The following is a 57,671-nucleotide window of genomic DNA, read 5'->3' on the forward strand; positions in this document are numbered from 1 at the left end:
GCCACCGTCGAACCCGTGTTTGGGAACTTGCGCGGCAACAAACGCCTGCACCGCTTCACCTTGCGCAGCAAAGCCAAAGTGGACGGGCAATGGAAACTGTTTTGCCTGATGCACAACCTCGAAAAGCTGGCACATTACGGGTATGTCGCATGAAGGGGGAAATGATGCTGCCAAACACGCAAAAATGCACCGTATTGAGCGTATCAGGTGGCATTCAGGGCGTTATGGGGAAGCAGGAAGTCGGCAACGCTGAAAAAAACGCCCGGTCGTTTGGGATGTTCAAAAAAATGACTGCCCGATCTGGATGGGATGATCAGATTCGGGTTTTTCTACACCCTCGTTGTCATAGCAATTGCCTTTGGCACTCATGCTGCCATGCAGTTGGTGCTGTTGTATCAGTTGTTGGTAAGCGTGGGAGCAATATTGGCTGCCACGGTCGGAATGGACAATCACGCCCTTGGGATGCTTACGTTTCCAGAGTGCCATTTGCAGGGCATCACAAACCAAGTCAGCGGTCATGAGTTGATCCATTGCCCAACCAATCACTCTGTTGTTCCAGCAGGTTGGGTGACACGGGCAACGAATGGCGGCTATGGGTGGTTGCCTTGAATTTCCGTGCAGCTTTGGCTACTAGTCCTTGACGTTTCATGCTGTTGGCAATGGTTTTACGGTTGTAACACCATCCATCCTTCGCCAGTAATTGCTGTAAGCGCCATATGCCCTCAATCAAACCAATTTGCTCCGTCACCCCCAACTCGCTAAAATCCCCCTCTTTCCCTGCAAACCAAGGAACCCCCATGTCCCACATGCAGTTCGACATGCTCACCAGCGACGGAGCCGCCCGGCGCGGACGCCTCACTTTCCCGCGTGGCACGGTAGAAACCCCCGCCTTCATGCCCGTCGGCACCTATGGCACGGTCAAAGCCATGACCCCGGAAGAACTGCAAGGCTTAGGTGCAGAAATTATCCTCGGTAACACCTTCCACCTGATGCTGCGCCCCGGCACCGAGATCGTGAAATTGCACGGCGATTTGCACAACTTCATGCACTGGGAAAAGCCGATCCTCACCGATTCCGGCGGCTTTCAGGTATTCTCACTGGCAGAAATGCGCAAGATTTCCGAAGAAGGCGTGCGCTTCCAGTCCCCCGTCAATGGCAGCAAAGTGCTAATGACCCCGGAATCGTCCATGCAAGTGCAGCGCGACCTCGGTTCAGACATCGTGATGATTTTCGACGAATGCACGCCCTTTCCCGCCACCCACACCCAAGCCCGCGAGTCGATGGAACTTTCCCTGCGCTGGGCAAAACGCAGCAAGGATGCGCACCAAGGCAACCCCTCCGCCCTGTTCGGCATCGTGCAAGGCGGCATGTATGAAGAACTGCGCAAGGTTTCCGCCCACGGCCTGCTCGACATCGGCTTCGACGGCTACGCGATTGGCGGCCTATCCGTCGGCGAACCCAAAGACGAACGCGACAAAGTGCTGGAATGCACCCTGCCCGAACTGCCAACCGACCGCCCCCGCTACCTGATGGGTGTTGGCAAACCGGAAGACATCGTGGAAGCGGTGAAGCGCGGTGTGGACATGTTCGATTGCGTGATTCCTACCCGCAATGCCCGTAACGGTTTCCTGTTTACCCGCAACGGTACACTGAAGATCCGCAACAGCCAGTATCAAAATGACACCCGCCCAATTGACGAAAAGTGCGGCTGCTACACCTGCCAGCACTATTCCCGTGCCTATTTGCGCCATCTCGACAAATGCGGGGAAATCCTCAGCGCCCGCCTCAACACCATCCACAACCTGTATTACTATCAGGAACTGATGCGCGGCATCCGCGAAGCGATTGCAGCCGGAACGTTTGAGGTATTTGTGCGCGAATTCTACGCGCTACGGCAACAGGAAACCGCCTAAACCCTGTTGTGACACCTTGCGCCCTGCCATCTTGACCGCATGGCGCAAGGCTTCCTCCAACAATTGCCCGGTAGCTAGCGCATGTACCAAACAAGCGTTAAACACATCCCCCGCCCCCAGCGTATCCACCACATTGACAGGCAAAGCAGGCGCATGGAATACCACTCCAAGCTGGTCAATCGCCCACGCCCCCGCCGCACCCCACGTACACGTCATCCACACCTTGCCATGCTTTTCCTGCCGATCGCGCAAAAAGCTTTCCGCATCAACAAAGCCTTGTGCCTGCGCATACGCTCGCGGAAACATCACCAGATCCACCTGTTCAATCAAATCCTCCAAACCATCGCGGACTTTTTCAATTTCCAGTGAAATCGGCTGATCGAAAATATTCTCGCGGGCATATGCCAGCATCTTGCTGAGTTCTGCCACATTGCGCCCCTCAAAATGCAGCCAGTCGTAACGTTCCACCGGGATACCGCAAAAATCCTCGGCGGACAACTCAGCCAACTCACGGTGATGCACAATGGTGCGGCTGCCATTTTTCTGGTTCAGGGTAACGTAGGAAACTGGCGATAAACCAGGTAAATGTCGGACGTGATCCAAACCGACCGACTTTTCCGCCAAGCGCGTGGCAATGCGTTGACCATCGGCATCATCCGCTATTACCCCGACAAAATCGCAGCGGTGCAAATGAGCAGCCAGCACTTGCGCCATATTGGCGGCGTTACCACCCGTTTCTGTCCACTGTTGCAAGGCACGCATTTCCTCGTCTTCATGTGGGTAATGATCAACCACATTGACAATATCCAGAGTAGCATTACCTGTTATTAGAATAAAACTCATAATAATTTTTCATCCGTGTGCAGTATTTTGTGGAATCTGATGGTCGTAATCGTTGGGCTAAATGATAACGTTAATAGGGGATTTCGAATGTATAAATTACTAGGGCTGCTTTTCCTAGTGTTGTTGCACCTGCAACCAGCAAACGCCAACGACCTTACTATGCGTATTGTAGGGGGTAATCAAGTTGGACAGAATGCCTGGCCATCAGTGATTGCCATTAAAACTGCACGGGATGGGCAAATACTCTGTGGTGGCAACCTAATCCATCCATTATGGGTACTAACTGCCGCACACTGCATCAAAGGTGAAGCTGAAGGCTTATATTATGAATACGGCACACCTGACCTGATCGTATTTTCAGGAGCAACGGGGCTTGACTCACCTAATGGCCGTCACATACGCATACAGCGGATTATAGTTCACCCCAACTATAACATGAGCAACGGCACTAACGACCTTGCCCTCTTGATGCTAGAAACACCACAGGAAGGGGCAACCATGCCAACCTATGCGGACAATCCATTACCAGGCACAGCCGCCACAGTCGTTGGCTGGGGAGCACGTACAGCCAAAGCCACCAATGGTTATCCCGGCAATTACCCCACGCAGATGCAGCAAGTCACCCTTCCGATTGTCCCCAACGAGGTATGTAATCTCCCTGCCTCATATAATGGCAGAATTCAATCAGGCATGTTATGTGCTGGGTATCCACAAGGTGAACGGGATGCCTGCGTTGGTGATAGCGGTGGCCCATTAATGATCAAACAGAATGGCGTTTACCGTCAGATCGGTATTGTTAGTCAAGGTGAGGGTTGTGCCATCCCAGGAAAGTACGGCATTTATACCCGCGTTTCCAGCTACGCAAACTGGATACAGCAATACGCACCTCCACCTTATGCACAAGCAACAGTCGCACAATCCGATAACCCACGCGTGAGTTATCCAGGTGGTGCAGGTTCAAGCAATATTGGTTGGATAAACATGTTATTGATGCTAAGTCTATTGATGGCTAGGAAGAAGACTTCAAAAAACTAACCGTATTATCCAATTCCATCTGCTTCACTAACAACTTTTTCATGCCCCAAGGCACAAACTGAAGCAGCATGGTGCCAGCGCTGCCCAACAGCAACATACTACCAAGAATGTTGCTGACCATTGCATCGGCATCCAGTAAATTACCGATGCCGAATAGATCCAACACAAAACGCAGCAAATAAAACATTAAAGAAGCCAGCAACAAAATAGTAGACAAATGCACTAATAATCCACCAGTCTGATTTATCCATGACCAGCGCTGCCGCTCCTTCTCCGCCACTTGTTCGTAATGACGTGAACGCAAACGCACTTCGCGGATAATACGCTGCTGTGAGGCAGCCAGAATTCTGGCGCCAATTTGCTGCTCACGCTGGCTAAGGGTCACATATGGCAAATGCGTCATAACCCGCTCATGCTGCTCAACAACTTGCTGAAACAGTGCACCAGAATCAATCTGATCTGGCAAAGCCAAGCTCGCCAACGCATTTTGCTGCCATTGAGCATGAACATAATGTTGAATGCGTTGCACTCGCACACTGCGTAGATCTTGCAATACACCAACCAACTCCGAATTCCCAGCAAAGTCCGGTTCTACCTGAGCCTGCACATAATATAATGGAGAGCGACCTACCACTTGCGCTAACTGCTGTGCAGCAGCCTGAGTTTCACCACTAGCTGCTAAGTAACGCGACAGTTCATAACGAACTTCCAAATCACCAGGCAAAGCATGTGGTAGAACAGACATCATAAGCTCAGCAGACTCTCCAAATTTCTGCAAACCATACCAAGCATCCGCTAGATGACGTCGTACAAACTGCGCAAATTGTGGGTTGCAAACATCAGCCTGCTGCATGGCAAACGTCAAGTGAAAAGTAGATTCCGGCAACTTATCCAACAAAAACAAATATATCCAGCCAAGCTCAAAATGGGCACGGTAATTATGTTCATTAACGCTCAGCGCATCTATAAGCAACTGTTCTGCCAACAAAATCCGCTGTGATACACCAGTATCAGACACAACCAAAGATTCAGATAATTTCTTACTAGCTAAATCAGCACTCATCCCAGCCCGATACAAGACAAAACTGCCGTTACTATTAGCCAATAATCGTTTACGAAAATGCTCTTTATCTTGTAATAATTGCAGGCTCTGGTTGAAGATAGTGGTTGCCTGCCACTCCATCTCCGCATGCAAACTTGACATCTCCTCACCACTCTTACTTGACTGGTGCAAATTACCGCGTATGCCATTATCCAATAGCTTAGCAATATTGGGTGGCTGCAACCCCCGTAAAAAGGCTACATACTCCAGATTAAGGCGATGAAAAGTAGGACACTGACGGATAGGGGAGATTGTCCCCTGCATCTGCTGAGCAAGTAATGCTTCGGACATCATAATGGTATCCAGATAATGACACTTAGGGTTAAGTCGACAAATAATATAGCTGTTCTGGGTAGATTTCCATGACGTCCATCACATTCACCATTAAAACTTCATCACACTCAATCATTTCCTTATATTGCCATATTCACCACTACACTACTAAAAAGACAACATCATCTACATTTCAACCCATTTTTTCAGGGTGAGTTGGGAACTGTCATTCCTAATCTGTTATGATCCGCGTTGAAATTTATTTAGGAGCTGACACTATGCCCTGGAACGAACCGGGTGGTAATCAACAAGATCCATGGTCTGGCAAAAAGCGCGGATCAGGTGGCAATGATCCCGAAGAATTGATTCGCAAACTCAACCAAAAACTTGGCACCTTATTTGGTGGTTCAGGTGGAGATGGCGACCCTGGCAATCAAGGTGGCAAAGGTGTGATATTCCTGGCAGGTGTACTAGTCACTGGCTGGTTACTATCAGGATTTTATACCGTTGATGCCCGCCAACAAGGTTTAGTATTACGTTTTGGCGCGTATCAGGAAACCACTGGAGCAGGTCTACATTGGCGCGTGCCTTACCCTGTCGAAACGGTTGAAGTCATCGACGTTGAACAAAACCGTAGCTCACAAGACCGCAGTATCATGCTGACCAAAGACGAAAACATCGTTGAAATCGCCGTCTCAGCACAATACAAGGTACGTAGCCCAGAAGACTATGCATTCAACGTTCTAAACCCTGACTCCACAACGGATCAATCACAGGGAACACTCTACCAAGTGCTGCGAGGCACGACCCGTGAAGTGATCGGACGCAATGATATGGACTTCATCCTCAAAGAAGGACGGGAACAAATCGCTATTGCGATCCAAAGTCAGATGCAACAAGTGCTAGACAGCTACAAAGTAGGCTTACAAGTCATCACGGTTAACCTAACCTATGCTGAAGCCCCCAATGCGGTTAAAGCAGCCTTTGACGAAGCCAATAAAGCACGGGAAGATGCTAATCGTTACAAAAATGAAGCTGAAACCTATTCCAATCGCATTCTCCCAGAAGCACGCGGGGAAGCTGCACGTGTCAAGGCCAATGCAGAAGCTTACCGTCAGGAAACTGTTGCCAGAGCCGAAGGTGACTCAGCACGTTTTACCCAATTGGTAGGTGAGTACCGCAAAGCACCAGAGATTACCCGTGAGCGCCTCTATCTGGATACGATGGAAGAAGTCATGTCAGCAAGCCGCAAGGTCATGATTGATAGCACAAACAGCAACAACCTGATGTATCTACCACTGGATAAACTAGGTTCACAAACCGAAACACCCGTTAACGACACCGTGCCCGCCGCAGTGGCGGGACAAGCTGCACAGATCCTCGACAACAGCAACAACACTGCGGCTCCCTTAACTGGTGGTAGTAATAATGATGTTGTGCGCCAAGCCCGTGAACCGGTCATCAGGGAGAGCCGCTAATGGATATTAAAAATATGATTGTAGGCGTGATCGGCCTGATTACCTTACTGCTCTATAACACGCTGTACACTGTTGACCAGCGCGAAAAAGCCATCCTGTTCAAATTCCGTGAAATTGTGAATGCAGACATTGGACCTGGGCTACATTTCCGTCTACCTTTTGTGAATACCGTCAGCAAATTCCCGGCACGTATCCAAACACTCACCTCTAAACCAGAACAATTTCTGACAGGCGAGAAAAAATATGTGACCGTTGATTTCTTCGTCAAATGGCGTATTCAAAATGTAGCTGCCTTCTATGGTGCGACTGGCGGTGGACGAATCGGCGACGCTGAAAACCGCCTAGAACAGCTCATGAAAGATGGCCTGCGTAACGAATTCAGCCGCCGCACGATTGAACAAGCATTGTCTGCCGAACGTGGCAACATCATGCAAGGGCTGGAAAACAAATCCAATGAAGTTGCCAAGCAACTAGGGATAGAAATCATCGATGTGCGCGTCAGCCGGATCGACTTCCCGGATACAGTTAGCGACTCCGTTTACGACCGGATGCGTTCTGACCGTCAACGGGTAGCGCAGGACTTCCGTTCACGCGGTAAGGAAGAAGCTGCCAAGATCGAAGCCACGGCTGACCGGGAAGCTACCATCCTCAAAGCAGAAGCTTACAAGGAATCGGAAACTATTCGCGGTGAAGGTGATGCCAAAGCTGCTGATATTTACACCCGTGCTTACCAGCAGGATGCAGAGTTCTACTCCTTCTACCGGAGTCTGGGCGCTTACCGTAACTCCATTGGTAAAAACGGCGATATTATGGTCATGGAACCTGATTCCGAGTTCTTCCGCTATTTCAAAAATCAAGCGGCTCGATAAACTGATCCGTGGCATTTAACTGGAACGATTTGTTAACTGCCCTTGCCCTCCTGCTAATACTGGAGGGGCTTATGCCATTCTTAAGCCCTTCCAGCCTTAAACAAGCCTACCGCGAATTACTCAAATTACCTGACAAAACCTTACGAACCATTGGTCTGGTAAGTGTAATTGCTGGTATCCTACTGCTCTTTTTGACTGAATAGCTGAAACCATGCTGAATACTCACCACTATTGGGCACTTCCTGACGGAATCAGCGAAGCCCTGCCCGATGAAGCCGAAGCGCTGGAGCAACTGCGCCGCAGCCTGCTCGACCTGTATGCCACCTGGGGCTACCGTCTGGTTATGCCACCGTTGGTGGAGTTCATGGAATCCCTGCGTACCGGGCACGGCACGCATCTGGATGTACAAACCTTCAAGCTGACCGACCAGTTGAGCGGGCGCATGATGGGGGTACGTGCTGACATGACCCCACAAATTGCCCGCATTGATGCCCACAAGCTGCAAACCGATCACCCCAACCGCCTGTGTTACATGGGCAGCGTATTGCGTACCCGCAGCATCCATGACGGCTCACGCTCCCCGCTGCAAGTCGGGGCAGAATTGTTCGGTCATGCTGGGTTGGACAGCGATTTCGAGGTCATTTCCTTATTGCTCGAAACGCTGGCGCATTGCCAAGTACCCCAACCCTTGCTCGATATTGGTCACGTTGGCATTTTCCGCACGCTGGCGCGGGAAGCGGGTATGAGCGAGCAGCAGGAAACTGATTTCTACGACATGCTGGTACGCAAATCCCTGCCCGAGATTGACGCATGGCTGGCACAAGCCAAGCTCCCGACTGAGGTGAGTGCTTGCCTGCAACAATTGCCACGTCTCAACGGTTCTGTCGAAGTGCTAGATCAAGCCACAACCCTGTTTGCCAATGCCCACCCAGAAGTTCGTGAGGCACTGGCTTATCTGCGTACCTTGACAGAACGCATCACCACCCACTTCCCCCAGTGCAATATTCATGTTGATCTGGCTGAATTGAGCGGTTACGACTACCATACAGGCATTGTGTATGGCATTTATACACCTGGTATGGGGCGTGAAGTCGCACGCGGGGGGCGTTATGATGGCATCGGTGAAGCCTTTGGACGTACCCGGCCTGCGACGGGTTTCAGTACTGATTTGCGCACGCTGGCCACCTTTGGCTTACAGCAGACCGCTAAACCAGCAGCCATTTTTGCCCCAGCAGCGCAAGATGCAGCATTGGAACAACTGATTCGTGAATTGCGCGGACAGCAGCAACGGGTAATCCGTGCACTGGAAGGCCAGGTACACGACCCGGCTGCACTGGGTTGCACCCAACAAATAACCCAGCACGATGGCCAATGGCGCATCGTGGCTATTTGAAACTTACTAACATCTTTTGGCATATTTGAGCGAGACTGACATGGGAAAATTCGTCGTTGTATTGGGCACTCAGTGGGGTGATGAAGGCAAAGGCAAGATCGTTGATCTGCTGACTGAAAATGCCTCCGCCGTAGTTCGTTTTCAGGGTGGGCATAATGCCGGGCATACACTGGTCATCAACGGTGAAAAAACCGTGCTGCATCTGGTGCCTTCCGGTATTTTGCGTGAAGGTGTCGAGTGCATGATTGGCAACGGTGTCGTCGTCGCCCCTGATGCGCTGCTCAAGGAAATCGAAATGCTGGAAGCGCGTGGCGTACCTGCACGTGACCGTCTGAAAATTTCCGAAGCCTGCCAACTGATCCTGCCTTACCACATTGCGTTGGATGCTGCCCGCGAAAAAGCCCGTGGCAAACAAGCGATCGGCACAACCGGGCGCGGCATTGGCCCAGCTTACGAAGACAAGATTTCCCGCCGTGGTCTGCGGGTTGGCGATTTGCTGAACCCGGAACAGTTTGAAATCAAACTGCGCAGCATCATGGAATACCACAACTTCACACTGGTTAACTACTTCAAGTGCGATGCAGTTGACGTAGACGCGGTACTGGCTGAAGCCATGCAAATGGCCGAAATCATCAAGCCAATGATTGCCGACATCCCTAACCGTTTATCTGAACTGCGTAAGTCCGGTCAAGATGTCATGCTCGAAGGTGCACAAGGCACGTTACTGGACATCGACCACGGTACTTACCCATTCGTGACCTCCTCCAGCACCACGGCTGGCGGCGCTTGTACTGGCTCTGGTATTGGCCCTCGCCACATTGATTACATCCTCGGCATTACCAAAGCCTACACCACGCGTGTTGGTTCTGGCCCCTTCCCGACCGAGTTGTTTGATGACGTGGGTGCTTACATCGCCAAGCAAGGCAATGAATTTGGTTCCACCACGGGGCGTCCGCGCCGTTGCGGCTGGTACGATGCGGTTTCCCTGCGTCGCGCCATGAATATCAATTCCATCAGCGGCCTGTGCATCACCAAGCTGGATGTACTCGACGGCATGGAAACTGTGCGCATTTGCACCAGCTACACGCTGGATGGCAAGATTATCGACGTACCACCAGTAGATACCGATGCGTTCGAGCGTTGCGTACCGGTGTACGAAGACATGCCGGGCTGGAGTGAATCCACCTTTGGTGTTACCAACTATGACGCGCTGCCTGCCAACGCCAAAGCCTACCTCAAGCGTCTGGAAGAAGTGGTCGAAACCCCGATCGACATCATTTCCACAGGCCCTGACCGTGACCAGACCATTATCCTGCGCGACCCTTACGCTGCATAATGGATAACATGGATGTTAACCGCCGTTTTGGTGGCATCGTCCGTACTTACGGTGAAGCGGCATTTAACCGCTTCACCCGTTCCCATGTGTGCATCATCGGTGTGGGTGGCGTAGGCTCCTGGGCCGTTGAAGCCCTTGCCCGCAGTGGCATTGGTACACTGACCCTGATTGATCTGGATAATGTCAGCGAATCCAACATCAACCGTCAGTTAGTTGCACTCAGCAGCACCATAGGCCGTGCCAAAATCGAGGTATTGCGGGAACGTTGCCTCGACATAAACCCTAACTGCCAACTGCATCTTGTTGAAGATTTTATCGACAAGGACAATCTTGCGAACCTCATTCGCCCGGAATTCGATTACGTGCTGGATTGCATCGACAATGCCCGCACCAAAGCCGCCCTGATTGCTTATTGCCGCCGCAACAAAATCCGCCTGATTACTGCCGGTGGCGCGGGTGGGCAAAAAGACCCCAGCAAAATCCGCCTGACCGACCTAACCAAAACCGTGCAAGACCCCTTGCTTTCGAAAGTGCGCAAGGAACTACGCCAGCATTACGGTTTCAGCAGCAACCCCAAACGCCGCTTTGACGTGCCCGCTGTGTGGTCGGAAGAAGCCATGACCTTGCCCGAACGAGCGGATGGTGCAAGCGCCTGTGACCTGAGTTGCGCGGGAGGCATCGGCTCAGTAACGACAGTGACGGCGAGTTTTGCTTTCATCGCTGTCAGCCATGTTTTGGGCAAGCTGGCAGCCCACTAAGTAAGCGAACCTGCCCTTTCTGGTGTATTCTCAGCAATAGAAACCAGAGGAGGAGAATTACGCTATGTCACCCACAGAAAAAACCGACAACAATATTCATGAACCTGAAGCAACAGAAAGCCCCCGTTTGCGGCCGTTTGTTGCCCCTTGCCGTCAGCTTACCCCAACCGCCCCCCTGCGCTGGTTAAAACAAGGCTGGCAGGACTTTAAGCAGACTCCACTACTGAGCATGGCATACGGTTCGCTTTTCATGCTGGCCAGTTGGGTGATTGCCTTATGGTCATGGCAAGTGGGCAGTTTCACCATGCTCATCGTCTTGTTCTCTGCTTTTGTGTTTCTTGGCCCCGCACTGGCCATGGGCTTGTATTCCGTCAGTTGCCAACTTGATCGCGGCATGAAACCCCGCATCGGGTTCTGTCTGAAACAGGGCAGGAAACGCCTCGGCAACCAGATGGTGTTTGCTTTTGCCCTGTTGGTCATCTTTTTGGTCTGGGCGCGAGCTGCCGCCATCGTCAATATTTTCCTACCCATGGCGCGAAGCCCTGACTTTTCGGAATTGCTAACATTCCTGATCATCGGCTCTGTTGTCGGTTTGTTGTTTACCTTGATCGTTTACGCTGCCAGCGTGTTTTCCCTGCCCATGATCATGGATCGGGATGTGGATGCGATTACCGCCGTACTGAGCAGTATCAATGCTGTCCTGAAAAACAAGGCTGCCATGCTGCTGTGGGCGTTGATTATTCTGGGGTCCGTTTTAGTGGGCTTTCTGACGCTGTTTCTGGGCTTTATCGTCACCTTGCCGGTGATTGGCTACGCCAGTTGGCGGGGCTACCGGGAAACCATTATCGGCGATGAATGGCAGCAAGACCCGGAAACAGCCGCCTGATCCGGGTCATGAAACTCAGGTTTTCGGCAGGGTAACGCCGGTTTGCCCTTGGTATTTGCCGCCACGGTCTTTGTAGGACGTGGAGCAGACTTCATCCGACTCAAAGAACAGCATTTGCGCCACGCCTTCGTTGGCGTAGATTTTTGCGGGCAAGGTGGTGGTGTTGGAGAACTCCAACGTCACATGCCCTTCCCATTCGGGTTCCAAGGGCGTTACGTTCACAATAATGCCGCAACGCGCATACGTCGATTTCCCCAGACACACCACCAGCGTACTGCGCGGAATACGGAAATATTCCACCGTGCGTGCCAAGGCAAACGAGTTGGGCGGGATAATGCAGACATCACCTTTGAAGTCGACAAAGCTCTTTTCGTCAAAGTTCTTCGGGTCAACGATAGTGCTGTTGATATTGGTGAAAATCTTGAATTCGTTGGCACAACGCACGTCGTAACCGTAACTGGATGTGCCGTAGGAAACGATTTTTTCCCCATTGACCGAACGGATTTGCCCCGGCTCAAAGGGTTCGATCATGCATTGTGCGTCCGCCATACGGCGAATCCAATGGTCAGATTTGATACTCATTGACGTACTCCTACCCCGCCTTGACGCTGGAATGGCACACTGATGAATGGTAGTTTCACCGCCCCCGTTAAGTCGTATTGCAGGCTACGGGTTTTCATCGCTTCCGGTGCAAGTTGCAGCAATTGCATGAAATCCAGCTTCACCGGAATATTGATGGGCATTTCCTGACGTGCGCCAATGCTCATATCCTGAGATTGATCGCCGCTGGCAACCGGATGCCCATTCAAGCTTAAGCCGTATTGGATGCCTTTCAACGGAATAGGGAAAGCATTCGGGTTAGCGACATTGAGCGTCACAACCGCAACCCCTTCGGTCAGGGAAATATCCTGTAAGCCGATGTTCTGGATGGAAATCTTGGGTTGTTCAATAACACCGGGGACGCCGCTGGCACAGGCTTGCAACAGTAAGGCAGAGGATAACAGGATCGAAATTCGTTTCAGCATGGATTGTTCTTCATATTAGTTGGACGTGCTGAATACTAACAAAAAAGCCGTGGCAGATACCACGGCTTAATAGTGACTCACACGAAAGCGTGAAAGTGTTTAAACGTTCATGATCTTGATAGTCGGGAACTTGGTGCTGTAATCCTTGGCTTTTTGTGCCAAACGTGACGCAGCACGGCGGGAAATATCCTTGTAGATTTTCGCCACAGCGCCATCCGGGTCAGACACGACGGTTGGATTACCGTTGTCGACTTGCTCACGGATTTTAATGTCCAGTGGTAAGCCACCAAGATAATTCACGTCGAATTGCTCAGCCATGCGCTGACCGCCGCCTTCGCCGAAGATGTGCTCGACCGTGCCGCAGTTGCTGCAAATGTGCATACTCATGTTTTCGACGATGCCAAGAATAGGCACTTCGACCTTCTCGAACATTTTCAGACCTTTACGCGCATCCAGCAACGCAATGTCTTGCGGGGTAGTGACGATGATCGCACCCGATACCGGGATTTTCTGCGAAAGCGTCAACTGGATATCGCCCGTGCCCGGTGGCAAATCCACCACGAGGTAATCCAGATCGCCCCAATTGGTGTCACCCAGTAACTGTTCCAGTGCTTGCGTTACCATAGGGCCACGCCAGATCATCGGGGTATCTTCTTCAATCAGGAAACCGATCGACATCGCTTTGATACCGTGGTTTACCATAGGCTCCAGGCTCTTACCGTCAGAAGACTCCGGTTGACCCGAGATACCTAACATACGTGGTTGGCTGGGGCCGTAGATGTCCGCATCCAGCATCCCGACGGTTGCGCCATCGGCTTTGAGTGCCAACGCCAGATTGACGGCTGTCGTGGACTTACCAACGCCGCCTTTACCAGAAGCAACCGCAATGATGTTTTTGATGCCATCCTTACGCTTGACACTTTTTTGCACGGCATGAGCAGCTACCTGCGTGGTAACGCTGACAGTGGCATCAGCAGCGCCCGCAGCCGTCAGCGCTGCCTTGATTTCGGCGGCCAGCTCATCGCGATACTCACCCGCCGGATAACCTTGCACGATGTTGACCGTTACCTTGCCGCCATCCACTGCAATGTCCTTGACTTGATGCAGGGATACGATGTCCTGCTCCAAATAACGGTCTTTGATGCCTTTCAGTAACGCTTCAACTTGCTCGCGTGTCATATCTGTCATTCTGGTCTCCTCAATAAACGTGAAAATCTGGGCGCGATTCTACACCATCTAAAGGCATACTCGAAATAAGCCCGCATTTATGAATGACAACCGCCAATTCGACGCTAATCAGATGTTGTAGGCATAAAAAAAGCGGGGTTGCTGGCTCAAGGCAAACCCCGCTAGGGAGATGCTGCCCGGTGTTCGGAGGAGTATGGGCAGCGGTGCGAAAACATTTACATTATTGTGTGTATGGTTACATAGCCATTTGAGGCATCATGCCGGGTTTTAGTTCCCGTGCGGGGAACATACGAGCAATCATGCTGGCCGTTTCACCCATCTGGTAAGTTTTACGTGGTAGTTCATGACCATCCATCAGGCTTTCCAGCGTGATATCTTCCATAAACTGTTGAAACTGCGCACTTAGATCTAACCACATTTGTTGTACCAAATGTTGATCCAGAGACTCTGTCCGAGTAGAGCCTAATCGCCCAGCGACTGATTCTTCTTCGGCTGCCAAAACGATATCTGCCAAGGTAATTTCATCGGCATGGCGACTCAGGCGATAACCACCACCAGGGCCACGGATGCCTTCGACCAAACCTTCGCTACGTAAGCGGGCAAATATCTGTTCCAAGTAAGACAACGAAATGCCCTGCTGCGCTGCAAGATCACCCAAGCGCACTGCACCCTCATCGTCGTGGATAGCCAATGCCAGCATCGCCATAATGGCATGTTGACCTTGCGTGGATAGTTTCATGTCTGTCTCCTATGAATTCTTGTTGCTGATCCTTGACAAGAACTATACGATGCGCAGAACTTAAGGAAAAGTCGAATTTTACACCTTAATACTTCGTTTTTTACGAAGTATTACGCGTTAATGCCTAATAGCTTCAGCCCTTACGCAGCATATCCAGGTTACGTTGTGCATCACTGCTACCGCTACGAGCTGCACCAGAAAACAGTTGTTCAGCCTTTTTTGCATCCTTCTTGACGCCGTTACCCAACACGTACAATACACCAAGGTTATTCTGGGCTTCGGTGAAACCGGCAGTGGCAGCCTTCTCATACCAGTAAGCCGCTTGATTGTAATTCTGGTTCACGCCACGCCCATCCTCATACAACAGGCCAAGGTTATATTGGGCTTTCGGATACCCCTGTTTCGCAGCCTGTTCATACCAGTAAGCCGCATCACGCAAGTCGGAAGGTAAACCGCCAAGGCCGTCTTCATACATGGTTCCCAGCATCAACTGTGCCTGCTTGTCGCCTGCTTCCGCCGACTGACGTAATACTTCCGGTTCAATACCGGTCAGGTCAACATTGCCAGACGTACTAGCAGTATCTTGCTCAGGTTCTGAGGCGGGTACGGGGTCAGGCTCGGACAAAGATACTTTGGTAGCCACTGGCTCCGGGTAGCTGGCAGGGTCGACCACAGGAGCCATTGCTTGCGGGCGTAATACTGGCGGTGGCGGGGCGATAGCAACCGCCTGTGGCGCTTCTACCATCACAGGTGCAGTGGCAACCGCTTGAGCAGATGCACCATTATTCAAGGAAAGCAATGCCAAACGCGCGGCAACATGCCCCTGAGACGCCGCTTGTTGGAACCAGTTACGTGCCTGCTGCGCATCTTCTGCCACGTATTGTCCGTTGGCATACAACAAACCAAGGCCATACTGGGCTTCTACATAACCTGCTTGTGCAGACTTTTTTTGCCACTCCAGTGACTGTTGGATATTGGCAGGGGAACTGTCACCCTTGCGGTATTGCATCGCCAGCTTGTACTGGGCTTTAGCATCCCCCTGCTCGGCTGCGGCCTGAAGTGTTGCCTGTTCATTGGCGGGATTCGCCTCCATCTTTCGGCGGTTACGATACCAGCTTTCGACGCTGGAACCACTAGATACAGCCTGTTCCACAGCCGGTGCTGAAGTACTTGCCCCACCCTGCCACGGTGGCGGAGCTTCATTCATATTCACTTGCTTAGCGGGTGCAACAAGCTGATCCGCCCCCGCAACAGCAGGTATCAGCGCACAGACAAAACCAAGCAACAAGGCTGGAGAGGTAAACAGGAAAAATGCCCGTTGTGGTGCATGGGTGGTTGTCATGGTAGCCCCGAATATTATCGTTATAGGTTAGATAGACGCTAAGTCACTATTCAGGGAGTTATAAGTGCAAACAGCCAAACCGTAGATGAATAGCCAGTCACTTTCCGATAAAATGCCTGCATGAATGATGAAACCTTACTACGTTATAGCCGCCAGATCCTGCTACCCGACGTTGACATTGACGGACAGGAACGCTTGCTGGCTTCCAAAGCCCTGATTATTGGCATGGGGGGCTTGGGTGCGCCGGTGACGCTTTACCTTGCCGCTGCTGGAGTGGGACAATTGACACTCGTCGATTTCGATACAGTGGATTTGACTAACCTGCAACGTCAGGTGATCCACAGCACCGCCAGTATCGGGCAATTGAAAGTCGCCTCTGCCGCGCAGACCGCACGGGCATTAAACCCCACCATCCAGATTGATACTATCCAACAACGACTGGACTATGCGGCACTACTGGCAACGGTCGCCTTGCATGATGTGGTAGTGGATTGCAGCGATAACTTCCCTACCCGTTTCAACCTCAATCTGGCGTGCAAAACGGCGGGTAAGCCACTGGTTTCCGGGGCGGTGATCCGTCTCGAAGGGCAAATCACCACCTTCGATTTTCGCCAGCCAGATAACGCCTGTTACCGTTGCCTTTATGGTGAGGAAGGCGAAACCGACGATACGTGCAGCACCACCGGCATCCTCGCCCCCGTAGCAGGCATTATCGGCAGTATGCAGGCCACCGAAACACTCAAGGTTTTGCTGGGCTTACCCACCTTGAGCGGACGGCTGTTACTGCTGGATGCCAAGTACATGGAATGGCGGGAAATGCGCCTGAAGCAGGATGCAAACTGCCCGGTGTGTCACCCGCACCATTCCTGATCTAGGCAGCAATCCAGGTGGTTTAATTCTTCAAAAGCAAAATATCTGCATTCATAGCCTAAACAATAACTATTATCTGAAAAGGCTAGTCTTATTATAGTTCAAAATATAAGCTACTCATGGTGAACCAAAGTGACTAGTGCCTCGTCAAACCAGCGGGCATGTTTTTTATTAATTGGAGATAGTTTATGAGTTTTGTCAGTGAATTCAAAGAATTTGCAATGAAAGGTAATGTTGTGGATCTCGCCGTCGGCGTAATCATTGGGGCAGCATTTGGCAAAATCGTTTCATCTTTGGTAGATGGCGTTGTCATGCCACTGCTGGGGTTATTAACAGGTGGCATCGATTTTAGTGACATGGCATACAAACTCAAAGATGCCGTCGGTGTTGAAGGGGCTCCCGATTACGTACCAGCGCTTGTCCTCAAGTATGGTGCTTTTGTTCAAACCATTTTTGACTTCATCATTGTAGCCTTGGCTATTTTCATTGCAGTTAAAGCCATGAACAAAATGAAACGTACTCAAGAAGCCGTACCAGAAGCACCTGCTGCGCCTTCTAACCAAGAAGTATTACTGAGCGAAATCCGCGATCTGCTTAAGCAAAAGTAAATATCCGGTAGAGGGGCAACACATAGCCCCTCTACCAATCACTTATAAATTCATATCTTGCCGTGACAAACTCAACACATCGTTGCACAATGTGACCCGACTAAAAATTCAGTCTGGTAAATAAACGAACGAAATGCACCTAACAGCCAAATACCTCGACCTACTTGCTGACAATCATCTTCCCCAAACTGTTCTGTTTAATGTTTTCGATACCACGACCATCGAACGTGGCATTGATTATTGTGAAACGGGAAAAGTCACTCATTTTCGAGCAGAAAAAAGTGGCAATGGTAACATTTCTATCACAGCCAAAGTGCAGGGTAGTGGTGAAGAACCTTATGTCACGGTAGTCAACTACAACGAGCACTCCCCGCGTTGGGTGACTGGCGTTTGTACATGCCCTGTCACCATGGCCTGTAAACACGCTGTTGCCACCCTGTTTGAATACCTTGACCACGCTCGAAAACAAAAAGCCAAAGAACCTCAACGCAAAGCTGTTCCCGCTTTTATGGCCGCAACCATGCCGACAGCCAGAGCAGCAACACACTCACCTGTCGATTTATGGCTGCAATCATTAAGCAATGCGGATAAACCCTCTCTCCCAGCCTTTGAGGGTGAGGCCGACATTAACAACACCCATTTGCTTTACCTACTTGACATAGATGCCTACGAACACCCTAGTTTGAGCCTATACAAAGCCAATGTGCTGAAAAAAGGTGGTTATGGCAAGCCCTCCCACGTCCAACTAGAAGCCCTCCTAACCCCTTACCGCGCCCGCAACTTCGGTTACGAACCTCACGACCTGATGATTGCCCAACTGCTCGCGATGCCAGGAATGCGCTTTTTGCATCACTGGAACAAAGGCACTTTAAACGGTAAAACTGGCGAACAAGTACTTCTCGAAATTCTCAAAACTGGGCGAGCTTTCTGGGCAAATGTCGACACATGGCAACGCGATATACAACCGCTGCATTGGGGAAAGTCGCTAGAATTCCAATTTGAATGGCAAAAAAATAATGACACATTCACGGTCAGCCTAACCCCTGAACGCCCCATCACCCGCTATTTCTGGCTCAATAACAAGCTCTGGTACATTGACACGGAAACACAAACATGCGGCTGGTTACAACACCCTGACCTTAGCTTCGCACAAGTTGAAAAATTCCTGAATGCACCACCGATACCCGCCGAACAAGCCGAACGTGTCAGTGAGCGCTTATTAGAAGTCCTACCGGATGCTGAAATTCCCGCTCCATCCCTAAAAGTGCACCAGCAAATCGAAGATGTGCACGCCACACCCATACCCGACCTGTACCTACGCACCGTCACGCTGCCGGAAACCGGCCTTGAAACTCACATTGCCAGCCTGCGCTTCCATTACGCTGACAAGCTGCTACAGCCCGCCCAACACAAGCCCAGCACCTTGTTGAAAACGGGCAAACAACGCTACCGCATCCACCGCGACCTTGACGCTGAACAACAAGCACTCGACACCCTTGAGGACTACGGTTTTGAAACAGCCAACAACCGATTTCCTGACCTACACCGTCTTGAACTGCTAATGCACCCGGACTCCCCAGCACTGACAGCATTACGCTGGAATGATTTCCTCGACCACGGGGTAGAGGCATTGCGTGCGGACGGCTGGAACGTCACGCTGGATGACGCCTTTGACCTGAATTTTGATATCGTCGGCGACCTCGATGCCGCGTGGGAGGAAAGTGCCAACGGCAACGACTGGTTTGAAATCAGCCTCGGCTTTGAGGTGGAAGGCCAGCGTATTAACCTGCTGCCAATTCTGGTCGACATGCTCGGGCAAATGGAAAGCCCACAAGCCTTGCGTGATTTACTGGAACGCCAGCCCTACATTTTCGTACCGCTATCCGGCAACCGCTGGGCCAAACTCGAATCACAGCGCCTGGGTGGAATCCTCGACACGCTGGTCGAACTCTACGACCACCAGCCACTCAATGCCAACGGCAATCTGGAACTCAGCAAATACCAAGGGACGGCACTGGGCGCACTGCTCAACGCCCCCGGCATGAAATGGAAAGGCGCGGAAGAACTCCTCATCCTCACCCAGAAATTGCAGGATTTCCAAGGTATTCAAGCCATTACACTACCGGAAGGTTTGAATGCCGAATTGCGCCATTACCAGCACGACGGCTTGAACTGGCTACAATTCCTGCGCGAATACCAGTTCAACGGCATCCTCGCCGACGACATGGGCTTGGGCAAAACCCTGCAAACCCTCGCGCACTTACTGATAGAAAAGCAGACCGGGCGACTGGAACAGCCCGCGCTGGTCATCGCTCCCACCAGCCTGATGGGGAACTGGCGCCGCGAAGCAGCTCGCTTCACTCCTGATTTGCGGGTGCTAATCATCCACGGTAATGAGCGTCACAAGCACTTTGAGCATCTGGGTGAATATGACCTGATCCTCACCACTTACCCGCTGATCGTGCGTGATGAAGAACAATACCTGCGCCAAACCTTCCACTACCTGATACTGGATGAAGCCCAAGCCATCAAGAATGCGGCTTCACGTACCACCCAAGTGATTTACACCCTCAAAGCACGCCACCGCTTGTGCCTGACCGGCACACCACTGGAAAACCACCTCGGCGAATTATGGTCAATGTACCACTTCCTGATGCCCGGCTTTTTGGGTGCGCACGACAAATTTACTCGCCTGTTCCGCACCCCGATTGAAAAACAAGGCGATGTAGGCAGGCAACAGCAATTGCGCCAGCGGGTATTGCCCTTCATGTTACGTCGTACCAAGGAACTGGTTGCCAGCGAATTGCCCCCCAAAACCGAGATCATCCGCAGCGTGGCACTTGAAGGCAAACAACGCGACCTGTACGAAACCGTGCGCCTCGCGATGGACACCAAGTTACAGGAAGAAATCGGCAAAAAAGGTTTCGCCCGCAGCCATATCATGATTCTCGACGCACTACTGAAATTACGCCAAGTCTGCTGCGACCCACGTTTGGTCAAGCTCGACAAAGCAGCCAAGGTCAAACAGTCCGCCAAACTCGAACTGCTGATGACCTTATTGCCAGAAATGCTCGAAGAAGGCCGCAAGGTCTTGCTGTTCTCGCAATTCACCTCGATGTTAGCTTTGATCGAAGAAGAACTGATTGCCTCAAAAATTGCATACACCAAATTGACCGGGCAAACCAAAAACCGCGATGAAGTCATTGCCGACTTTCAGGAAGGCGATGCCAAAGTATTCCTGATCAGCCTCAAAGCAGGCGGTACCGGGCTAAACCTCACCGCTGCCGACACCGTTATTCATTACGACCCGTGGTGGAACCCAGCGGCGGAACAGCAAGCTACCGACCGCGCTTACCGCATCGGTCAGGACAAACCCGTATTCGTCTATAAACTGATTACGGAAGACACAGTGGAGGAAAAAATCCTCAAGCTGCAAGAGAAAAAGCAGATGTTGGCCAATAGCCTGTACTCAGAAGCTGGAGCGCAAGAAAGCGTGCGCTTCAGCTCTGAAGACTTGATGGACTTACTGAAACCGCTGGAGCAGTGAGTTAGTAAACAGCAACTGCCCCACGTATTTCGCCCCGGCGGGTGTCAAATGCCCGCCGTCGTAGGAAATCAGTTGCGCATCATCCGTGAACAGGCGGCAGCTTGCGCCTTCCCCGCAAATCAGGCGTTGCTGATCCACGAAAACCTTATCCCCCAAGCTATCACGCAATAGCTGGTTGGTTGCCAAAGGCTTGGGGTCAACCTTGTTGCTCAAGACGCGTAATTCATCGTCGGATAGCTTCAGGTAATTCCTGACCGACACTCGGCCGAAATCCTTTGCCCCCAACACCACCAAAGACTGCTCAGCGCGTAAGTTCATGCTTTTAAGGGTTTCTGGCAACAGTTTTGCTGCCCATTCTTGCCAACGAGCCACCATAATCACCACATCAGCTTCAGCAATCTGCGCGGCTGCCTGCGTCAGGTTATCGGATGCCTCACATAAAGCGGTATCCTTAGGCTGGATATTTTCTGCACCCTTTTCGCCAAAAAACATCTGGCAACGGGTGGGAATGTAGCGGGTACTCAGTTGGTAATTCGCCAAGTAGCCATTTTCCAGCACGCTGTTGAAGAAATCCTGCGCATGGCTGTCGCCGATAATCAGCGCTTTTTTACGCTTGTCGGCAGGGTCAAACGGCTTTTTTTGCACAGCAAGGAAGCGCTGGCGGGTGTATTCGCCGCTGACTTCGGTATCAGTCGCTTTCAATAATGCCTCGCGGCTATCGGCTGATGCAGGCATCATGCTGCCAAAACACAACAAGCCCACAAATAATGGTATATACATTTTCATCATCATTTTCTCACTCTGCAAAGCGGCTTGCCAGCCCATCAGTCAGCACTAAGGCTGCGCCCAAGGCGATAAACAGCAAGCTGCCAATCACCGCACCGCTGAAAATTTGGGTACGAGTAAAACGGCTGCGGTCACGGAACGGCTTTTCCACAAAGCGCCAGCTAAACCACGCCAGCACCAACGTCAGCACACTCAAGCCTGCCATGAAAGCCGTGCTTGGCTCATCCAGCGCCTGCATCCGTGCAAACACAAACAGGGGCTGATGCCACAAATAAGCACTGTAGGAAATCAGCCCGATACCCACCAACGGCGGGCTGGCCAGCAACTTGCCCACCCACGTGGCTGGCGTCGCCGCCACAATCAGCAGCAGTGCCCCGACGGTCGGCACTAACGCATACAAGCTGGGAAACGGAATGCCGTCATGAAAGAAAAACACCGCATAACCCAGCAAGGCAAGACCACCTAGACTGCCCACTTGTGCCAGCATTCCTTGTGGAGAAGCTTTATTTTGCAAGTAGAACGCCGCCAATGCCCCCAGCATCAATTCCCATGCCCGGCTGGGAATCAGGTAGAAATTGGCTTCCACCGAACCGCGCCATAACCATTCCGACCAGCCCAAGCTCAGCAAGGCGACCAGCGAAATCAACCCTACCAACCAGCGCTTGCCCAAGCCCCATGCCAACAGCATGAACAGTGGAAACACCAGATAATATTGCTCCTCAACCGCGAGGCTCCACGTATGCAGCAAGGGAATCTGTTCCGCCGTCGCCGCAAAATAATCGGTCTGCAACCAAAACAGGATATTGGAAGCAAACACCGCTACCGCTGCCATACTCTTACCAAAGTCGACCATTTCGGCGGGCAGCAATAGCCACCACGCCAACGGCAAACACGCGAGTAATACGAAAAATAAAGCAGGTAAAATGCGCCGGGCACGGCGTTCATAGAAACCGGCGACAGTGAAACGTCCCGCCGCCAGTTCTTCCAGAATGATCGAAGTAATCAGGTAGCCGCTGATGACAAAAAAGACATCCACACCCACAAAGCCGCCGCTCACCGCCGCAAACCCGGCATGGAACAAGATCACCGGGATGACCGCCAAGGCGCGTAACCCGTCAATTTCCTTTCTGTAAATCACGTTGGCGCTTACCCAAAAGCGCTTATTCTACCAGACCCAATACACCCGCGCCTCGATCTTCTGGCACATCCGTAATACCGCGTAACTGGCGGCTGGCGTTGATCAGGTCGTGGATAATCGGCATTAATACCAGCTCAATCGCCATCAGCATTTTGCTGCTGGGAACCACCATGGTATTGCGGCGCGTCATGAACGCCCCCGGAATATCCGCGAGCAACGGGACGAAATTAGGCCAGTATTTGTCGATGAAATGGATAATCAGATAGCACTCATCCGCCGACGGCACCGCTTCAGCCCCAAACGGGTCAGACGTATCCACTAAGGGAATAAGCTGGAAATTGATATGCGTGCGCATGAATTGCGGGGTAATGTGGCTCACATAATCGTTGAGACGCTTCAGCAAAGCTTCTTTCGCATCCTCCAACGGCACACTACGGTTGTAGACTTCGTGCTGGATTTTACTCATCCACTCCAGATTCGCATTCGGCGCAATCCCGATCGACAAGTCGGGGTATTGTGACAAATCAATCTCGTCGACCGAAGCAGCGCCATGCAAACCGCGATACAACAATAAATCGCTGTCAGGATCCATACGTTCCCACGGCGTAAACGTGCCGACTTCCTGCCCGAATTTGCGTGCTTGGGTGTCGGTGTGCAAGTAGTGCCGAGACAAACCACCACCTGTTGCCGCGTATTCAAAAAACAGGCTTTCCAGCTTTTCGAGATGGTTGCCTTCAGGGCCGAAATGCCCCAGGGTTTTGCCTTGTTGTTCGGCCTCACGCACCGCTTCACGCATGGTGTTACGGTCATAACGGCGGAAAGCACTGCCGTCAATGTAGACCGCTTTGACCCGCTCCCGGTAAAAAATCCGCTCCAATGCTTGGATAACCGATACTGAACCCGATTCCATAGCGCCGGTAATGGCAACAATAGGATGCTCTGCTGACATGAATCCTCCTCCTAAAAAACGTGGTGAAGTGGAGCATACCACCAGCCTATTGGGTTCGATACCTACCCTTATTGAGGGGCAAGCTGCTGCCAAGGCTGGCTTCATGCACTTCAAAGTGCTCCAGTTCTGGCAGGTAATATTGCCCCGCTTTGAGCAGTTTAAGTAAAAACGTGGGGGTGGCTGTGGCAAACCAGTGGCTGCGGTAGCGTTTTTCTTGCAGAAACAGCAGCACGTCAAAGGGGTTGTAGACGGATTCGCCCAGCCAGTTGTAACCGTTGTACCAACGGCGCATTTGCTCCAGATTGACCCCCGGCAGATAGTCAGCGAAGTTTTGTTCCAATTCAACTTGGGTGTAACCGCACAGACTGGAATAGGTGGAACGCAGAGTGATGTCTTGCAGGTTATTCAAATCACTGAACAGCGAGACTTGCGAGAATTTCGAGACGCCAGTTAGTAACACGAAGCGTAGCAGGGTGTCGCCCCCTTTCAACACAGAATACAGGTTTTTCAGGCCGTCACGCAGTTAGATAGCCCGTTCTGGGTGGTCGATCTGGTCGTTCATGGGCTTGTCGCATTCGTCGATTAGCACCACGGCGGATACCGATAGGGAGTTTTTTCATGCGTTGCCGTGCCTTTCGAGGATACAAGGCAAGTATAGCGGAAGTGGGTCGAAGATGGTGTTTCGTGTCGTTTGATACCGATTGTACAAGCCTCCCTCGACGACCTCAAAACCCCATTATGGCAGCGTTTCCGCTCACCCCTATCGCCCAAAGATGACCGCGAGTTTCTATCCAAGCTGAAACTGATTATCCTCACCGAAAGCGAACAGTTATCCGGCAAACGCCCGGTCTATCGCCTGATTGATGATGCCGAGCTTTTGCTGACCTTGTTTGCAGCCCCGTCACCCCACGGCGATCCATGAAAACATCGGGCGGTTTATGTTCTCCCCGCTAGATTCTGGTACGATACCCACCTTATTTAAACTGCTGATGATGTAAACATGAACCGCACAACCCAACTCCAGCAAGCCCTTGCCGACCGCATCCTGATTCTTGACGGCGCGATGGGTACGATGATCCAGCGTTACAAGCTGGAAGAAGCCGATTATCGTGGCGAACGTTTCGCCCATTGGCACACCGATGTCAAAGGCAATAACGACTTGTTGGTGTTGAGCCAACCGCAGATTATCCGGGCGATTCATGGCGAATACCTCGCAGTTGGTGCGGATATTCTGGAAACCAACACCTTCAACGCCACCACGATTTCGATGACCGATTACGACATGCAAGAGCTATCGTATGAAATCAACGTGGCGGCGGCAAAGCTGGCGCGTTCGGTTGCCGACGAATACAGCACGCCGGAAAAACCACGTTTCGTCGCAGGCGTACTCGGCCCCACCAGCCGTACATGCAGCATTTCGCCCGACGTGAACGACCCCGGTTTCCGCAACGTTACCTTCGATGCGCTGGTGGTAGCCTACATGGAATCCACCCGTGGCCTGATCGAAGGCGGCGCGGACATTATCCTGATCGAAACCATTTTCGACACCCTCAATGCCAAGGCAGCGGTATTTGCGGTCAAGCAAGTGTTCGACGAAGACGGGATCGAGTTGCCGATCATGATTTCCGGCACAATTACCGATGCATCCGGGCGCACGCTTTCCGGGCAAACCACCGAAGCGTTTTACAATGCGCTGGCACATTCCGATGCCATTTCCTTCGGGCTGAACTGCGCACTAGGGCCGGATTTGCTGCGCCAGTATGTCGAAGAAATGTCGCGCGTATCCGCCACCCACGTTTCTGCCCACCCGAATGCCGGGTTGCCGAACGAGATGGGCGAATACGACATGGATGGCGCGGAAATGGCCGTCCACATCAAAGAATGGGCGCAGAGCGGCTTTTTGAACATCGTCGGCGGTTGCTGCGGCACCTCGCCAGCACACATCAAGTCGATTGCGCAAGCTGTCGCCGGGATTCCACCGCGCCAACTGCCCGACATTACCCCTGAATGCCGCCTTTCCGGGCTGGAACCGTTCAGCATCGGTGCCAACAGCCTGTTTGTGAACGTCGGCGAACGTACCAACGTCACCGGCTCGCTCAAATTCAAGCGCCTGATCAAGGAAGGCCAATACAGCGAAGCCCTCGAAGTCGCACTGGAACAGGTCGAAGGCGGCGCACAAATCATCGACGTAAACATGGACGAAGGCTTGCTGGATGCGGAAAAGGAAATGACCCGTTTCCTCAACCTGATCGCTTCCGAACCGGATATTGCCCGCGTGCCGGTGATGGTCGACTCCTCCAAATGGGAAGTTATCGAAGCCGGTTTGAAGTGCATTCAAGGCAAAGGCATCGTCAACTCGATTTCCATGAAGGAAGGCGAGGAAAAATTCATCCACCAAGCCAAGCTGGTGCGCCGTTACGGGGCAGCGGTGATCGTAATGGCCTTCGACGAGCAAGGCCAAGCCGATACGCAAGCGCGGAAAATCGAGATTTGCACACGCGCTTACAAGATATTGACGGAACAAGTCGGCTTCCCGCCCGAAGACATTATTTTCGACCCGAACATCTTCGCCGTCGCAACCGGCATCGACGAACACAATAATTACGCGGTGGATTTCATCGAAGCCACCCGCTGGATTCGCAAGAACCTGCCGTATGCGAGTATTTCCGGCGGGGTTTCTAACGTGTCGTTCTCCTTCCGGGGCAATAACCCGGTGCGCGAAGCCATCCACAGCGTGTTCCTCTACCATGCCATCAAAGCGGGCATGAACATGGGCATCGTCAACGCCTCACAAATGTCAGTGTACGACGACATTCCCGCCGAGTTGCGCAATGCGGTCGAAGACGTGATCCAGAACAAGGATGCGGGTGCAACCGAACGCTTGCTGGATATTGCCGCCAAATACAAGGGCGACGGCATGACCGAGGTTAAGAAAGAAGACCTCGAATGGCGTTCATGGGCGGTTGAAAAGCGCCTCGAACACGCGCTGGTGAAAGGCATTGATGCCTTCGTCAACGAAGACACTGAAGAGGCACGGCTGAAACTCGGGCGTCCGCTGCTGGTCATCGAAGGCCCGTTGATGGACGGCATGAACGTGGTCGGCGACCTGTTCGGGGCGGGCAAAATGTTCCTGCCGCAAGTGGTGAAATCCGCCCGCGTCATGAAAAAATCGGTAGCCTACCTCGACCCATTCATGGAACTGGAAAAGGCCGGGTGCGAAGTGCAAGCCAACGGCAAAATCCTCATGGCAACCGTGAAAGGCGACGTGCATGACATCGGCAAGAACATCGTCGGCGTGGTATTGCAGTGCAATAGCTACGAAGTGATTGACCTCGGCGTAATGGTTTCTGCCGAAAAAATCCTGCAAGTCGCACGCGATGAGAAAGTGGATATTATCGGTCTTTCCGGGCTGATCACGCCGTCGCTGGATGAAATGGTGCATGTGGCGAAAGAGATGCAGCGGCAGGATTTTCATGTGCCCTTGCTGATTGGCGGGGCTACCACGTCCAAGATTCATACGGCGGTGAAAATCGAGCCGCAGTTTAAGAACGACATCGTGGTGTATGTGGCGGATGCGTCGCGTGCCGTCGGTGTGGCGAGTGCGCTACTGTCGAAGGAACAGAAACCGGATTACGTGGCCAGCATTCGTGCCGAATACGAGCAGGTGCGCGTCAAGCGGGCAGCGAATCAGACCGAACGCAAATTAATCAGCATTGCAGCGGCACGAGAAAACAAGTTCAAGGTGGATTGGGCGAATTACACGCCGCCGAAGCCGACCACCCTCACCCCGCTGGTGTTCAACGATTATCCGTTGGCAGAGTTGATGGAGCGGATTGACTGGACACCATTTTTCCGTAGTTGGGAAATGGCGGGGCGTTTCCCCGACATCCTCACCGATGAAATCGTGGGCGAAGAATGCACCAAGCTGTATGCCGATGCGCAAGCGATGTTGAAAACGCTGGTGGATGAAAAGTGGGTGCAAGCCAAAGCGATTGTGGGTTTCTTCCCGGCGAATGCGCAAGGCGATGACGTGGTGCTGTACACCGACGAAAGCCGCAGCGAGCAACTGACCGTGTTGCACAATTTGCGGATGCAGATGGAACGTAACGGGCAGCAGCCGAATTTCTGTTTGGGCGATTTCGTCGCGCCAATCGAATCGGGCAAAGCGGACTGGATGGGCGTGTTTGCCGTGAGCACCGGCTTTGGCATTGAGCCGCACCTGAAAGCCTTCCGCGCAAAGCACGACGATTACAGCGCCATCATGCTGGAAGCCTTGTGTGATCGTCTGGCGGAAGCCTTGGCAGAACGGATGCACGAGCGCGTGCGCAAGGAATTCTGGGGCTATGCAGCCGATGAAACGCTGGATAACAACGCGATGATTGCCGAGAAATATCAGGGGATTCGCCCTGCGCCCGGCTACCCTGCCTGCCCGGATCACACCGAGAAGGCCACGTTGTGGACGTTGCTGGATGTGGAAGCGAATACGGGCATGGAACTGACCAGCTCATTTGCGATGTATCCGGCTTCATCGGTGTCTGGTTGGTATTTCAGCCACCCGGAATCGCGTTACTTCGGTATTGGGCGGATTGCGCGGGATCAGGTGGACGATTACGCCAAGCGTAAGGGGATGACGATTGCGGAAGCGGAGCGGTGGTTGGCTCCGGTGTTGGGGTATGAGGCGTAAATAATTCGTCTTTGGATTTTCCAGAAGCATCTATTCTTTGATGCTTCTGGAAGAAGACTTTATTTCCCATTACTTTTGACAAGCTCATCGAACGATTGAAATATATTTACTGCCGATTTTGGTTTTGTACCGTGAAAAAAAATCCTCATGAAAATCCCTTCATCTAAAACATTAGATTTTTCATCACCCAGTAAAATCACTCGATTATCAAAAAACCATGGGTAATCTTTTCCTCTTCTATAACCAGCCGCCTCTTTTCGAGTTGACCAACACGCTTTCAAGCCCATTTCGTTACACAATTCAATAAACGCATCCATATTAAGAGCAAGATGAACAACGACGCGACCAAATACAATGCCGAACATATGCTCAATTGGTAATTGCCTAGAAAAAATTGGCAAAGCAAGTGGAATATTCATTCCAGAAATCAAGTTCCATCGTGGATAATTAGGTTTACCCACACACATTTCAAACCAGCCTTTAAATAATTCCGCACTAATAAAACGACTCCTATCTCGATAAACACCGACAAATAAACAATTATCTATATGAGCAAGTGCATATCCCTTACTATTTGATTCATCAATTAGTTTTGACAACTCATCATCCCATAGCTCTAATTTCACCGGATCAGGTTTTATTATAACGCCATGCTTGGAATCTGGGTCAACACTTTGATTATCAGTCAATATTTCATAAACATGTTGTAATCGAGCTTTTTGCCTAATAACTCTATCCATTTGATTGGAAACCTTTAATCCTTCTTTTTCGCGAAAATTATAGATAGAAATTTCATCTGGACTTTGGTTGATAAAATTAACAATCTTCTCATTAACCTCACCTTCTTTAACTTCAGAAGCGAAAACTCCTTGACTTGGATTGATTGTAAGTAAATCACCTATTTGTATAAATGCAGTCAGATCCGATAACAAAGAAAATTGATAAAAATCATCAGAAGTCATACTTCTAGCTGCTTGTCGCACTGACTCAACATTAGAGTGATTTAATGATGGTTGCTTTTTCTCTCTATAAAGTCGACGGGCAATATACAACTGATTTGCAATCATTTTCCAAGCAATAGAATCGATCACTTTACGATACAAAACTTGCTTGCCCGCTATCAGTTTTGACTCATCCATCAGAGATATAATTGCCATTTCTTGAGCTTGATAAAAACCATAGTGAGCCAACGTATAAAATTGGTAACGGAACTCTGGCTTTGTCCATTTTTCATGAATATTTTCTGTTTCAAGTAATGTTTGAGCATTCCCACAAGCCAAATCAGCTAATGCCCGAATTTCTGCTTCTAATTCCACGGGAAAAGCGTTAATTCCATAAACTGGTTTCTTTTTCAATTTACTGCCCCTGTAGCAATATTAATATCCTACCTGCAAAAACAGGTTGAACACAGAATATCACTTGAAAGCAGACAATGGCTACTCTATGATCATTAGTGTACATCTAAAAAGTAGTATTATTTATGCAAGTCATCGGCATCAAAGAACTCCAAACCAATCCCGGCAAGCTAACCAAAGCCTTCCAGAACCACGACTACCTGTTGATCACTAAACACGGTCAACCGCTAGGTCTTGCCCTACCCTTTGCCGAAGGCATCATGGAGCAAGGTTTACTGCCGTGGTTTGCCATCAAAGGCTTTCAAAGCGGGGATTTGAGCCTGGGACAACTCAGCAAAGCACTCGGTAAAAACCAGCACGAAACCATCAAGTTGCTGGGGCTGTTGGGTGTGCCAGTAGCAGATTATGACTTTGCCGAAGACTTGGCAGCACTTGAGAAGATGCTGGCAGCATGAAAGTTATTGTCAGTGATACCACCAGCTTGATTGCGCTGGAAGGCTTGCAATCCATCGACTTACTGTGTGCCGTGTTTGAAAGCATTCTGATTCCACAGGCCGTCTTGAATGAACTGTCCGCAGGCTCGCCCGACATTATCAAGAAAATCAACGCAGCAGGTTGCATTGAAATCATCCGGCTGGAGCCTTCCGAACAACTCACCAGCCTGCAACTGGTACTTGACCCCGGCGAAGCGGAAGCCATCACCTTGGCATTAGAACGCCAGCTTCCGATCCTGATCGACGAACGCAAGGGTCGGGCAATTGCCTTGCAAAAACACCTGATCGTGACGGGATTTGCGGGTTTACTGTTGCTGGCGATTAAAAGGAAGGTACTGCAACCCGTCGTTGCCCAATCCATGCTGGATCAGGCAATCACCAACGGATTTAGAATATCCGACAAGCTCTATCGTCAAGTATCCACCGCTATTTCAGCAGCGTAATCGCCTCAAACGCATCCATCTCGCCCATAGCAGTAGTGCCACTGCCGTCGTATTGGGTTCCCGTACCAACGCTGGCTTTCACCTTTTTGTTCTTGAATTTGGCGGGCATTTCCGCCACTTCATTCCATGCGTCACACAAGGGTGCTGAGCATAAGCCAGAATGCTCCACCCCTTGCTTGTCGGTAATGGTCAGATAACAGTTATCCCCGCATTCATACGCGGTAATCGTGCCTTCGAGGGTTTTACCCGCCGCTTTAGCTTTACTCTCACTGGCAGCCAGTTTTTCCAGAAAAGCGTCAAAGGTGTAAGCGGTTTTGCCTTGCCACTCGATTTTTACCCAAGTGCCATCACGCCCCCCAATCGAATCGGTTTTATCAGTACGAGCCAACACCTTCACTTTGCCGCCATAGGGAACATTCCCCAGCTTCTTGCCCGTGACATCGGCGCTGTTACGCACAGTCAAATTAGGTTGCGCAATGGCTTTATACCAACCCGTACTGGTATCACTCTCTGTCGCTGGCGCCTCTTCCGCATTGGCAATCTTGTTATTCAACACAGCCAGCCGGGAGGTATAAGCCTCTTTCAGACAATCAACGTCTGTACACGCATTACGCTCAGTCGTTAGCCACTCACCTTCTTCCGCTTTCAACGCAGCCTTGTCACGGGTGCCGTCGAGTGCTTTCTGGAAGGACGCAGCTAACAACTCATCCAGATGCGATAATTGCTTGGTATTACAGACCGTTTTCTCTGACCACGTTTTAGCTTTGGCGCAGTTAAAACTGGCGGCATAACTGTGCAGCGGCAGCAACAGCACCGCGCCTAACAAGAAACCTTGAATATTTTTTTTCATGACGCTAACACCACCAATTGTGGTACGGCTGTCTCGGCATCTGCCCACAAAATGGCATTTTGCGCATATTGTTCACCCAGAAACTTGGCATTTTCTAAATCCAACCCCGGCACTAAAAAGCTTTCTTCGCCCTGCCATTCGCCCGCCGGGTCAAGCCCGATCGCGGGAATCGCAGTATAACCATTCTGTTCCAATTCCCCCGCGAGTTGCTGCTGTGCACGGGCATTATCTGCCTCGCTTTGCGGCCAGCTATGTGGGTTGCATGCGGTAATGAATGCCGCGCAGCTATGCCCGCTTTCCTGCAACAACGCCGCAAGCTCCGTAGAAGGACTATCGGTTTTCAGGGTAAAAGCCCCACGTGGATGCTGTACCCGGTAATGGGCAGCGTGATACGCCGCCAACAGTTCTGATGTCATCATGTTGTGTCCCCAATTTATTGAAATCGTTATTCGCCCAGAATCGCCCCACCGAACAAGGAAGGGTTCTGCCAAGCATCATCCTGTTTGGCCTTCCAAGTCAATTTACCATCACGGTCGCCGCCGTCATCGTCATCATCAACGTGTACATCTAACCCCAAGCGATGACCGGAACGCGGGCTAACCCCTAAAGCTGACCAAGGTAACGTCACCTCCAGCACGTAGCCATTGGCTGAGCGGGTAAGTTTTTGGTTTAGCGATAAACTTGCTCCACGGGGCGAGTTTTTACCCAACATCACCGTTCCATTTTTCAGGTTAAAAATGAAGTGAAAGTCATTTCGCTGGTCATACTGGGAAGCCATCGAGGCATCCGCATCCAGATACCATTCAACCGCATCATCCTCCCACGGCACGGTGGAATCATTGACCGCAGGCCGGTCATCTTCAACTCCAATACGCATATAGAGGTTTTGCTGATCCCAACTGGCTTGCCACAAGGCTGCCAAATCCTGCTTACCATCAATCTTGCCATTCACCACATTACGGAGCTGGTAAACCGAGGCTCCCTGCCAAACATTCGCCCTATTGAGCACCTTCCGAATCAAGGCATTACCACCAACAACATATTGCTCATTCGGCGCACTACGCATGGAAATCAGTGTGCTGTCTGGCTGCGCTTGTGATGCCGCCGCTTCCGGTGGAATATTCCCCATCGGAAATGGCGGTGCTTCGCCGGATATAGGCTCGTATTGTGGCGCAGTCGCATCCAGCGGTTCGGACTGGGTTTTCATCGCTTCGAGTGTGCTCACCGGCTTGGTTTGACGCACCAGCGTATTCCCTGCACAGCCGCTCCACCAACACGGGTTAGCTTTAGTGAATGCCAGCAAAGCACGGTGCTTGGGCGCTTGTGAATCTGGCTGGGTAATGTACTCCTTAGTACCAAAGCTACCGTATTTACGGTAAATGCGTGGCGAACTGAAATGTACAAACAATTTACCACCTGCCTGCTTCCAGCCAGTCAATAATTGTTGGTAAATGGATGCCATGCGTGGGTCGCGGTTAGCCGCATAAAACAGGTTGTTCGGGTGTTGCGCATCCGATTTGGTGGTCATTTCTACCAAATGCTGACCACCTTCATAGGCAATTAAATCCACCCCGAAACTTTTGGTCAGTTCCGCTTGCTTGCCCACCAACTTCAGTTCGCCCGGCAAGGAATGTGGGTATTTCGGGTCTGTCATGACACTGAAAATATCATTGACACTACGTGCCGCACGCAAGGCTTTGGCATCCCCGAACACATACGGCGCAACCGCATAAGCATCCGTAAAACGGTAAGCGCCATTGTAGGACAGGATCGTTTTGGTCATCTGGGTACTCCCCACCAAACCCGACATCACCCGCACCACACGCTTGTTGCCTTGGAAAACCTGTTCCCAGATCCCGAACACATCCACCGAACGTTTGGAATAAAACTTGTAAGCGGCCTGATTCGGATCGGGGTCAAGCCCCATCTGTACGCCTTGTTGCTTGGCGTAAGCGTGTTGGGTAAACACCCCGTTCCAAACTTCGTTGGAATATTCCACATACACTTTCAAGCTGGGGTCGAGATTCACTTGCACGTATTCAGCAAAACGGCGGATAAAGTCGTTGCTGGCAGCATGTGGCAAGGAAAACCATGGGTCAGCGTGCAAGCGGTTGGCGAGTTCCACCATGACTTCCATCGGCGCACCCCGGATACCTTCTGCCCCACCCCAGGTCTGCTGGTCAATGCTGGCACGGTCTTCCCACGCATACACCGGGTTACGGGTAATCCCGCTCATGTTCATGAAACGAATGACCCGGTAATCGCGCATAAACGTCAGGTAATCCGGGTTAAAAATAATTTTACCAGAATGCTGCTCAAAGGACAGGTAGTCCCCCCGGCATTGCCCTGCGGCGGCAACACGCTGGAACGGGTTACTGGAACAAATCCCACCCGGTGGCAAAATGCGGATATTGCGTAGCGGGTTGGCTGGGTTGGTCGCCTTGATAAACAAGGTAGCATTCAACTCATTATCCTTACCCGGATCGAGGATGATCACGTCACGCCCCGGCGCTTGATTCTGCACGGTGGCATCATTGCCGTATTCCAGCTTGCCTTCACCCTCGTACAGCACCGTATAAGGGCCGCTGGGAATGGTTCCCGCCGGGAGTTTACTGACAAAACGTGTGCCCACCTGCCCGCCTGTGGAAATACGCGTAGGCCAACCATTACGGTCGTATTCGATATTACCTTTATTAAGCTGTCGCGCTTCCCGGAAGGGCAGAGACATTTTCATTAAATCAATAAACGGCGCACTGGAATCGTCGTCCATGATTTCGTTGGTATTCGTTCCCAGTGCCGATGAACTGTTGTAAAATGCCGCAGCAGGTTTGGCCATCGCCACACCCAGCAACAATAGGCAAGCAAAAGCCCAGCGGCTTCCCCCTGAATGACAAGCTTTTATCATGATTATCTAAACCCCATGTTATCGAAAGCAGCACTAGCCTCGCGCTGACGCCGCCTTATTCCCCAATTTGTTCTTTTTGGAAAACAACTTCGCCTATTAAGTTCCCTGCATTAGCCCTTATACCCACGGTTTGCAGGAAAGTTTGCAGGATGCGGTGAATCCACCTGCATTTTTCGCTATTATTCCATCCTTTTGCTGACAAGCGACTGAATCGGATCTTAATACCATGCAAAAGCTGATTATCGAAGGTGGCGTAACACTGGACGGGGATGTAGACATCTCTGGCGCAAAAAACGCTGTCCTGCCCCTGCTGGCTGCCACCTTATTGGCAGAAACGCCCATGACCATCCGCAACGTGCCACGCCTGAAGGACGTATCCACCCTCGCGGCCGTCATCGCAGGCATGGGCGTCAGTGTCGAGACTGACGAACAGAATAATGTCCATGTTGACACCTCCACCATTCAGCATTTTGTTGCGCCTTATGATCTGGTACGCACCATGCGAGCCTCGATTCTGGTATTGGGGCCAATGGTAGCGCGTTTCGGTGAAGCCGAAGTTTCCCTGCCCGGTGGTTGCGCGATTGGTTCACGCCCGGTCAATATCCACCTTTCGGGTCTGGAAGCGATGGGCGCGAAGATCGTGGTCGAAGAAGGCTACATCCGTGCCACCGCCAACCGCCTCCGGGGTGCGAAAATCGTCATGGACATCGTGACCGTTACCGGCACAGAAAACCTGCTAATGGCAGCGGTATTGGCGGAAGGCACCACGATTCTGGAAAATGCCGCACGTGAACCCGAAGTTGTCGACCTTGCTAACTGCCTGATCGCGATGGGTGCGAACATCAAAGGCGCAGGTACGGATAAAATTACCATTGAAGGCGTGACCAGCCTCAAAGGCATTGATTACAGCGTACTGCCTGACCGTATCGAAACAGGCACATTCCTCGCTGCTGCCGCCATCACTGGTGGGCGGGTCAGGACATTAAAAGCCGCACCTGATACACTCGATGCTGTACTGCACAAATTTACCGAAGCCGGGGCACTGGTCACCACCGGGGCAGACTGGATCGAAGTCGATATGCGCGACCGCATCCTGAAAGCGGTCGACATTCGCACCGACCCGTATCCTGCATTCCCGACCGATATGCAGGCGCAATTCATGGCAATGAATGCAGTATCGCGTGGCATTGGCGTCATTGTCGAAACCATTTTCGAGAACCGCATGATGCACGTCGCTGAATTGATGCGCTTAGGTGCTAACATCCGTCTGGAAGGCAATACCGCTATCGTGGCGGGAATGCCAACGCTCAAAGGTGCGCCCGTCATGGCAACGGATTTACGTGCGTCCGCCTCGCTGGTACTGGCAGGCTTGGCAGCACAGGGCAAAACCACGGTTGACCGCATTTACCATACCGACCGTGGCTACGAACGCATTGAAGAAAAACTCTCCCGGCTGGGTGCGCGAATCCAGCGGGTCAATGGTTAAGCAACTGGTTAACAAACCTGGACACTTATGAAAGATACCTTGACGATTGCGCTCTCTAAAGGGCGCATCTTTAAAGATACCGTACCGCTGCTCAAAGCTGCCGGTATCGAACCACTGGACGACCCGGAAACCAGCCGCAAGCTGATCCTCGACACCAACCGCGACGACGTGAAGCTGGTGATTATCCGCGCCACCGACGTGCCCACCTATGTGCAATACGGCGCGGCAGACCTCGGCGTGGCAGGCAAAGACGTGCTGATGGAACACGGCGGTCAAGACCTGTACGAACTGGTTGATTTGCAAATTGCCCGCTGCAAACTGATGGTCGCCGGGTTCGCTAATCGCCCGCTACCCACTACCGGGCTGAAAGTTGCCACCAAATTCGTCAACTGCACCCGTCAATATTTCGCCGAACAAGGCCGTCAGGTCGATGTCATCAAACTCTACGGCTCGATGGAACTCGCCCCGCTGGTCGGCTTGGCGGATTGCATCGTCGACGTGGTAGATACCGGTAACACCTTGCGTGCCAATGGCCTAGAGCCACTGGAACACATGGCCGACATCACCTCGCGCCTGATCGTCAACAAAGCCTCTATGAAACTTAAACACGCCCCTATCCGTGAACTGATTGCCCATATCCAGCACGCGGTAGAACAAAGGAACCCGGCATGAAATACCAAACAGACGACCTGCGCATTATCGGAATGCACGAACTCGCCCCACCCGTCGAACTACACCGCGAGTTCCCGCTCAATGAAACCGCCACCGAAACGGTACACCTCGCCCGCGAAGAAGCTCACCGCATCCTGCACGGTGAAGATGACCGTCTGCTGGTCGTTGTTGGCCCCTGTTCCATCCACGATGTCGATGCTGCGATGGAATACGCCGCACGTTTACAGCACCTGCGCCATGAACTGAAAGACCAGTTACACATCATCATGCGCGTTTACTTTGAAAAGCCCCGCACCACCATTGGCTGGAAAGGGCTAATCAACGACCCGGATATGGATAACAGCTTCCACATCAACAAAGGCTTACGCATGGCGCGTAAACTGTTGCTGGATCTGAACAATCAGGGAATGCCTGCCGCAACGGAATACCTCGACCTGATCAGCCCGCAATACGTGGCTGATCTGGTCAGTTGGGCGGCGATTGGTGCACGCACCACCGAAAGTCAGGCGCATCGCGAACTGGCCTCCGGGGTTTCTTGCCCGATCGGTTTCAAGAACGGCACGTATGGCAACCTGAACATTGCGATTGATGCGATTGGTGCCTCTTCCCGCCCCCACCATTTCCTGTCGGTTACCAAGGAAGGCAATACCGCGATTTTTGCCACCAAAGGTAACGAGGATTGCCATGTAATCCTGCGTGGCGGGCAAGAGCCGAACTATGATGCCGCCAGCGTTGCGACTGCTGTGGCTGCACTGGAAAAAGCCAAATTGCCACCGTACCTGATGGTCGATTTCAGCCATGCCAACAGCTACAAGGACTACCGTCGCCAGCCGGAAGTTGCCACCAGCGTTGCGGAACAGCTTGCCGCTGGCAGCAAGGCCATTACCGGCGTAATGATCGAAAGTCATCTGGTGGAAGGCAATCAGAAAGCTGATGGCAAAAAACGCGAAGAACTGGTCTACGGACAAAGCATCACCGACGCTTGCATCAACTGGGACACCACGGATAGCGTGCTGCGTCAGTTAGCAGCAGCAGTAAAAGCACGACGGGCAGGCTAACACAACCGAGGTATGAAGAGGGCGTATGCAATACGCCCCTACATTTCCTCCGTAGGGGCGTATTGCATACGCCCTCTTAAATTCCGAGGAGTAACACATGCTCAATATTACCGAACTGAACACCAACGCTAGCGATTTCTGGGCAAAGCTGCAAGAGCTGCTGGCGTGGGAAAGCGTCTCCGATGACGCGGTATTCAACACCGTCAACGGCATCCTCAAAGACGTGCGCAAGCGTGGCGATGCTGCTGTGGTCGAATACACCAACCGCTTCGACCGCATGAGCGTTGCCAGCATGGCGGAGCTGGAAATCCCTGCTTCACGTTTGCAAGAAGCGCTGACCAAAATCACCCCGGAACAGCGCAGCGCACTGGAACAGGCAGCGGCTCGCCTTAAGTCCTACGCGCAACACCAGATCATGGAATCGTGGGACTACACCGAAGCCGACGGCACCTTGCTGGGGCAACAGGTCACGGCGCTGGATCGGGTGGGTTTGTATGTGCCCGGTGGCAAGGCAGCTTACCCCTCTTCCGTGCTGATGAATGCCGTGCCTGCCAAAGTTGCTGGTGTGCCGGAATTGATCATGGTCGTACCCACGCCGGATGGTGAGGTGAACGAACTGGTGCTGGCCGCTGCCGCAATTTCCAACGTTGACCGCGTGTTTGCCATTGGTGGCGCACAGGCTGTCGCCGCATTGGCTTACGGCACGGCAACCGTTCCGCAGGTCGATAAGGTCGTCGGCCCCGGTAATATCTACGTCGCCACCGCCAAGCGCATGGTGTACGGCACGGTCGGCATCGACATGATTGCAGGCCCCTCCGAAATCCTCGTCATCTGCGACGGCAAAACCAACCCGGACTGGATTGCGATGGATTTGTTCTCACAAGCCGAGCATGACGAAGACGCGCAATCCATTCTGGTTTGCCCCGATGCTGATTTCATCGAACAGGTGAAAGCCAGTATCAACCGTCTGGTGGAAGAAATGCCGCGCAAGGCCATCATTTCCACCTCGCTGCAAAGCCGTGGCGTGCTAATCCACGTGCAAGATATGGCTGAAGCGGTGAAAGTGGCGAACTACATTGCACCAGAACATCTGGAACTTTCCGTGGAAAATCCGCGTGAAATGGCGAAGCAAATCCGTCATGCCGGAGCCATTTTCATGGGGCGCTATACGGCTGAAGCGGTGGGTGACTACTGTGCAGGGCCGAACCATGTCTTACCGACTTCACGTACTGCACGTTTTTCCAGCCCGCTGGGGGTGTATGACTTTCAGAAGCGTTCGTCGCTGATTGATTGCTCGGCGGAAGGTGCTTCAGCGCTGGGCAAGATTGCCTCGGTGCTGGCACGGGGCGAAGGGCTGGTTGCCCATGCGCGTTCGGCGGAGTATCGTATTAAAGATTAAGGTTGAATCCTTGAACGAAGCCCCGCCGGTCGGGGCTTCGTTATAGCGCCACAATACAACAATAACGGGAAGCTATCATGACATGTAAAAACCTGCGCCTGTTGCCGCTGCTCTTATGCTGTTGGTTAACCGTAGCACTGGCACAGCCAGAAGAACCGCGTATTGCCGTCAACCAAGTCGGCTATTTGCCCAATGCGACCAAACGCGCCATCCTGCTGAATGCTGATTCCACCGAACCACTGGAGTTAGTGCAAACCCCCGGCGATCTGCTGATGGAAAAGCTACCACTGGAAACAGCACCGCCAGACAGCGATAACTTGCATCTGACATGGGTCGATTTCAGTAAAGTAAAGCTGCCCGGTGAATACTACCTGCGCCAAGGGGAACTCAAATCCGCCCCCTTCCGTATTGGTGTGGATATTTACGATAACCCCTCATGGCTATTGCAACGCAGTTACTACCTGCAACGTTGCGGAGTAGCCTTGCAGGATACGCTCACAGGGTTGGAGCACGCCGCTTGCCACACCAGCGATGCCCTTTACGCCCGCCGCGATGACATCAATCAGGCCAATGAACCGCACCCGGCAACCGGCGGCTGGCACGATGCAGGCGATTTCGGTAAATACATGGCGACAGCTACCGTGACCGTCAATCGCTTGATGAGCCTATACCTGATGCAGCCTGAGCGTTATCAGGATAACGCCTTAAACATCCCCGAATCTGGCAATGGCAAATCCGATCTGTTGGACGAGGTGGCGTTTGAGCTGGATTGGATGCTGAAGATGCAGCGTATGGATGGCGCGGTCTATCGCAAACTGGCTGGAACTGAGTGGGTATCAGCCCGCAAACCGGAAGATGACACTGCCCAACGCTATATTTACGGCATTTCAGCCCCCGAAACGGCCAAGTTTGCGGCGAGCATGGCATTAGCAGCACGAACTTACCGCACAGTTTCTCCCAAAGATGCCGAGCTGTATCAAGTTGCAGCCATCAATGCCTGGGCATGGCTGGAAAAACACCCCAATATGGAGATCGACTGGCGGAAATCAGACGATGGCGGTTCCGGCAAATACCTTTCCTCTGGCACGGATACCGAAACCAACCTTGAGTTCGATGATGATGACCGGCTGGCAGCCGCCATCGAGCTTTACCTGACCACGGGTGAACGCCAGTATCGGGATTACCTGCAAGCCGTTGCACCTAACACCCCCTATACCCTATTTGAGTGGAAAGACCCCTCTGCCCTTGCCCTCTGGCATTTATTGACGTGGGATAAGACCCCTGAACTGGCTACCTTACGCGCCAGCATCAAGGCCAAACTGTTGGAGCGAGCTGATGCGCTATTGGCAACGGTGGAAGACTGCCCCCTACATATGGCTAACAAACGTTTGGTGTGGGGTTCCAACAAAATGCTGGCAGAAGAAGGGATTACCCTGTTACAGGCTTGGCACTATACCGGGGAAGCACGTTATCTGGATGCTGCACTTGATCAAGTCGATTTTCTGTTCGGGCGTAACCCATTTGCACTGTCGTTTGTCACAACCGTGGGCGCACACTCGGTACAAAGCCCCTTGCACTTATTTGGCACTGCCATCAAACGCACTATTCCGGGTTTATTGGTTGGTGGACCCAATGTGTTAGCTCAGGACAACATTGCTCCTCGTGATCAAGGTATTTTCAGTTATGTAGATGATGAACGCGCCTATTCGGTGAATGAGTACGCAATTGATTACAATGCAGCCATTATTGGTTTGCTGGAAATATTAACCATTTACCAAAAATCGCCTATATCGCAACCGAACTGACAAAATTTTCAACTATTTGCAAAAAAATAACAAAAATCATGCTTTAGCCCTTTACATTAGAAAGTACTAATATTATGATATTCACACATTGAGGATTTCTCACCTACCAACGCTAGGAGACACTATTATGAAACTGCAAACTATCGCACTCGCTACCCTGATCGCTTTATCTGGTGCTGCTTCCGCTGACTTCACCGACGGCTTTGACAACGGTTCTGGCTACGGCAACGGCTATGGTAATGGCACGGGTTCTACTGCTGCGAATGGTAACGGCTACGGCAACGGTAATGGCGATGTGAACGGCTGGGGTCGTGGTAAAGGCGACGCTGACGGCGAAGTTGATTTCGCGATTACCTTCAAAGGCAAAGGCAAAACCAACATGGCGACAGACATGGCTGCTAACGGTAAAGGCAACGGTGACTGGTACGGCGCTGGCAATGGCTACGGTTACGGCAATGGTGCTGGCAACGGTTACGGCTACAGCAACACAGCTAAGAATGGCAATGGTTACGGCGCTCCGGCAATGATGGCTCCACAGATGATGCCACAAATGCCAACGGCTGCTGCCCCACAAGCTGCACCAGTACCTGTTGCTCCAACAGCAACTGCACCTGTTGCAACACCTGCAAAGTAATCTGCAAGCATCACAGTTTGCTAAAGGCGTCCTTCGGGGCGCCTTTTTTGGTTTATTCTCCTCCAAATTCCCGTATTATCCCGCCTTTACCCCCTGATACAGACGTATTACCGCATGAATCTATCTGATATTCTAAAATCTTGGCCGCTTTACCTATTACCGCACCATTTCATTTCCCGCTTGGTGTTTCGCCTGACACGGGTGCAATGCCCCCGCGTCGTCCCCACTGCTATCCGTCTATTCAGCAAGATTTTCAAGGTGAACCTGGAAGAAGCTGTCAACCCTGAGCCTTCCAGCTACCCGACCTTCAATGCCTTTTTCACCCGACCACTGAAACCGGCATTACGCCCCCTCGCCGCAGGCAATAGTATCTTGGTTAGCCCTGTCGACGGGCGTATTAGCCAAATGGGCAGGATTGAAGAAGGGCGAATTTTTCAGGCGAAAGGCCACGAATATTCCGCGCTGGAATTACTAGGTGGTGATGAAAACCGTGCTGCACCCTTTATGAATGGGCAGTTCATGACCATTTACCTATCACCTCGCGATTATCACCGCATCCACATGCCGCTGACGGCCACCCTAACCGAACAAGTGTATGTACCAGGACGGCTGTTCAGTGTTGCTGGGCATACTGCCCGCACCATTCCACGCCTATTTGCCCGTAATGAGCGCGTCGTGGCGATGTTTGATACTGATTTCGGCAAACTCGCGATGGTGCTGGTGGGTGCTATCAATGTTGCCGCGATTGAAACCGTCTGGGATGGGCTGGTGACTCCCCCGCAAGGTTGGGGCGTAAAACGCCAAACCTTCCCTGATGTTTCTTTGGCAAAGGGTGAAGAAATGGGGCGTTTCAACATGGGTTCAACCGTTATCCTGCTGCTGGAACAGGGGCAAATTCCTTGGGACAAGGCGCTGGGCGCAGACGTAGCAGTACAACTGGGACAAGCATTCGCAGATTTACAAGCATAGGATCAAGGCAATGAAAACATATCAACAGGATTTTCTGGATTTTGCTATCGGGCAAGGCGTATTGCGCTTTGGCGAATTTACCCTGAAATCGGGGCGTATCAGCCCTTATTTTTTCAATGCTGGCTTGTTCCAGACAGGTTCTGCCCTGTCACGTTTAGGCAAATTTTATGCGCAAGCCATTGTCGATTCTGGGGTGGAATTTGACATGTTGTTTGGCCCTGCCTACAAAGGCATTCCGTTAGCCGCTGCCACTGCCATTGCTTTGTATGAACATCATGGCAAAGATTACCCCTATGCTTTCAACCGCAAGGAAGCCAAGGATCACGGCGAAGGCGGCACAATCGTCGGCGCTCCCCTGCAAGGCCGGGTACTTGTGATTGATGACGTGATGACCGCCGGTACAGCCATCCGCGAATCTGCCAATATGGTAGCAGCGCATGGCGCAAAACTAGCAAGCGTGGCTATTTCACTTGATCGGCAGGAACGCGGCACAGGTGAAAAATCTGCCGTGCAAGAAGTTGAAGCGCTGTATGGTATTTCCGTCATCAGCATCGTCGGCTTGAATGAAGTCATCAACCACGTCAGCAGCCACCTGCACGATGCCACCTTACTGGCAAACGTACAGGCTTACCGCAACCAATACGGTATTTGATTAAAACCGCGCATTCAATTGCAAGCCCATCGGATCCTGCTGAGCAGGGTCTGATGAAGGTATCCAACGGCTCAGGCAATCCGGGCTAGTCACACAAGGGTCGGTCAGGGTTTCTAGAAAAACCATCAAGTACTGCACATCATCCTCGTTATACACCTGACCAGCAATATCGGTATTACCCCCCAACATTTCACGCAAGTTCGGCTGAAGCTGTGCCGTCGGAATATTGGCTTGTTGCAGTTGCTGCGGGTCGTAATCGAGCGCTGCCTGAAACGGGTTGAGCATGTGTTTCACCACGGCATCAAGGCTGGTGTAAGCGCCATTATGCCCCCACGGCGCTGTCACCGTGACATTCAACAAACTTGGGGTACGGAAGCGGAATTTGTCATCCGCTTGCTGCGTCACCAACCAGCGCCCATAATCCTGTTGAAGCTGCGGATCACGATTGCCTTTACCGGGGCCAATCGGTGGCATCAACACATTGCGAAACTGCTCATCCGTAAAAAAATCCCCGCGATGGCATGATGCGCACGCATAGCCCCCTTCGCCACGTTCTTTGAAAAACAACACAGCTCCCTGCTTGGCAGGTTCGCTGATAGCGACAAGATTGCCTTGCACATACTGCTTCCAAGCATGGTTCACAAACACTTGCGAACGTTCGTATTCGGCCAAAGCAGCCGCGATATTCTGCTCAGTAATCAAGGTTTCTGCTGGCTCTTGGGGTTGTTGATAAGCCTGACGAAAAGCATCCAACCAGTAGCCCGTTTCTGCCACAGACAAAGCATCATTTGGGGGGATGTTGTTGCCATACCCCCCCAAACGTTCCGCCAAACGGTCACGGCAAGATTGTGTCGTGCCATCAGGATCAAAGGCTGCACCACGCATCTCATGATTGGACGTCACCGGAAACCGCGCCTGAGCATGAACCAGGCTCGCCCCAGCCCGAGGATCAGGCTGCCCATAAGCCCTATCAGGTGTAGTAATCCCCCCCTCAACTTGTGCAACCCGTCCATCATGGAACATGAACTGCTTCCACAAACCACTATTAAAGGTCGTAGGTGCATTACGCGGCACGCCTGGTATGAGATTACCGGTTAACAGCCGCTTATGACCTAGCCTATCTGGGTCGGCGGCATCCACCCCAATCGACAGCGAAAGGTTATCTCCCCCGCCCAACAAGGGATGATGGCAAGTCGCACAGGCAACATCCTTATTCCCCGACAACGCTTTACTGAAAAACAGTTTCATGCCCAATTGTGCCAGCGGTGATTCTATATCTGGAAGCGACACGCCTTGTAACGGGTCACCCGTCAAGCCATACTGCCGGATCAACTCACGGAGCGTTGCATCAAGTTCAGAACGTAATACTAGAGCGCTACCGTTATCTGGTCGGTAAATGTTATTGTTAACAGCATCATCTTCACAACCTTGCAACAACAACAGCACACATAGCAATGTAATAGAACTCGACTGCATGACAAAAGCAACACTAATAACCATGGGGTAACGCTATTATCGCACTGCCATCGGTCAACCTGAGAGGAGGTTTGTCTGCTGAACCCTACCATTTGGTGTATTCTGCCAGTAGCATTACCTGTTTAGAATCCTTTTAGAGTCTGCTTTGTAAAAACAGCAGTAAATATACGTTAAATCAATGGAGTTTCATAATGTATCAATTAGTCGGTATCTTTATGCTTGGCATACTTACGGGATGGATGGCAGAGTGGATATTTGTTCGCCTATTTGTCCCCAATCCCAAGAAAAAGCTCGAAGCAGCTTTACAAGCTAGTCGCAGAGAAAATGAGCAATTGCAGAAACAGAATGATGCACTACAAACGGCTCACAATATAAGCCAAAAAACTCATGCAACAGCACCTGAAAAAACACTGGTGCAGCCATCTGAAGCTCTGGTAGTGGTTGAACCCACACCGACAGCAATAACCGTTAGCAAGCAGGTACAAGAAGAGGATGATTTGACAAAATTGAGTGGTATTGGCCCAAAATTAGAAGAAGCGATGAAATTAGCAGGCATAAACAGTTATGCCCAATTAGCTAAATTGAGTGTGGAAGATCTGAATGCAAGTTTAGCGTCTAGTGGGATTCGTTACAGTAAAGCAGCAGCAGAAAGTTGGGCTACTCAGGCTAAATTAGCCAAAGAGAATGATTGGGATGGTTTAAAAACTTATCAGTCTGCTTTAAAAGGTTAAATATATAAAGGGGGCAGTTTTTCTAACTCCCCCCTTTATGTCATCATATCTTAATTAGAGCAGATTATGACGTTTCAGCTTAGTACGCAGTGTTGCACGGTTAATCCCCATGCATTGAGCTGCTTTTGATTGATTACTGTGAGTGTAACGCATCATGATTTCTAACATTGGGCGTTCCACTTCATCTAGTACAAGACGATAAATGTTTGATGCCTCATGCTCGCCTAAGGTATCCAGATAATCTTGTAAAGTACGAGAGACCGTTTCAGACAATGAAGAGTCCAGACCGGTACGAGAAGATGTATTCGTCATATTCATGCAACCTTTTTAATATTTGTTGATGCGATTCTACACAATGTATCATTAACCGCAGCCAACTGTTTTTCAGGAGTCGTGATCGCAAAAATCCTTTTTATCAAATTTTTCTCAGAAGGTGATTCGATCCAGATATCACCCGATATGCTTCCGTGCATTACGGATACTTGGATCCGCTCCATAGAAGTCGTGAATAACCTTGTCTGATCTAAAACGACTCAGCAACGTTCATAGACATCATTCTGTACAAAAAGTTTTCTAAAAGAGAAAATCTTTTTAGCAGAATATCTTTGACCACCCCAAGCTGCTCGACCAAGCACGGTTATCGGCATACCTTCAGTTAAAGATTGGCACAAGGAAAGTTCTTATGCCAAATAACCAAACGCATATCCTGAATAAAAGAATACCACAGAGTGAAATATACCCAGTATGTCGGTTCGATAAACGGTAGTTTATCTTCGATGTGATGCAATAAAATGACTGCAATTAACGCATTGAAAAAGTACCTACATGGTTGTTGCCTCGCCTAAAAAACAACCATATCAAGTAAAAAGCCAGCAATATAAACAGTGGAGACGTTAATTGCGGTAAACTTAGACCAAATATTGACCAGCTCACTTCAGTACAACTAGCACCACTACGTAATAATATCTCAGTCACAGAACCTTGCGGCAAATAAGTAATAAAACTATCCAACCAAACTTCAAGACCTGGGCCGCAAGAAGCCGCTTCCTCAGGTGGCAAACTTAACAACCAAACCTGACGAATGGCAATCCCCGCACTGAACAATCCACCGCAAACCAGCAACAGACCATATGCCTTATCTCCCCATCCTGATGGGTTATGCAAGAACGCCAACACTGCCACCAACCCAATCGCCATCAAAGCTAATCGCTGTAGCACACATAGCGGGCAGGGCTCCAAGCCAACCACCAGCTGAAAGAACAGTGCTGCTCCCAATAACATCAAACAAAAAATAAACACAAATAAGTAGTGGGGACGCTTATTCACAGGATCCATTCTCCCTCAAAAAAATCAGTAACAACATTATTCTTCATTGGGCGGCACTTATCCATTACCATCCTGTATAGTGGTGGCAGCAGTAACGCTATTCTTTGCAGTTTTGCCACCTGATTTCAGCACAATCTCTACTTCCCGGAAACAGTCTGCCTTACCGCCCTCCAGTACCAGCACATCACCACTTTGTAACAAAATATCGGGCGAAGGTTGTTCCCCCCGAATCTCACCTCGACGTAGTGCCTTGATATTCACAGCAAAGCGCTCCAATTTCAGCTCAGCAATACGCTTACCGACACTAAAGTCATGTTCCTGCAAAGTAAACGTATGCAAAAATGCTGCCTTATTACCTTGCTGAGGCTTATCCTGATCACCGTGGTAATAGCTATGTAAAGAACGGTAACTATCACTACGAATCTTTTCAGTCATCTGAAACACTTCATCCGGGCTAAATCCCAATTGCTCAAAAATGCGCTGAGTAATCATCAAAGTCGCCTCCAGTGTTTCAGGAAGCACACTCGTTGCCCCACAACGTTCCAATGCCTCTAAGTGACGCTCGTCACGGGTACGTACTAACACCGGAATGTCGACCCGTTTCAAACGAATAGCCTCGATAATACGTTTAGCAACCTCAATATCCACCACAGTAATCACCACCATTCTGGCGCGAAGCAAACCTGCCGCAATCAGAATTTCAGGGCGTGTAGCATCTGCGTAATGCACTGGGTCACCGGCTTCCCAGGTCTTTTCCACGATACTAGGATCAAGATCAAGCGCAAGATAAGGAACGCCTTGCTCCTTTAAGAAATGGGCAATATTTTGTCCCATACGCCGATAGCCACACAAAATAACATGATCACTCACTTCATTGACGGCCACGCTGACTTCAGCCGCATCCTTAAACTGTTGATGCGTATAAGTATCCGCCAACAATATCGTGGTGATCTTCTCGTTGTAACGGATAATCAACGGTGAAATAGCCATACTAATAACAATAGCCGCCAAGGTTGTCTGAGCCTCACCATTGGACATCACGTTATTATTTAACGCCAATGCTAGCAATGCGAATCCGAACTCTCCTCCCTGCCCTAGCACCAAACCAGTCCGCAAGGATGAGCCATTACTGTCAGAGAACAATCGTGTCAACAAACCTATCAACAAGCCTTTGCCTACCGTCAGACCTAATACCAGCAGCAACACGGGCAGCCATAAGGAAGACAAGATCTCAATGTCTAACTTAGTCCCGACGGTGATAAAGAAAAGCCCCATTAAAATATCCCGAAACGGGCGTATCTCACTCTCGATTTGATGTTTATACTCGGTTTCGCTCAACAACATCCCAGCTAGAAAAGCCCCTAAAGCCAGAGACAAGCCCAAAGACTGCGTAATCCACGCCGCCGTCAATGCCACCAAGAGCACCGTAATATTGAATAATTCTAGGGATTCTGCGCGAGCGATGTACTGAAACAGTGGCCGCAACGTATAGTGCCCGACCAGCAATGTCACAAAGAACAGCAAGGCATAAGACGACACTTTGAATAAAAATTCGCTGGTATTACCAATCTCATTGCCACCGCTGGCCGCCAACAATGGAATAACCACCAAAAAAGGCACTACAGCAATATCCTGAAACAACAAGATACCCAAAGCCGATTGACCATGAGGGGCACGCATTTCAGCCTGATCATTCAATTGCTTGACGACAATAGCGGTAGAAGACATCGCCATCGCCCCACCCGCCACCAAAGCGCTCTCCCACGATGAACCAAAATAAGAAAGGATCGCCATGCCCGACAACGTGGAAATCACCACCTGCAACCCACCCAAACCAATAATGGTATTGCGCATGGCCATGAACTGCTTCAGCGAAAACTCCAGCCCAATCGCAAAGAGCAAGAAGACCATGCCGACCTCCCCCATAAAGGCTAAGCCCTCACTTTCTGGGATAAATTGCACCCCATTCGTCCCCATCACTGCCCCGACTAACAAATAGCCAAGGATAGGCGGCAAACGCAAGGTGCGAAAAGCGGCGACAGCACCAACAGACATCACCAACAACAGTAAAATACTGCGCAATAGATCGTGTTCTTCCACGTAATTTCCTACAATTTACTTAAGTTGTTTTAACTAAGTATACGGCTTTCTGCCCCTACACACACGGTAAGGGTTAAGTTCTTACACAGAATTAATGGAAACAAACAGTGAAAAAAAATTCATTCTGGTGGCAATGGCTTCTTTACTTGTGGGTAGCCCCCATCACAGCGCTCTGCCTACCTTTGGCTTTGCTGGCAAAATTGACGGGGGGAGGCTACAACCTGCATACAGGTGTTCTCGAAATCTGGGGTGGCTGGGTGGGCAATAGGCTCAATCGTGGCATCCCCTTTCTAGGTTCAGTCAATGCCATTACCTTAGGGCATATCGTGGCAGGCATCTCGCCAGAACACTTACGCAACAGCCGTATACATGAACGGGTACATGTCGCGCAATTTGAACGCTGGGGATTTCTCTTTCCACTGGTTTACCTGCTGGCTGGTATCAAAGCACGGCAACGCGGCGGTAGTTTATATTGGGATAACCCTTACGAAATTGAAGCCTACACCAAAGCAGCAGAGGCAAAAGATAATCACTATACTTGAACCATCTGCTAACATCCGCACATGGATATTATCTTTCGTGAATATGGCGCCATTATTCGTCAGAAATGGGGCTGGTTTGTCATCGTTGTGCTGGGCATCTCAGGGGGTGCGGGGCTGGAATTGCTTGTTCCCTTATTTTACAAGGAACTTGCCAACGGCTTATCCAAACCGTTTACCCCAAACAGTCACGAGCTATTACTGCAAAACCTCACCTACATTGCCATAACCTATGGGATTATATGGCTAAGCTGGCGGGCGCTGGAACTGGGCATGATCATGTTCCAAAGCTGGGGTTTGAACAAACTCGACAAACGCTGCTTCGATGTTCTCGTCAAACAGCGTCATCACTTTTTTGAGAATAATTTCGCTGGCAGCTTAGTCAAACAGGCCAATCGTTTCATCAAAGCGTTTGAAACCATTATCGATTGGCTGATTTTCCAGTGCTATGGCAACTTGCTACAAATCAGCATCGCCTTTGTGATTTTTTACCAGCAGCAACCTCGCTTTGCGCTGTACTTCCTTATCTGGGTGGCTATTTTTCTAGGCTGGAGCGGTGGCTATCTGGTGTGGAAACTAAAATTCGACCTGCGAGTGGCGGAAATGGACTCCAAACTCGGCGGCGCGTATGCCGATGGCATCAGTAATATTGCCATCGTCAAAAGTTTCGCGCTGGAACAACAAGAACGCACCAATATCAGCAATTTGGCAGATGAATCTTACCGCAAGCGCAATGTGGCTTGGCTACTCACCTTCGTATCCTTTGCCGTACAAGGCTTGTTGGTCTTCAGTATTGAACTACTGCTGCTGTATTGGATGATTGGTGAATGGAAAAATGGCGCCTTCGAGATTGGCGAATTTGTACTATTCCAAACCGTATTGCTGATCCTGATCCGACACTTGTGGGATTTCGGAATGAATTTCAGGCGTTTTTTCAGTGTACTGGCCGATGCGCGGGAAATGGCAGAAGTCTTCCGTCAAACGGATCTGGAAGAAGAACACGCAGGTCAAATGCATACGATTACTCACGGTGATATCCGTTTCGAGCACCTTGGGTTTGCCTATGCTTCGACAGAGACTAGCCATCAGGGGATGGGATTATTTGAGAATTTCAATTTACACATCAAGGCGGGGGAAAAAGTTGCGCTAGTAGGGCATTCTGGGTCGGGTAAAACCTCACTGACAAAATTGCTTTTCCGCTTTGTTGAGCCACAGCAAGGCAAAATCCTCTTCGATGGCATAGATGCGCTGGATTTCAAGCTCGCGTCTTTACGGCAACAGCTTTCTCTGGTTCCACAACAGCCTGACCTATTTCACCGCAGTATCCGTGACAATATCGCGCTGGGCAGACAGGTTGATGACCAACAACTGCGTGATGTAGCATATAAAGCACGGGCGCTGGATTTCATCGAAAAATTACCGCAAGGCTTCGACACCATGGTAGGGGAACGCGGCGTAAAACTCTCAGGCGGTGAAAAACAACGCATAGCCATTGCACGCGCCTTCCTCGACCATGCGCCGATCGTGGTACTCGATGAAGCCACCAGTGCGCTAGATTCCCTCACCGAGCAACAAATTCAGGTAGCCATTTTCGAGCTCATTGAGCACAAAACCGCGATAGTGATTGCGCACCGCCTCGCCACCATCCTACGTATGGACAGGATCATCGTACTCGAAAATGGGCAAATCATTGAGCAAGGAACACACAACGAATTGCTAGCGTTACGCGGCAAATATTACGACATGTGGCAACACCAAAGCGGCGAATTTTTGCAGTAAACGTCTAACAACTATCATGCCTCAACGGTTTGACGATGCGCCACCTTCAACCATTTTTGCAACTTGCTCTCTAGCTCATCCACGCGAACTGGTTTAGATAAGTAATCACTCATGCCCGCTTCATAACACTTTTCGTCGTCACCTTTCATGGTATGTGCTGTCAGCGCGACAATAGGTAACACCTGATAACGCTCATCTTCCAGTTGACGAATCTTGCGGGTTGCCTCATAACCGTCCATAACTGGCATCTGGCAATCCATCAATACCAGATCATAGGTTTGCTGTTGCACCGCTTTGAGAGCTTCCTCACCATTGATAGCACAATCAACATAGGTATAACCCAGTTTTTTCAACAGAGCTAATGCCACTTTCTGATTCACGACATGATCTTCTGTCAGCAAAATACGAACACCTCCCTTTGACTGAATAGAAGGTGAAGGTGATAAATTCACGTGAGGCTCTGGAGTTGCCTCAGGGTTCAGTGGATTAACCGGTACGTGCTGACGGCTCAAATATTTCCGAATAACCGAATGTTTAATAGGCTTACTTAATAGTTTGACATTCTGATCCAAACGCATTGCTTCTAATAAAGCAGTGTGTTTGGCACTGCCATAAATAATCAGAGATGCACTCGTATATTCACGCACGGTTTTAATAACTGGAATAATACTTAATGGATGATCTGGCTTATAGTAGAACATATCAGCATCTAACATGATGACATCGTAATGACTATTTCTCTCCAATGTTAGTAGCAAATTATTGAGTGTATCAACCGTTACCGGCTCCATACCCCACTGTTTAATCTGCTTATCATAATACGCATTCAACAATGGTTTAGCCCCTAACATCAATACAGATGTAATATTTGATAACAAGTTAAGTGTTTGCTGCCCTGTAGCAACTTCCACCTTAATCGTCACCCAGAAACTCGAGCCAGTCCCAATTTTACTTAATAAACCAATATCCCCATCCATCAACTGAGCTAATTGCTTGCAAATGGCCAAACCTAAACCAGTACCCCCGTATTGACGAGTAACAGAACCATCCACCTGTGAAAATGCCGAAAATAATTTTCCTTGTGCTTCGTCAGGAATACCACAACCCGTATCAAGTACCTCAAAGCGCAAGCCTTGTTTATCACCCTCTTGTTTCCAAAGATCACCTTGCACACTGATAATGAGGATGACATAACCCCTATCCGTAAATTTAATTGCATTGTTCATCAGATTGATCAGAATCTGACGTAATCGAATCGAATCACTAACAATAGCAAAAGGCACATCCTTTTCAATGAAGAAGGCCAACTCGATCCCTTTGGCGTGGGCATTTTCCGCCAATAAATCCAGTACACCTTCAATCACTGGTAACAACTCAAAACGACTATTACTGATTGATAACTTACCTGCTTCAATTTTTGAAAAATCTAGAATATCATTAATAATACGCAACAGCGATTCAGAACTTTGCTGTACCGTGAGGACTTGCTCACGCTGTTCGCGACTCAACTGACTATCCAACAACAATCCCGTCATACCAATCACCCCATTCATAGGCGTGCGAATTTCATGACTCATATTGGCAAGAAATTCAGATTTAAGACGAGCAGACTCCAACGCAGCATCTCGCGCTGCGGCTAATTCTTTCTGGGCAACAATACGATGGCTAATATCACGAATAATCCCAGTAAATACCACACTATCACCAAAGCGGGCTTCACTTACCGACAAGTCAATGGGAAGTTCAGCACCACCTTTACGCCGTGCCATTAATTGACGAGGTTTGCCAATAATATGGGGTTCATTTGTCTGTAAATAACGCTGTAGATAGCCATCGTGATTGGCATGATGCTCAGCCTGCATCAATATATTGACGTTTTCCCCTAACAACTCCGCTTGCGTATACCCTAGCACTGAGTAAACGGATTCATTAGCTTCAATGATAATGCCTTCAGCGTTAATCACTATAATCGCATCTAATACAGAGTCCACAATCGTACGACTTTTGATCTGACTAATATTGAGTTCCTCGGCCAACTTTTCGCGCTCCTCGATCCCCAACATAAGTTTTCGATTAGCGACGCGTGCAGACTCAGCGGAAGCCCGTGATGCTTTTAAAGAAGCACGTAAACCTCGTAATGCCAATACCAGCACGAACAGCATAGAAATGCCCAAACCAAATAGCATCATGAATGACTCCATCAGTGCTGCTTTAGTAGCCTTTTCAAAACCACTGATAGGGCGGCTTACCTCTAAAACACCACGGACATCGCCTACTTTCCAATCTGCTTTAGGTGTACCCGGATAAGTATTGTGGCAATTGACACAACTTTCACCTAAACGATCAGCACGAGCATAACGTAACACTTGTGCACCATCCTCACCTTCAAAACGCCAAACTGCTTTTTCAGGATTTTTTCGCAACTCCTGAAGCGCCCAACGCTCAAAATCATCCTTAGCCCCCCCATCCTTACCCTCACGCCATGGGAACGGATAATCGCTGTAAAAACGCACCTTATAGTTACTATCTTTGCTATCCGTGAGAAATTTAGAAAAATCAATCATCATCGTCGCTGGAAGCGGCACTGCATTATCACTAGATAAGTAATCATGTGTAACAGATAGACCACCTTTCTTAACACGCGGTACAAACTGCTCGGAGTAAAAAGTGCGAAAACGCGCTACGGACGATGTAAATTGACTCGCCTCATAAACTGCAATTTCTTCATTGACTGAACGGCTTGTCTGATAGCTAAGCCAAAATACTAAAGTTGAGCCAATAACCAATAGAAACGTTAAGATATAGACGATATAGCGAGTGACGAAGGCGTCACCTTGATAGAGATTTGTGCTTTCTGTTCTCATAGCATCTTTTTGTATATTTATTGATGAACCCATAAGCCAAGCATATTAGCAACGTTCAACCAAAATAGACAGACAGACGAGAGTAAAAAATAAAAGATAAAAAAAAGGGCTGACACATGGTCAACCCTTTGATATATGGCGCATCCGGAAGGATTCGAACCTCCGACCACCTGGTTCGTAGCCAGGTACTCTATCCAACTGAGCTACGGATGCGCTGTAGCGAGGTGCACATTATGCTAATTTGGTTATAACTCGTCAAGAAAAATTTCAATTTTTTTTCACATTCACGCAAATTAACCTTTAGCCTATTTACACAATGCCCAAGCAACAGTTTGTGGTAAAATTTGGTTGCACTGCAACATAAATGAGTAAATGACAATGATAGACACCGACTTCATGGAATCCCTGAAAAGAGCACGCACCTATGGACTAGGTGAGTTCCTAGAAATAATCAGTGAACTTTCCCAAGAAAGCACCAAAAAAGGTGTGCTTGATCGAAAACACAAAGAATTGATTACCTTAGGAATTGCACTAGCGAAAGGCTGTCACCGCTGCATCGAAATCCACACGGCAGCGGCCATTAAACTGGGCGCAAGTGATACTGAAATGCTACAAGTACGCCGTGTAGCACTCTATGTACAAGCCAGCCCAGAGCATCACCACACGGAATTATGGAAAGCATGGATAGATTCTTGGCGTGAATTCTCCCTCAGCAAAGGCTGTATCGACCGCCGTTGCCGTGAACTTGTCGGTTTAGGCATTGCATTAGTGCAACAAGATTCATACCTGATCGACCTACACGTCAAAGCTGCCCGAGAATTTGGCGCAAGCCCTGAAGAAATCTTCGAAGTTATGCCGATTGCTTTACTGATGGATGGAGCACCCGCTCTTTCACAAATCCCTCATCTAGTGCACGCCATAGAAAAATCAGAACCTGTGGAGGCTACAGCCTGACAAAATATCAACGCATTTACAGCATCGTGAAGCAAATTCCAACAGGCTATGTCGCCACTTACGGCGATATAGCCATACTGGCTGACCTACCCGGTCATGCCCGATTAGTAGGGTATGCCCTGCACGCCCTACCACCACTATCAGACATCCCCTGGCAACGCGTCATCAATGCACAAGGCAAGATCAGCTTAGGGAAAACATTTCCGGGTGGTGAACTACAGCAACGCCATTTACTAGAAGCAGAAGGCATTGTGTTCGAGGCCAATGGCAAAATCAATTTACGACACTTCCGCTGGCAACCTAAGCGATGAAGGCGTGTTCAAAACCCAGTAATCCTCTATAATCACTGCATTTTACTTTAATGACCACCGGCGGTAATTCGCGGGAGCCTTGCCACTATGCCATTTTCAAATCGACCGACTAGAGAACCCAACCCAGTGCAGAACTTGCCAATTCTTCAGGAACGCTACGCCTTGCGTCGTTGCATGGCAGATACCGCACTTGGCAAACTCTATTGGGCACAAGATCAAAAGCAAATGCCGCAAAGCAACGAGCAAACTAACGTGTTGGTATTCACGTTATTACCTGCTCTGGCCAATAACCCTGCTTTTGAACAAGCGTTTGGACACATACTACCAACCTATCAGAAACCCATCGCAGGAATGCCTCACGTCATTGACGATGGCACCACAACCGATGGTACTCGATGGATGGTCATGCGTAATATCGGTGGCATGTTACTCTCTGAACGCCTAGCAGAACTTGATGAACGGGGAATGCCAATCCCTGAAGCGATGGAGCTGCTTGATAGCATCAACAACACACTCGCCAATCAACGTCCTAGTGGCATTTTTGGTTATCTGGAACCCAATGCCATCTTACTAGGTGACAAACTACCCTGCCTCCTCACCGCACCTGTCGCCGCCGCTTTACGGGTGACGTATAACAACAGCGCCAATGATCGCTCAAATCAGCCCTTACGCTCAGGCTATATCAGCCCAGAGGCACTGCTTGGCGACACCCCCACGGCCACTGACGATACCTTTTCGATTGCCTGCATTGCCTATCATATGTTTCAAGGCGAACCCCCCTTCGGAAAACACAGCACACTCGAAGCGGCTATCCGCAACGTTTTCCCTGGCAGTATCCGTAAACTTCGCCCTGACACCTGGAATGCATTACGTCAAGGACTAAGCCTAAAACGGGACGAACGCCCTAAAAACCCAACAGCATTACTACGCACCCTGCAACGTAAACAACAAAAAAAACTCATACTACCCATTGCATCCTTAGTAGCAGCGGGAGCCGTTGCCATGACTACCTACACCTTATTATCCCATCATGGTAATACCCCACCCAAACCCGTCGAAACACAACTATCCAACCCAGCCCCAACTCAGCCAAATAAGGGCGAGACTGCCCGCCAGGAAGACACGTCTGCGTCATTAATTGGCGAAGCCAATATCCCACCCGCTCTTGACCAAGAAAGTGCCCAAGCACAAGCCCAAGCTGATAAACTGGCCACAGAAACGGCTGCACGTGCTGCCGCCGAGCGTCAAGATATTGCAGCCTCTGCCCAAATCAAGTTGGCCAGTGAAAATGACTTATTAACGCTTCAAGACAATGCTGCTGATGCCATACGCAAAGGCAACCTCTTCAGTACTGACCCAGAATACCCCGCTGCTATCGACTACTTACGCAAAGCTCGTGCCCTAGAATCAGACAACATCAAGACACAAAAACTGCTAGCACAATTGATAGACGACCAACACACCGAAGTTGAATCACTGTTGGCCGCCAACAAACTCGAAGAAGCGAATAAATTGCTATTAACCACGGACCAGCTCATCTCCGAATTCACGCTAGCGGACAGCCTCAAACGCCAAGTGAGCCTTGAAAGCGATGTCAAACAAGAACAACGCAAGCAAGCACTGTCAGAAGAATCATCCACTGGCACAACCACCACCCCAACGGATACCCCGACAACACCGACCACCAGCGCAAGCACTAGCGACACCGCAAACACTAGCGACAATGCCGAACAATATATCGAACGCGCCCAGCGTGCCATCAACTATGGCAACATCAATACCAGCGATGAACGCAGTGAAAGTGCCGTTGCATACTTAAGTACATTATTAGAAAAAACGCCCGAACACCCAGAGGCACTAAAGCTGCTGGAGAAAGTTGTCACCCTTCAACAAGAAGAAACACGCGCCATGCTGCAAAAACATGATACAGAAAAAGCGCGTTCACTCTTGGATGACAGCCAGGGTCTGATTGGCAAATACAAACTAGACGATCAGGTAGAAGAGCAAATATCCCTAGAAAAACGTTACCGTGAAACCTTAGCCATGGGTATCGAATCCACGAAAGATGAACCCACTTCAGAAGCAGAAACCCCGGCGAGTAAACCAG

General features: G+C 50.5%; 51 protein-coding genes, 1 tRNA gene and 1 pseudogene (1 of these 53 running past the window's edge). 31 read left to right on the forward strand and 22 right to left on the reverse strand.

The genetic code is table 11. The features are described 5' to 3' along the window. The first annotated feature begins 15 nt into the window (after positions 1-15). Positions 16-153, forward strand: a complete 138-nt coding sequence (locus tag Q394_RS23105) for a transposase (protein WP_084260302.1) — start codon at positions 16-18, stop codon at positions 151-153. Positions 154-327: 174 nt separating this feature from the next. Here Q394_RS23105 and Q394_RS22010 read toward each other — a convergent pair. Continuing rightward, positions 328-721, reverse strand: a pseudogene (locus tag Q394_RS22010) (DDE-type integrase/transposase/recombinase); the annotation flags it as partial. Positions 722-806: 85 nt separating this feature from the next. Between Q394_RS22010 and tgt the strand changes: the two are divergent. Then, complete coding sequence (gene tgt / locus Q394_RS0113620) at positions 807-1,913, forward strand: tRNA guanosine(34) transglycosylase Tgt (RefSeq protein ID WP_028489756.1); 1,107 nt, start codon at positions 807-809, stop codon at positions 1,911-1,913. Here the strand turns inward: tgt and Q394_RS0113625 are convergent. Next, entirely contained in the window at positions 1,890-2,756 is an 867-nt protein-coding gene (locus tag Q394_RS0113625; RefSeq protein WP_028489757.1) for a PfkB family carbohydrate kinase, read from the reverse strand. The two genes, tgt and Q394_RS0113625, sit on opposite strands and share 24 nt — an antisense overlap. A gap of 87 nt (positions 2,757-2,843) precedes the next feature. On the opposite strand from Q394_RS0113625, the gene Q394_RS20405 reads away from it, so the two are divergent. Further along, complete coding sequence (locus Q394_RS20405) at positions 2,844-3,791, forward strand: serine protease (RefSeq protein ID WP_051543444.1); 948 nt, start codon at positions 2,844-2,846, stop codon at positions 3,789-3,791. Here Q394_RS20405 and Q394_RS0113635 read toward each other — a convergent pair. Next, positions 3,766-5,187 carry a hypothetical protein gene (locus Q394_RS0113635; RefSeq protein WP_156946876.1) on the reverse strand — a complete coding sequence of 474 codons (1,422 nt, stop codon included), beginning with the start codon at positions 5,185-5,187 and terminating at the stop codon, positions 3,766-3,768. The genes Q394_RS20405 and Q394_RS0113635 overlap by 26 nt on opposite strands. 257 nt (positions 5,188-5,444) lie before the next feature. Here Q394_RS0113635 and hflK point away from each other — a divergent pair, with 257 nt between their 5' ends. From hflK to Q394_RS0113670, 7 genes are all read left to right on the forward strand, one after another. After that, positions 5,445-6,644, forward strand: a complete 1,200-nt coding sequence (gene hflK / locus Q394_RS0113640) for an FtsH protease activity modulator HflK (protein WP_028489759.1) — start codon at positions 5,445-5,447, stop codon at positions 6,642-6,644. Then, positions 6,644-7,513 carry a protease modulator HflC gene (gene hflC / locus Q394_RS0113645; RefSeq protein WP_028489760.1) on the forward strand — a complete coding sequence of 290 codons (870 nt, stop codon included), beginning with the start codon at positions 6,644-6,646 and terminating at the stop codon, positions 7,511-7,513. Before hflK ends, hflC begins: the two co-directional genes overlap by 1 nt. Positions 7,514-7,521: 8 nt before the next feature. Further along, positions 7,522-7,716, forward strand: coding sequence for a DUF2065 domain-containing protein (locus tag Q394_RS22015; protein WP_028489761.1), 195 nt, complete (start codon positions 7,522-7,524; stop codon positions 7,714-7,716). 8 nt (positions 7,717-7,724) lie between these two features. Then, positions 7,725-8,906, forward strand: a complete 1,182-nt coding sequence (locus Q394_RS0113655) for an ATP phosphoribosyltransferase regulatory subunit (RefSeq protein ID WP_028489762.1) — start codon at positions 7,725-7,727, stop codon at positions 8,904-8,906. A 40-nt stretch (positions 8,907-8,946) separates the two neighbouring features. Beyond that, positions 8,947-10,242 (forward strand): adenylosuccinate synthase, encoded by a 1,296-nt coding sequence (locus Q394_RS0113660; protein ID WP_028489763.1) that lies wholly within the window; start codon positions 8,947-8,949, stop codon positions 10,240-10,242. Positions 10,243-10,250: 8 nt separating this feature from the next. Beyond that, positions 10,251-11,000, forward strand: coding sequence for a tRNA cyclic N6-threonylcarbamoyladenosine(37) synthase TcdA (gene tcdA, locus Q394_RS0113665; protein ID WP_245606794.1), 750 nt, complete (start codon positions 10,251-10,253; stop codon positions 10,998-11,000). A 64-nt stretch (positions 11,001-11,064) separates the two neighbouring features. After that, complete coding sequence (locus Q394_RS0113670) at positions 11,065-11,886, forward strand: DUF2189 domain-containing protein (protein WP_051543445.1); 822 nt, start codon at positions 11,065-11,067, stop codon at positions 11,884-11,886. 15 nt (positions 11,887-11,901) lie between these two features. Here Q394_RS0113670 and dcd read toward each other — a convergent pair whose 3' ends face one another. From dcd to Q394_RS0113695, 5 genes are all read right to left on the reverse strand, one after another. Next, positions 11,902-12,468: a dCTP deaminase gene (dcd, locus tag Q394_RS0113675; protein ID WP_028489766.1), complete on the reverse strand. Its 567-nt coding sequence runs from the start codon at positions 12,466-12,468 to the stop codon at positions 11,902-11,904. Then, the gene (locus Q394_RS0113680; protein ID WP_028489767.1) at positions 12,465-12,911 is read right to left on the reverse strand and encodes an LEA/WHy family protein; all 447 of its coding nucleotides are present in this window, start codon (positions 12,909-12,911) and stop codon (positions 12,465-12,467) included. Before Q394_RS0113680 ends, dcd begins: the two co-directional genes overlap by 4 nt. Before the next feature lie 99 nt (positions 12,912-13,010). After that, on the reverse strand, positions 13,011-14,099 hold the full coding sequence (gene apbC / locus Q394_RS0113685) for an iron-sulfur cluster carrier protein ApbC (protein ID WP_028489768.1): 1,089 nt from the start codon (positions 14,097-14,099) through the stop codon (positions 13,011-13,013). A gap of 235 nt (positions 14,100-14,334) precedes the next feature. Then, positions 14,335-14,838 carry an Rrf2 family transcriptional regulator gene (locus Q394_RS20410; protein WP_051543446.1) on the reverse strand — a complete coding sequence of 168 codons (504 nt, stop codon included), beginning with the start codon at positions 14,836-14,838 and terminating at the stop codon, positions 14,335-14,337. 133 nt (positions 14,839-14,971) lie between these two features. Beyond that, positions 14,972-16,180, reverse strand: coding sequence for an SEL1-like repeat protein (locus Q394_RS0113695; protein ID WP_028489769.1), 1,209 nt, complete (start codon positions 16,178-16,180; stop codon positions 14,972-14,974). Positions 16,181-16,300: 120 nt separating this feature from the next. Here Q394_RS0113695 and Q394_RS0113700 point away from each other — a divergent pair, with 120 nt between their 5' ends. From Q394_RS0113700 to Q394_RS0113710, 3 genes are all read left to right on the forward strand, one after another. Beyond that, entirely contained in the window at positions 16,301-17,050 is a 750-nt protein-coding gene (locus Q394_RS0113700; protein ID WP_028489770.1) for a HesA/MoeB/ThiF family protein, read from the forward strand. A 188-nt stretch (positions 17,051-17,238) separates the two neighbouring features. Continuing rightward, entirely contained in the window at positions 17,239-17,658 is a 420-nt protein-coding gene (gene mscL, locus Q394_RS0113705; RefSeq protein ID WP_028489771.1) for a large-conductance mechanosensitive channel protein MscL, read from the forward strand. 133 nt (positions 17,659-17,791) lie between these two features. After that, positions 17,792-21,205 (forward strand): DEAD/DEAH box helicase, encoded by a 3,414-nt coding sequence (locus Q394_RS0113710; RefSeq protein ID WP_028489772.1) that lies wholly within the window; start codon positions 17,792-17,794, stop codon positions 21,203-21,205. Here the strand turns inward: Q394_RS0113710 and Q394_RS0113715 are convergent. From Q394_RS0113715 to Q394_RS0113730, 4 genes are read right to left on the reverse strand one after another with little or no spacing between them, the layout of a single operon-like run. Continuing rightward, positions 21,182-21,985, reverse strand: a complete 804-nt coding sequence (locus Q394_RS0113715; RefSeq protein WP_156946877.1) for an SGNH hydrolase domain-containing protein — start codon at positions 21,983-21,985, stop codon at positions 21,182-21,184. The two genes, Q394_RS0113710 and Q394_RS0113715, sit on opposite strands and share 24 nt — an antisense overlap. Positions 21,986-22,001: 16 nt before the next feature. Further along, positions 22,002-23,129: an acyltransferase family protein gene (locus Q394_RS20415; protein ID WP_038141588.1), complete on the reverse strand. Its 1,128-nt coding sequence runs from the start codon at positions 23,127-23,129 to the stop codon at positions 22,002-22,004. A gap of 22 nt (positions 23,130-23,151) precedes the next feature. After that, positions 23,152-24,078 (reverse strand): nucleoside/nucleotide kinase family protein, encoded by a 927-nt coding sequence (locus Q394_RS0113725; RefSeq protein ID WP_028489774.1) that lies wholly within the window; start codon positions 24,076-24,078, stop codon positions 23,152-23,154. A 46-nt stretch (positions 24,079-24,124) separates the two neighbouring features. After that, positions 24,125-24,568, reverse strand: coding sequence for a P-loop NTPase family protein (locus tag Q394_RS0113730; RefSeq protein WP_245606795.1), 444 nt, complete (start codon positions 24,566-24,568; stop codon positions 24,125-24,127). A gap of 201 nt (positions 24,569-24,769) precedes the next feature. Here Q394_RS0113730 and Q394_RS0113735 point away from each other — a divergent pair, with 201 nt between their 5' ends. Both Q394_RS0113735 and metH read left to right on the forward strand, forming a co-directional pair. After that, positions 24,770-25,000, forward strand: a complete 231-nt coding sequence (locus Q394_RS0113735; RefSeq protein WP_028489776.1) for a hypothetical protein — start codon at positions 24,770-24,772, stop codon at positions 24,998-25,000. A 78-nt stretch (positions 25,001-25,078) separates the two neighbouring features. Next, positions 25,079-28,762 carry a methionine synthase gene (gene metH, locus Q394_RS0113740; RefSeq protein WP_028489777.1) on the forward strand — a complete coding sequence of 1,228 codons (3,684 nt, stop codon included), beginning with the start codon at positions 25,079-25,081 and terminating at the stop codon, positions 28,760-28,762. 59 nt (positions 28,763-28,821) lie between these two features. Here the strand turns inward: metH and Q394_RS0113745 are convergent, their stop codons facing one another. Beyond that, complete coding sequence (locus Q394_RS0113745) at positions 28,822-30,117, reverse strand: hypothetical protein (protein WP_028489778.1); 1,296 nt, start codon at positions 30,115-30,117, stop codon at positions 28,822-28,824. Between the two features lie 125 nt (positions 30,118-30,242). Here Q394_RS0113745 and Q394_RS0113750 point away from each other — a divergent pair, with 125 nt between their 5' ends. Next, the gene (locus Q394_RS0113750; RefSeq protein WP_028489779.1) at positions 30,243-30,572 is read left to right on the forward strand and encodes a UPF0175 family protein; all 330 of its coding nucleotides are present in this window, start codon (positions 30,243-30,245) and stop codon (positions 30,570-30,572) included. Next, positions 30,569-31,054: a PIN domain-containing protein gene (locus tag Q394_RS0113755; protein ID WP_028489780.1), complete on the forward strand. Its 486-nt coding sequence runs from the start codon at positions 30,569-30,571 to the stop codon at positions 31,052-31,054. The genes Q394_RS0113750 and Q394_RS0113755 overlap by 4 nt, the downstream gene beginning before the upstream one ends. Here Q394_RS0113755 and Q394_RS21600 read toward each other — a convergent pair. The 3 genes from Q394_RS21600 to Q394_RS0113770 are packed head-to-tail and all read right to left on the reverse strand — an operon-like array spanning position 31,038 to position 34,809. Next, positions 31,038-31,904, reverse strand: coding sequence for an SH3 domain-containing protein (locus Q394_RS21600; protein WP_051543447.1), 867 nt, complete (start codon positions 31,902-31,904; stop codon positions 31,038-31,040). The genes Q394_RS0113755 and Q394_RS21600 overlap by 17 nt on opposite strands. Then, on the reverse strand, positions 31,901-32,323 hold the full coding sequence (locus Q394_RS0113765) for a DUF3293 domain-containing protein (protein WP_051543448.1): 423 nt from the start codon (positions 32,321-32,323) through the stop codon (positions 31,901-31,903). Before Q394_RS0113765 ends, Q394_RS21600 begins: the two co-directional genes overlap by 4 nt. Before the next feature lie 26 nt (positions 32,324-32,349). Then, complete coding sequence (locus Q394_RS0113770; protein WP_028489782.1) at positions 32,350-34,809, reverse strand: sugar-binding protein; 2,460 nt, start codon at positions 34,807-34,809, stop codon at positions 32,350-32,352. Between the two features lie 226 nt (positions 34,810-35,035). Here Q394_RS0113770 and murA point away from each other — a divergent pair, with 226 nt between their 5' ends. From murA to pyrE, 8 genes are all read left to right on the forward strand, one after another. Beyond that, on the forward strand, positions 35,036-36,295 hold the full coding sequence (gene murA, locus Q394_RS0113775; RefSeq protein ID WP_028489783.1) for a UDP-N-acetylglucosamine 1-carboxyvinyltransferase: 1,260 nt from the start codon (positions 35,036-35,038) through the stop codon (positions 36,293-36,295). Between the two features lie 27 nt (positions 36,296-36,322). Continuing rightward, positions 36,323-36,967, forward strand: coding sequence for an ATP phosphoribosyltransferase (hisG, locus tag Q394_RS0113780; RefSeq protein ID WP_028489784.1), 645 nt, complete (start codon positions 36,323-36,325; stop codon positions 36,965-36,967). Further along, entirely contained in the window at positions 36,964-38,025 is a 1,062-nt protein-coding gene (aroG, locus tag Q394_RS0113785) for a 3-deoxy-7-phosphoheptulonate synthase AroG (RefSeq protein ID WP_028489785.1), read from the forward strand. The genes hisG and aroG overlap by 4 nt, the downstream gene beginning before the upstream one ends. A gap of 97 nt (positions 38,026-38,122) precedes the next feature. Further along, the gene (gene hisD / locus Q394_RS0113790; protein WP_028489786.1) at positions 38,123-39,424 is read left to right on the forward strand and encodes a histidinol dehydrogenase; all 1,302 of its coding nucleotides are present in this window, start codon (positions 38,123-38,125) and stop codon (positions 39,422-39,424) included. Between the two features lie 77 nt (positions 39,425-39,501). Continuing rightward, positions 39,502-41,229 carry a glycoside hydrolase family 9 protein gene (locus Q394_RS20425; protein ID WP_084260481.1) on the forward strand — a complete coding sequence of 576 codons (1,728 nt, stop codon included), beginning with the start codon at positions 39,502-39,504 and terminating at the stop codon, positions 41,227-41,229. A gap of 127 nt (positions 41,230-41,356) precedes the next feature. Then, positions 41,357-41,863, forward strand: coding sequence for a hypothetical protein (locus Q394_RS20430; RefSeq protein WP_051543449.1), 507 nt, complete (start codon positions 41,357-41,359; stop codon positions 41,861-41,863). A gap of 114 nt (positions 41,864-41,977) precedes the next feature. Next, positions 41,978-42,832 (forward strand): archaetidylserine decarboxylase, encoded by an 855-nt coding sequence (gene asd / locus Q394_RS0113805; protein WP_038141590.1) that lies wholly within the window; start codon positions 41,978-41,980, stop codon positions 42,830-42,832. Between the two features lie 10 nt (positions 42,833-42,842). Further along, positions 42,843-43,484 (forward strand): orotate phosphoribosyltransferase, encoded by a 642-nt coding sequence (gene pyrE, locus Q394_RS0113810; RefSeq protein ID WP_028489788.1) that lies wholly within the window; start codon positions 42,843-42,845, stop codon positions 43,482-43,484. Here pyrE and Q394_RS0113815 read toward each other — a convergent pair whose 3' ends face one another. Next, entirely contained in the window at positions 43,485-44,960 is a 1,476-nt protein-coding gene (locus tag Q394_RS0113815) for a cytochrome-c peroxidase (protein ID WP_169735901.1), read from the reverse strand. 191 nt (positions 44,961-45,151) lie between these two features. On the opposite strand from Q394_RS0113815, the gene Q394_RS21605 reads away from it, so the two are divergent. Continuing rightward, positions 45,152-45,691, forward strand: coding sequence for a helix-hairpin-helix domain-containing protein (locus Q394_RS21605; RefSeq protein ID WP_051543450.1), 540 nt, complete (start codon positions 45,152-45,154; stop codon positions 45,689-45,691). Positions 45,692-45,745: 54 nt separating this feature from the next. On the opposite strand, the gene Q394_RS0113825 is transcribed toward Q394_RS21605, so the two are convergent. The 3 genes from Q394_RS0113825 to Q394_RS0113835 all read right to left on the reverse strand — a co-directional run bounded on the left by Q394_RS0113825 (position 45,746) and on the right by Q394_RS0113835 (position 49,117). Then, positions 45,746-46,003, reverse strand: a complete 258-nt coding sequence (locus tag Q394_RS0113825) for a helix-turn-helix domain-containing protein (RefSeq protein ID WP_051543451.1) — start codon at positions 46,001-46,003, stop codon at positions 45,746-45,748. 489 nt (positions 46,004-46,492) lie between these two features. Beyond that, positions 46,493-47,017, reverse strand: coding sequence for a disulfide bond formation protein B (locus tag Q394_RS20445; protein WP_156946878.1), 525 nt, complete (start codon positions 47,015-47,017; stop codon positions 46,493-46,495). A gap of 57 nt (positions 47,018-47,074) precedes the next feature. Next, on the reverse strand, positions 47,075-49,117 hold the full coding sequence (locus Q394_RS0113835) for a monovalent cation:proton antiporter family protein (protein WP_038141597.1): 2,043 nt from the start codon (positions 49,115-49,117) through the stop codon (positions 47,075-47,077). Positions 49,118-49,224: 107 nt separating this feature from the next. On the opposite strand from Q394_RS0113835, the gene Q394_RS0113840 reads away from it, so the two are divergent. Continuing rightward, positions 49,225-49,659 carry a hypothetical protein gene (locus Q394_RS0113840; protein WP_028489792.1) on the forward strand — a complete coding sequence of 145 codons (435 nt, stop codon included), beginning with the start codon at positions 49,225-49,227 and terminating at the stop codon, positions 49,657-49,659. 21 nt (positions 49,660-49,680) lie between these two features. Next, positions 49,681-51,435 (forward strand): ABC transporter ATP-binding protein, encoded by a 1,755-nt coding sequence (locus Q394_RS0113845; protein WP_028489793.1) that lies wholly within the window; start codon positions 49,681-49,683, stop codon positions 51,433-51,435. Between the two features lie 14 nt (positions 51,436-51,449). On the opposite strand, the gene Q394_RS20450 is transcribed toward Q394_RS0113845, so the two are convergent. Further along, entirely contained in the window at positions 51,450-54,332 is a 2,883-nt protein-coding gene (locus Q394_RS20450; protein WP_084260482.1) for a response regulator, read from the reverse strand. A 103-nt stretch (positions 54,333-54,435) separates the two neighbouring features. Then, positions 54,436-54,512: transfer RNA gene (locus Q394_RS0113855), tRNA-Arg, on the reverse strand. Positions 54,513-54,677: 165 nt separating this feature from the next. Between Q394_RS0113855 and Q394_RS0113860 the strand changes: the two genes are divergently transcribed. The 3 genes from Q394_RS0113860 to Q394_RS0113870 form a co-directional block, all read left to right on the forward strand. Beyond that, a complete protein-coding gene (locus Q394_RS0113860) occupies positions 54,678-55,253 on the forward strand; it encodes a carboxymuconolactone decarboxylase family protein (protein WP_245606796.1) in 576 nt (191 codons plus the stop codon). A gap of 14 nt (positions 55,254-55,267) precedes the next feature. Next, a complete protein-coding gene (locus Q394_RS0113865; RefSeq protein ID WP_281169652.1) occupies positions 55,268-55,564 on the forward strand; it encodes an MGMT family protein in 297 nt (98 codons plus the stop codon). Positions 55,565-55,690: 126 nt separating this feature from the next. Further along, a protein-coding gene (locus Q394_RS0113870) for a serine/threonine-protein kinase (RefSeq protein WP_156946879.1) crosses the window boundary here: on the forward strand, positions 55,691-57,671 show its 5' portion. Its footprint extends 413 nt past the window's final position; the window shows 1,981 of its 2,394 coding nt (coding positions 1-1,981); its start codon is at positions 55,691-55,693; its stop codon lies off the right edge, out of view.

Origin of the sequence: Thiothrix lacustris DSM 21227 (assembly GCF_000621325.1) — a bacterium.
In the GTDB taxonomy this organism is placed as follows: domain Bacteria; phylum Pseudomonadota; class Gammaproteobacteria; order Thiotrichales; family Thiotrichaceae; genus Thiothrix; species Thiothrix lacustris.

Coding starts and splice junctions, on each gene's coding strand:
- tgt (WP_028489756.1), top strand. CDS start 807: ATGCAGTTCGACATGCTCACCAGCGACGGAGCCGCCCGGCGCGGACGC.
- Q394_RS0113625 (WP_028489757.1), bottom strand. CDS start 2,756: ATGAGTTTTATTCTAATAACAGGTAATGCTACTCTGGATATTGTCAAT.
- Q394_RS20405 (WP_051543444.1), top strand. CDS start 2,844: ATGTATAAATTACTAGGGCTGCTTTTCCTAGTGTTGTTGCACCTGCAA.
- Q394_RS0113635 (WP_156946876.1), bottom strand. CDS start 5,187: ATGATGTCCGAAGCATTACTTGCTCAGCAGATGCAGGGGACAATCTCC.
- hflK (WP_028489759.1), top strand. CDS start 5,445: ATGCCCTGGAACGAACCGGGTGGTAATCAACAAGATCCATGGTCTGGC.
- hflC (WP_028489760.1), top strand. CDS start 6,644: ATGGATATTAAAAATATGATTGTAGGCGTGATCGGCCTGATTACCTTA.
- Q394_RS0113655 (WP_028489762.1), top strand. CDS start 7,725: ATGCTGAATACTCACCACTATTGGGCACTTCCTGACGGAATCAGCGAA.
- Q394_RS0113660 (WP_028489763.1), top strand. CDS start 8,947: ATGGGAAAATTCGTCGTTGTATTGGGCACTCAGTGGGGTGATGAAGGC.
- tcdA (WP_245606794.1), top strand. CDS start 10,251: ATGGATGTTAACCGCCGTTTTGGTGGCATCGTCCGTACTTACGGTGAA.
- Q394_RS0113670 (WP_051543445.1), top strand. CDS start 11,065: ATGTCACCCACAGAAAAAACCGACAACAATATTCATGAACCTGAAGCA.
- dcd (WP_028489766.1), bottom strand. CDS start 12,468: ATGAGTATCAAATCTGACCATTGGATTCGCCGTATGGCGGACGCACAA.
- Q394_RS0113680 (WP_028489767.1), bottom strand. CDS start 12,911: ATGCTGAAACGAATTTCGATCCTGTTATCCTCTGCCTTACTGTTGCAA.
- apbC (WP_028489768.1), bottom strand. CDS start 14,099: ATGACAGATATGACACGCGAGCAAGTTGAAGCGTTACTGAAAGGCATC.
- Q394_RS20410 (WP_051543446.1), bottom strand. CDS start 14,838: ATGAAACTATCCACGCAAGGTCAACATGCCATTATGGCGATGCTGGCA.
- Q394_RS0113695 (WP_028489769.1), bottom strand. CDS start 16,180: ATGACAACCACCCATGCACCACAACGGGCATTTTTCCTGTTTACCTCT.
- Q394_RS0113700 (WP_028489770.1), top strand. CDS start 16,301: ATGAATGATGAAACCTTACTACGTTATAGCCGCCAGATCCTGCTACCC.
- mscL (WP_028489771.1), top strand. CDS start 17,239: ATGAGTTTTGTCAGTGAATTCAAAGAATTTGCAATGAAAGGTAATGTT.
- Q394_RS0113710 (WP_028489772.1), top strand. CDS start 17,792: ATGCACCTAACAGCCAAATACCTCGACCTACTTGCTGACAATCATCTT.
- Q394_RS0113715 (WP_156946877.1), bottom strand. CDS start 21,985: ATGTATATACCATTATTTGTGGGCTTGTTGTGTTTTGGCAGCATGATG.
- Q394_RS0113725 (WP_028489774.1), bottom strand. CDS start 24,078: ATGTCAGCAGAGCATCCTATTGTTGCCATTACCGGCGCTATGGAATCG.
- metH (WP_028489777.1), top strand. CDS start 25,079: ATGAACCGCACAACCCAACTCCAGCAAGCCCTTGCCGACCGCATCCTG.
- Q394_RS0113750 (WP_028489779.1), top strand. CDS start 30,243: ATGCAAGTCATCGGCATCAAAGAACTCCAAACCAATCCCGGCAAGCTA.
- Q394_RS0113755 (WP_028489780.1), top strand. CDS start 30,569: ATGAAAGTTATTGTCAGTGATACCACCAGCTTGATTGCGCTGGAAGGC.
- Q394_RS21600 (WP_051543447.1), bottom strand. CDS start 31,904: ATGAAAAAAAATATTCAAGGTTTCTTGTTAGGCGCGGTGCTGTTGCTG.
- Q394_RS0113765 (WP_051543448.1), bottom strand. CDS start 32,323: ATGATGACATCAGAACTGTTGGCGGCGTATCACGCTGCCCATTACCGG.
- Q394_RS0113770 (WP_028489782.1), bottom strand. CDS start 34,809: ATGATAAAAGCTTGTCATTCAGGGGGAAGCCGCTGGGCTTTTGCTTGC.
- murA (WP_028489783.1), top strand. CDS start 35,036: ATGCAAAAGCTGATTATCGAAGGTGGCGTAACACTGGACGGGGATGTA.
- hisG (WP_028489784.1), top strand. CDS start 36,323: ATGAAAGATACCTTGACGATTGCGCTCTCTAAAGGGCGCATCTTTAAA.
- aroG (WP_028489785.1), top strand. CDS start 36,964: ATGAAATACCAAACAGACGACCTGCGCATTATCGGAATGCACGAACTC.
- hisD (WP_028489786.1), top strand. CDS start 38,123: ATGCTCAATATTACCGAACTGAACACCAACGCTAGCGATTTCTGGGCA.
- Q394_RS20425 (WP_084260481.1), top strand. CDS start 39,502: ATGACATGTAAAAACCTGCGCCTGTTGCCGCTGCTCTTATGCTGTTGG.
- Q394_RS20430 (WP_051543449.1), top strand. CDS start 41,357: ATGAAACTGCAAACTATCGCACTCGCTACCCTGATCGCTTTATCTGGT.
- asd (WP_038141590.1), top strand. CDS start 41,978: ATGAATCTATCTGATATTCTAAAATCTTGGCCGCTTTACCTATTACCG.
- pyrE (WP_028489788.1), top strand. CDS start 42,843: ATGAAAACATATCAACAGGATTTTCTGGATTTTGCTATCGGGCAAGGC.
- Q394_RS0113815 (WP_169735901.1), bottom strand. CDS start 44,960: ATGCAGTCGAGTTCTATTACATTGCTATGTGTGCTGTTGTTGTTGCAA.
- Q394_RS21605 (WP_051543450.1), top strand. CDS start 45,152: ATGTATCAATTAGTCGGTATCTTTATGCTTGGCATACTTACGGGATGG.
- Q394_RS0113825 (WP_051543451.1), bottom strand. CDS start 46,003: ATGACGAATACATCTTCTCGTACCGGTCTGGACTCTTCATTGTCTGAA.
- Q394_RS0113845 (WP_028489793.1), top strand. CDS start 49,681: ATGGATATTATCTTTCGTGAATATGGCGCCATTATTCGTCAGAAATGG.
- Q394_RS20450 (WP_084260482.1), bottom strand. CDS start 54,332: ATGGGTTCATCAATAAATATACAAAAAGATGCTATGAGAACAGAAAGC.
- Q394_RS0113860 (WP_245606796.1), top strand. CDS start 54,678: ATGATAGACACCGACTTCATGGAATCCCTGAAAAGAGCACGCACCTAT.